General features: G+C 45.6%; 37 protein-coding genes and 4 pseudogenes. 17 read left to right on the forward strand and 24 right to left on the reverse strand.

The annotated features are described in order from the left end of the window. Window positions 1-72 precede the first annotated feature (72 nt). The 4 genes and pseudogenes from QUA80_RS18355 to QUA80_RS18370 form a co-directional block, all read right to left on the reverse strand. Window positions 73-810, reverse strand: a pseudogene (locus QUA80_RS18355) (ABC transporter ATP-binding protein); the annotation flags it as partial. Between the two features lie 222 nt (window positions 811-1032). After that, a pseudogene (locus tag QUA80_RS18360) lies at window positions 1033-2094 on the reverse strand (ABC transporter substrate-binding protein). A gap of 51 nt (window positions 2095-2145) precedes the next feature. Then, entirely contained in the window at window positions 2146-2997 is an 852-nt protein-coding gene (locus QUA80_RS18365; protein WP_333426549.1) for an ABC transporter permease, read from the reverse strand. 110 nt (window positions 2998-3107) lie between these two features. Then, complete coding sequence (locus tag QUA80_RS18370) at window positions 3108-3953, reverse strand: ABC transporter permease (RefSeq protein WP_333426550.1); 846 nt, start codon at window positions 3951-3953, stop codon at window positions 3108-3110. A gap of 101 nt (window positions 3954-4054) precedes the next feature. Here QUA80_RS18370 and QUA80_RS18375 point away from each other — a divergent pair, with 101 nt between their 5' ends. Beyond that, window positions 4055-5566, forward strand: a complete 1512-nt coding sequence (locus QUA80_RS18375) for an FAD-dependent oxidoreductase (RefSeq protein ID WP_333426551.1) — start codon at window positions 4055-4057, stop codon at window positions 5564-5566. A 215-nt stretch (window positions 5567-5781) separates the two neighbouring features. On the opposite strand, the gene QUA80_RS18380 is transcribed toward QUA80_RS18375, so the two are convergent. Continuing rightward, window positions 5782-6195 carry a peptide chain release factor 1 gene (locus QUA80_RS18380; protein ID WP_333426552.1) on the reverse strand — a complete coding sequence of 138 codons (414 nt, stop codon included), beginning with the start codon at window positions 6193-6195 and terminating at the stop codon, window positions 5782-5784. Between the two features lie 165 nt (window positions 6196-6360). Between QUA80_RS18380 and QUA80_RS18385 the strand changes: the two genes are divergently transcribed. Together QUA80_RS18385 and QUA80_RS18390 are read left to right on the forward strand one after the other, a co-directional pair. Next, window positions 6361-6567: a hypothetical protein gene (locus QUA80_RS18385; RefSeq protein ID WP_333426553.1), complete on the forward strand. Its 207-nt coding sequence runs from the start codon at window positions 6361-6363 to the stop codon at window positions 6565-6567. A 254-nt stretch (window positions 6568-6821) separates the two neighbouring features. Continuing rightward, window positions 6822-7244, forward strand: a complete 423-nt coding sequence (locus tag QUA80_RS18390; RefSeq protein ID WP_333426554.1) for a DUF6335 family protein — start codon at window positions 6822-6824, stop codon at window positions 7242-7244. A 92-nt stretch (window positions 7245-7336) separates the two neighbouring features. On the opposite strand, the gene QUA80_RS18395 is transcribed toward QUA80_RS18390, so the two are convergent. The 4 genes from QUA80_RS18395 to QUA80_RS18410 form a co-directional block, all read right to left on the reverse strand. Continuing rightward, a complete protein-coding gene (locus QUA80_RS18395; RefSeq protein ID WP_333426555.1) occupies window positions 7337-8017 on the reverse strand; it encodes a response regulator transcription factor in 681 nt (226 codons plus the stop codon). After that, the gene (locus tag QUA80_RS18400) at window positions 8014-9513 is read right to left on the reverse strand and encodes a HAMP domain-containing sensor histidine kinase (RefSeq protein ID WP_333426556.1); all 1500 of its coding nucleotides are present in this window, start codon (window positions 9511-9513) and stop codon (window positions 8014-8016) included. Before QUA80_RS18400 ends, QUA80_RS18395 begins: the two co-directional genes overlap by 4 nt. 113 nt (window positions 9514-9626) lie before the next feature. Then, window positions 9627-10238, reverse strand: a complete 612-nt coding sequence (locus QUA80_RS18405) for a cupin (RefSeq protein ID WP_333426557.1) — start codon at window positions 10236-10238, stop codon at window positions 9627-9629. A gap of 389 nt (window positions 10239-10627) precedes the next feature. Then, a complete protein-coding gene (locus QUA80_RS18410) occupies window positions 10628-10888 on the reverse strand; it encodes a hypothetical protein (protein WP_333426558.1) in 261 nt (86 codons plus the stop codon). A 37-nt stretch (window positions 10889-10925) separates the two neighbouring features. On the opposite strand from QUA80_RS18410, the gene QUA80_RS18415 reads away from it, so the two are divergent. Then, a complete protein-coding gene (locus QUA80_RS18415; protein ID WP_333426559.1) occupies window positions 10926-11291 on the forward strand; it encodes a YHS domain-containing (seleno)protein in 366 nt (121 codons plus the stop codon). 13 nt (window positions 11292-11304) lie between these two features. On the opposite strand, the gene QUA80_RS18420 is transcribed toward QUA80_RS18415, so the two are convergent. Next, the gene (locus tag QUA80_RS18420) at window positions 11305-11475 is read right to left on the reverse strand and encodes a hypothetical protein (RefSeq protein ID WP_333426560.1); all 171 of its coding nucleotides are present in this window, start codon (window positions 11473-11475) and stop codon (window positions 11305-11307) included. A gap of 21 nt (window positions 11476-11496) precedes the next feature. On the opposite strand from QUA80_RS18420, the gene QUA80_RS18425 reads away from it, so the two are divergent. Continuing rightward, entirely contained in the window at window positions 11497-13770 is a 2274-nt protein-coding gene (locus QUA80_RS18425) for a glycosyltransferase (RefSeq protein ID WP_333426561.1), read from the forward strand. Between the two features lie 32 nt (window positions 13771-13802). Beyond that, window positions 13803-14504 (forward strand): DUF4079 domain-containing protein, encoded by a 702-nt coding sequence (locus tag QUA80_RS18430; RefSeq protein ID WP_333426562.1) that lies wholly within the window; start codon window positions 13803-13805, stop codon window positions 14502-14504. A 158-nt stretch (window positions 14505-14662) separates the two neighbouring features. On the opposite strand, the gene QUA80_RS18435 is transcribed toward QUA80_RS18430, so the two are convergent. The 3 genes from QUA80_RS18435 to QUA80_RS18445 form a co-directional block, all read right to left on the reverse strand. Continuing rightward, entirely contained in the window at window positions 14663-15541 is an 879-nt protein-coding gene (locus tag QUA80_RS18435) for a sugar ABC transporter permease (protein ID WP_333426563.1), read from the reverse strand. Between the two features lie 285 nt (window positions 15542-15826). Then, window positions 15827-17290: a CIA30 family protein gene (locus tag QUA80_RS18440; protein ID WP_333426564.1), complete on the reverse strand. Its 1464-nt coding sequence runs from the start codon at window positions 17288-17290 to the stop codon at window positions 15827-15829. A 123-nt stretch (window positions 17291-17413) separates the two neighbouring features. Beyond that, window positions 17414-19930 (reverse strand): ATP-binding protein, encoded by a 2517-nt coding sequence (locus QUA80_RS18445; RefSeq protein ID WP_333426565.1) that lies wholly within the window; start codon window positions 19928-19930, stop codon window positions 17414-17416. Between the two features lie 462 nt (window positions 19931-20392). Between QUA80_RS18445 and QUA80_RS18450 the strand changes: the two genes are divergently transcribed. Further along, window positions 20393-20767: a hypothetical protein gene (locus QUA80_RS18450; RefSeq protein ID WP_333426566.1), complete on the forward strand. Its 375-nt coding sequence runs from the start codon at window positions 20393-20395 to the stop codon at window positions 20765-20767. 147 nt (window positions 20768-20914) lie between these two features. Here QUA80_RS18450 and QUA80_RS18455 read toward each other — a convergent pair whose 3' ends face one another. Continuing rightward, on the reverse strand, window positions 20915-21775 hold the full coding sequence (locus tag QUA80_RS18455; protein ID WP_333426567.1) for an Hpt domain-containing protein: 861 nt from the start codon (window positions 21773-21775) through the stop codon (window positions 20915-20917). 163 nt (window positions 21776-21938) lie between these two features. Next, a complete protein-coding gene (locus QUA80_RS18460) occupies window positions 21939-22865 on the reverse strand; it encodes a DMT family transporter (RefSeq protein WP_333426568.1) in 927 nt (308 codons plus the stop codon). Window positions 22866-23311: 446 nt separating this feature from the next. Between QUA80_RS18460 and QUA80_RS18465 the strand changes: the two genes are divergently transcribed. Then, window positions 23312-24097 (forward strand): SDR family oxidoreductase, encoded by a 786-nt coding sequence (locus QUA80_RS18465; protein WP_333426569.1) that lies wholly within the window; start codon window positions 23312-23314, stop codon window positions 24095-24097. Between the two features lie 50 nt (window positions 24098-24147). Here the strand turns inward: QUA80_RS18465 and QUA80_RS18470 are convergent, their stop codons facing one another. Further along, entirely contained in the window at window positions 24148-24957 is an 810-nt protein-coding gene (locus QUA80_RS18470; RefSeq protein WP_333426570.1) for a calcium-binding protein, read from the reverse strand. A 206-nt stretch (window positions 24958-25163) separates the two neighbouring features. Between QUA80_RS18470 and QUA80_RS18475 the strand changes: the two genes are divergently transcribed. The 6 genes from QUA80_RS18475 to QUA80_RS18500 all read left to right on the forward strand — a co-directional run bounded on the left by QUA80_RS18475 (window position 25164) and on the right by QUA80_RS18500 (window position 34197). Continuing rightward, a complete protein-coding gene (locus tag QUA80_RS18475; protein WP_333426571.1) occupies window positions 25164-26144 on the forward strand; it encodes an ATP-binding cassette domain-containing protein in 981 nt (326 codons plus the stop codon). A 237-nt stretch (window positions 26145-26381) separates the two neighbouring features. Then, complete coding sequence (locus QUA80_RS18480) at window positions 26382-27170, forward strand: ABC-2 family transporter protein (protein WP_333426572.1); 789 nt, start codon at window positions 26382-26384, stop codon at window positions 27168-27170. A gap of 335 nt (window positions 27171-27505) precedes the next feature. Next, window positions 27506-30070: a nitrite reductase large subunit NirB gene (nirB, locus tag QUA80_RS18485; protein ID WP_333426573.1), complete on the forward strand. Its 2565-nt coding sequence runs from the start codon at window positions 27506-27508 to the stop codon at window positions 30068-30070. A gap of 224 nt (window positions 30071-30294) precedes the next feature. Then, window positions 30295-30654 (forward strand): nitrite reductase small subunit NirD, encoded by a 360-nt coding sequence (gene nirD, locus QUA80_RS18490; protein ID WP_333426574.1) that lies wholly within the window; start codon window positions 30295-30297, stop codon window positions 30652-30654. Between the two features lie 212 nt (window positions 30655-30866). Further along, window positions 30867-32960 carry a HEAT repeat domain-containing protein gene (locus tag QUA80_RS18495; RefSeq protein ID WP_333426575.1) on the forward strand — a complete coding sequence of 698 codons (2094 nt, stop codon included), beginning with the start codon at window positions 30867-30869 and terminating at the stop codon, window positions 32958-32960. A gap of 166 nt (window positions 32961-33126) precedes the next feature. Further along, window positions 33127-34197 carry a patatin-like phospholipase family protein gene (locus QUA80_RS18500; RefSeq protein ID WP_333426576.1) on the forward strand — a complete coding sequence of 357 codons (1071 nt, stop codon included), beginning with the start codon at window positions 33127-33129 and terminating at the stop codon, window positions 34195-34197. A 61-nt stretch (window positions 34198-34258) separates the two neighbouring features. On the opposite strand, the gene QUA80_RS18505 is transcribed toward QUA80_RS18500, so the two are convergent. Both QUA80_RS18505 and QUA80_RS18510 read right to left on the reverse strand, forming a co-directional pair. Next, window positions 34259-34423: a hypothetical protein gene (locus tag QUA80_RS18505; protein ID WP_333426577.1), complete on the reverse strand. Its 165-nt coding sequence runs from the start codon at window positions 34421-34423 to the stop codon at window positions 34259-34261. Window positions 34424-34626: 203 nt separating this feature from the next. Further along, complete coding sequence (locus tag QUA80_RS18510) at window positions 34627-37002, reverse strand: S8 family serine peptidase (protein WP_333426578.1); 2376 nt, start codon at window positions 37000-37002, stop codon at window positions 34627-34629. Between the two features lie 126 nt (window positions 37003-37128). Between QUA80_RS18510 and QUA80_RS18515 the strand changes: the two genes are divergently transcribed. Continuing rightward, window positions 37129-37323, forward strand: coding sequence for a hypothetical protein (locus tag QUA80_RS18515; RefSeq protein ID WP_333426579.1), 195 nt, complete (start codon window positions 37129-37131; stop codon window positions 37321-37323). 114 nt (window positions 37324-37437) lie between these two features. Here QUA80_RS18515 and QUA80_RS18520 read toward each other — a convergent pair whose 3' ends face one another. The 6 genes and pseudogenes from QUA80_RS18520 to QUA80_RS18545 all read right to left on the reverse strand — a co-directional run bounded on the left by QUA80_RS18520 (window position 37438) and on the right by QUA80_RS18545 (window position 44147). Continuing rightward, window positions 37438-37674: a hypothetical protein gene (locus QUA80_RS18520; RefSeq protein ID WP_333426580.1), complete on the reverse strand. Its 237-nt coding sequence runs from the start codon at window positions 37672-37674 to the stop codon at window positions 37438-37440. Between the two features lie 30 nt (window positions 37675-37704). Further along, entirely contained in the window at window positions 37705-39405 is a 1701-nt protein-coding gene (locus QUA80_RS18525) for a pentapeptide repeat-containing protein (protein WP_333426581.1), read from the reverse strand. A gap of 380 nt (window positions 39406-39785) precedes the next feature. After that, window positions 39786-40484, reverse strand: a pseudogene (locus tag QUA80_RS18530) (RNA-guided endonuclease InsQ/TnpB family protein); the annotation flags it as partial. Between the two features lie 95 nt (window positions 40485-40579). Then, window positions 40580-42400: a group II intron reverse transcriptase/maturase gene (ltrA, locus tag QUA80_RS18535; protein ID WP_333426582.1), complete on the reverse strand. Its 1821-nt coding sequence runs from the start codon at window positions 42398-42400 to the stop codon at window positions 40580-40582. Between the two features lie 642 nt (window positions 42401-43042). Then, window positions 43043-43546, reverse strand: a pseudogene (locus QUA80_RS18540) (RNA-guided endonuclease TnpB family protein); the annotation flags it as partial. Between the two features lie 184 nt (window positions 43547-43730). Beyond that, entirely contained in the window at window positions 43731-44147 is a 417-nt protein-coding gene (locus QUA80_RS18545) for a hypothetical protein (RefSeq protein WP_333426596.1), read from the reverse strand. Between the two features lie 255 nt (window positions 44148-44402). On the opposite strand from QUA80_RS18545, the gene QUA80_RS18550 reads away from it, so the two are divergent. Beyond that, window positions 44403-46172 carry a S8 family peptidase gene (locus tag QUA80_RS18550; RefSeq protein WP_333426583.1) on the forward strand — a complete coding sequence of 590 codons (1770 nt, stop codon included), beginning with the start codon at window positions 44403-44405 and terminating at the stop codon, window positions 46170-46172. After that, window positions 46169-46390: a hypothetical protein gene (locus QUA80_RS18555; RefSeq protein WP_172184928.1), complete on the forward strand. Its 222-nt coding sequence runs from the start codon at window positions 46169-46171 to the stop codon at window positions 46388-46390. The genes QUA80_RS18550 and QUA80_RS18555 overlap by 4 nt, the downstream gene beginning before the upstream one ends. Window positions 46391-47357 lie beyond the last annotated feature (967 nt).

Raw genomic sequence — 47357 nt, forward strand, 5'->3', positions numbered from 1 at the left:
AGTAATCATTTGAGGGTTTGATAATTCTGAATCTCTTTGAAATTAAGTTCGATCGAATATCTGCGGAATGTGGGTTAAAAAATTGCTGTCGCCAATAAAATCAGCAACAAACCGCGTTTTAGGATATTCATAAATATCAACAGGTGTCCCGACTTGTTGCAGTTTTCCTCCATCCATCACTGCTATTCTGTCCGACATTGTTAGCGCTTCTTCTTGGTCGTGAGTCACATAAATAAACGTAATTCCCAATTTTCGCTGCATTTTTTTTAATTCTAATTGCATCTCTTTACGCAATTTTAAATCCAGCGCTCCTAAAGGTTCATCCAACAGCAAAACAGACGGCTGTTTGACTAATGCTCTTGCTAATGCTACTCGCTGCTGCTGTCCCCCTGACAGTTGGCGGGGATAGCGTTTTTCTACCTCGGTTAACTGTACTAATGCTAAGGCTTCAGCAACGCGATCGCGAATTGTTTTCTGAGGTAAATTCTCCATTTCCAAGCCAAAAGCGGTATTTTGTGCTACTGTCATGTGCGGAAATAAAGCATAGTTTTGAAATACCGTATTTACTGGGCGGTGAAATGGCGGGCGATTTTGCATCGGTTGGCCGTGAATGTAAATTTCGCCCGCTGTGGGCATTTCAAAACCGGCGATCATTCGCAAAGTTGTAGTTTTGCCGCAGCCAGAAGGGCCGAGTAAAGAAAAGAATTCGCGATCGTAAATTTGCAGGTTGATGTTGTCTACAGCTAAGAAATCTTGACTGCGGGCGCTTTTAAATACTTTGGAAACTTCTAGGACTTCTACGGCGTGCATTGTGTTAGTATGTGTGAGCAATAAAAATCTGAGTTCGAGTCTGGTTAAACTGATATCTTGCACCATTCTCAATTACTTGTTTAGGAACGGGCTCTTCGGCCCGTAAAGCGAGAAAATTAAGTTTTGTGGAACGGGCAGAATAGCCCGTTCTTGACGATGGTGCAACTCCAATGCAAACTAAGAATTTAAGTGAACCAGCCCGGGCAGAAACCTGTTTTATATCTACTTTCCTGCTCCTGCTTTAACTTCCGTCCAAGCTCGATCGTACAATGCGGTTGCTTTCCCGACATCCTCCAATAATTTCATTTTGCCAAACACCTCAGACGGCGGGTAAATTTGAGGATTTTTCAAATCTTTCGGGTCGATTAAACCTCGATCGATTGCTGCTTTGTTGGGCGAGCCATAGTGGATAAAATTGGAAATTTGGGCTCCTACTTCTGGCTGCAAAATAAAGTTAATAAATTTCTCTGCTAACTCTTTTTGGGGCGCACCTTTGGGAATTGCCATGTTGTCAGAAAAGATAATTGTTCCTTCTTTGGGAATAGCGTAGCGGAGATTGGGATTTTCTTTCATTACTTGAAAAACATCGCCGCTCCATTCCACTGTCAGATTTACTTCTCCTTGATCGAGCAGATTTTGACCGGTATCGGGGACAAAAGCGGCAATGATATTTTTACTTTTAATCAGCAAATCGCGGGCTTTGTTAATCTCTTCGGGATTGGTTGTATTTGGATCGAACCCTAAATACATTAAAACTCCTGCAAATGTGTATCTGGCATCGTCTTGCCACGCCACTTTTCCGGTATATTTAGGGTCGAACATCGCCGCCCAACTGTTGATATCGCCGTTGGTGGTTTTCACGTTGTAGCCAATTCCCATCGTTCCCCACTGGTAGGGCAGGGAATATTTATTCCCCGGGTCAAAAGCTTGATTGATAAACTTAGGTTCTAGGTTCTTTTGGTTGGGAATATTGTTTAAGTTCAGCGGCTAAATTATATTTTCTGCGATCATGATTTTCACCATGTAATCGGCGGGAAATATTAAGTCGTAACCGGGGTTGCCCTGTTTTAGTTTGGCATAGAGTGCGTCGCTGTTCTCGAAAGTGTCGTATTGAATTTTAACATTGTTTTCTTTCTCGAATTGGGCGATCGCTTCTGGGGCGATATAACTTGCATAGTTGTAAATACTGAGCACTTGCTGCTGGCTGCCACCTGTGGGGCTACAGCCGAAAGCCACGATTGCACCGATCGCAAACAAAATTAGAAAAGTCAGCAGGCGTTTCATAAGTTGTATTAGTTGCAGACGACAATAATTATGACACAGAAAGCAATTTTTTTAACTTTTCTGAGCTTTTAATGCTGATAAAACCAGCAATAAGGAAGCGAACAACATCAAAGTTGAGATAGCATTAATCGCTGGCGTTACTGCAAATTTTATCATGCCGTAAACAAATAGTGGCAGCGTTACCGAACCGACGCCGGTGGTAAAGAATGTCACGACAAAATCGTCCAGCGACAGAGTAAAAGCCAGCAGTGCCGCGCTGAAAATAGCGGGCCCAATTAGAGGGAGAGTGATGCGCCAAAAAGTCCGCCATTCGTTAGCGCCTAAGTCAAAAGCTGCTTGTTCTAATATCGGATCGAGTTCCGCCAAACGCGCCCTGACAGTAATAGTCACAAAGGAAATATTAAAGACAACGTGACCGATAATTACGGTAGGTAAGCCGAGATTGAGGCGAATTCCCGTGAGATTTTCTACGATCCGAAATACTAGGGTAAAGAAAACTAGCAGCGAAATGCCGATCGTAATTTCGGGCATGATAATCGGCAAAAACAGTAAAGCTTCTACTGCTTTACGTCCTGGGAAATGAAAGCGTTCCAATGCTAGGGCGATCGTTGTACCAAAAATTGTGGCTAACACAGTCGAAATAGCTGCAATTAGCAAGCTGTTATTAAGGGCTGTCACAATTCCGGCGCTGCTACTCGCAGCAATCGTCCCGCCTGCATTGCTAAACAAACTGCGGTACCAATCGAGGGTAAAGCCGCGCCAAACGGCATTGAATCGGGAGGCGTTAAAGGAGTAAATAATTAAGATGAGAATTGGCAAGTAAAGAAAGGCAAATGCTAGTGAAGCTTGTACCCAAAGCCACTTTTTGCCGATCGCCCGCACGAGTAAATCTAGTTCAGTCATTAGTCAAAAATAGGTTCGCCTGTAGGGGCGGGTTTTACAAACAATCTGTGCCTAAGACCAATAATCTCATAAACCCGCCCCCACCCAACTGTAAATCTCAATCTACCTGTTTAAGTTTCGTCAGACACGCGGAAGTAAATTAATACAGGAATCAATATGATTACCGTCAACAGCATAGAAAGTGCCGAGCCAAAAGGCCAATCGCGGGCTTTCATAAACTGATTTTGAATCAAATTTCCCACCATAACTGTTTTAGAACCACCCAATATATCCGGTGTGATGAAAGCGCCGACGGCGGGAACAAAAACTAAAATAGAGCCTGCAACAATACCGCGAGTTGTTAATGGTAAAAATACGCGCCAGAAAGTTCGGATATCATTAGCCCCTAAATCGTGAGCGGCTTCTACCAATGAAAAATTGAAGCGTTCTATGCTAGAATATAAAGGCAGAACCATGAAAGGTAAATAGCCGTAAATAAGACCGATCGCCACAGCGAAAGGCGTAAAAAGCAAGTTTAACGGTTCGCTAATAATTTGCAAGCTTTGCAAGGCTGTGTTAACTACTCCTTCGCTACGCAGGAGTATGATCCAGGCGTAGGTTCTCACTAAAAAATTAGTCCAAAATGGAATAATTACCAGCAAAAGCAAAGCATTTCGCCAGCGGGGAGAACGGGTGGCGATGAAGAATGCTAGGGGATAGCCAACTAACAAGCAAGCGGCAGTTGTCAAAAAAGCCAGCCAGAGCGATCGCCCAATTACTCCTAAGAAAAGTCCGCTGAACAAACGCTGGTAGTTGCTGAGAGTAAATATCCAAGTAATGCCGCCGTATGTACCGCGTTCTAAGAAACTGTACAACAGTACAATTAGCACGGGCAAAATGAAGAAAACGAGCAGCCATGCGGTAGCGGGAAATAAGAGCAGCAACAGGTTAGTTTGCTGGCGGTTTTTGACACTCATTATTCACTCAAGCGAAATTTAGCACATAATTCAACACATTTTATATCAAATCCGCATTTTATGAATTATGTCATCATTAATAAATTATCAAGAGGTACGCAATGTCAGCAGAATCGTCAACCCCAAAAATAGTCGTCGTCGGTGCAGGATGGGCCGGTTTAGGCGCTACCTATCACCTAGCCCAGCAAGGCTATGACGTAACTTTGTTAGAAGCAGGCCCTTATCCGGGAGGCTTAGTTGCAGGGTGGAAAACCGCCGGCGGGCGTTCCGTAGAAGCAGGCATTCATGGCTTCTGGTATCCCTACAAAAATATCTTTTCCTTAGTCAAGGAATTAGGACTCGATCCCTTCACACCTTGGACTCGTTCTTGTCAGTATTCACCGGCGGGATTGGAAGTAGAATCGCCAATTTTTCAGGACGAACCGCGACTTCCCACACCGTTAGGAACTTTTCTTTACACCAGATTTAAAAGGCTGCCATTAGTCGATCGGCTTTCAGCCTTGCCCTTACTCTACGCCGTCCTAGATTTCGACAATTCCGACGAAGCTTGGCGCAGGTACGATCGCGTCACAGCCCGCGAATTGTTCAAACAGTTTGGCGTTTCTGCAAGGCTGTATCGCGATGCTTTTGAACCGATGTTATTAGTAGGTTTATTTGCACCAGGAGAACAATGTTCTGCCGCCGCCGCTTTGGGAATGCTGTATTATTTCATATTAGCACATCAACCGGATTTTGATGTAGTTTGGTGTCGCGGAACAGTCGGAGAAAAAATCTTTCGTCCCTGGGTCGAGCGCCTGGAAAAACTCGGCGCAAAAGTATTGACAAAGCAGCGAGTTACTGATTTAAAAGTTGACAGCAACAACCGAGCAACAGGCGTTATTTGCGGCGACAAAACCTTCGAGGCAGATGCAGTTATTTTTGCAGTTGGCGTCACGGGAATGCAAAAAATTATCAGCAGCAGCCCAGCTTTGCAAAGCCGCCAAGAGTTTCGGGACGCGATGAATTTGGGTGCAGTTGACGTGTTAGCTGTTCGCCTGTGGTTTGACCGAAAAATTGATATTCCCCTGCCTTCTAATGCCTGTTTTGGATTTAGTTCAACTACAGGCTGGACGTTTTTTGATTTGAATGCTTTGCATGACGAATTTCGATCCGAACCGGGAACAGTTGTCGAAGCTGACTTTTATCACGCAAATCAATTAATTCCCCTGAAAGATGAGGAAATTGTTTCCCTAGTTCAGCGGGATTTAGCGACTTGCATTCCGGCTTTTCGGGAGGCAAAAGTAATTGACAGCAGCGCGATTAGGCTGTCGCGGGCGGTGACGCATTTTGCCCCTGGTAGCTATCAGTATTTGTTGCCTGCGGTAACAAGTTATGATAATGTATTCATGAGCGGCGATTGGGTTGTGACCCGTCACGGTTCTTGGTCGCAGGAAAAGGCTTATGTTACTGGTTTGGAGGCGGCAAATTTGGTAATTTCGCGTTTCAGACTTGGGAACAAAGCGGCAATTATTCCCGTGGAAGCTGACGAACCGCACATTCAAATCGGGAGAACAATTAATCAGTTTGCTCGCAGTTTGACTAAAACTTTTATTCCCGATTTTTGGCTGCCATAAGAAGGAAGAAGAAACAAGAAAAAACAGGGAATAAGGAAGAGGGAATTTCTTGTTTTAAGCGGTAAGGTGCGCCTTGCGCACCCTACATATAGACTAATAACCAATGACCGCTGACTAATGATACTATTTTCAAAAAAGAATACAAGCTCGAAACCACGAGCTTCGTCAGTCATAGCCAATCTAAAATCTAAAATCTAAAATCTAAAATGGCATGACTATCGCCAATAAGGCCGGCCCTTCCAAAAAACTCCCACCGTAATTCCTATTAGTGCAGCTTCTGATAAACTTGCTAAAGAAGCAGGTATGGGTAGGAATGATTTTAAAACCAAACCCAAGAACACGCACAAAACTAAAACCCACAAACTAATTCGGTTGAGCAAAAATTGTTGTTGCCAATACTCTAAAAAGTACACTGCTAAAGCTCCCATTCCCACTGCTACTGCTAAAGGTATCAATATCCCGAGGGAGGAGCCGTAGAGAAGCATCAGGATGTTGCGGATTGCCCGCGATTGCGTGAAACCCCAGGCTAAAAATAGCTCTAGTCCAATCACGATTGAGTTGACGAGGGCGGCAATTTGCAGCATTTCTCGCCAAGGTAAAAGTTTTAAGCGCCGCAGAAAATTGTTCACGATCGGCAGATTAGGTAGGTTGCTTTGATTTTATAACAGTTTTGCCCTGGCGATCGACCTTTAATGACAATTTGTGAAGTAAAATAAAGATATAGAGCAGTCTCTTGACAAATTAACCCAAAGTACCTGCCTATTAGTTGTTGGAACCGTGAAAGGAAAAAAGTTATGGTGGAGAACACTGTCGATTGTGCTGTAGCTTGCGTCAATGGCTGCGTTCTGGGCGACAAGTGCCCGAAGCGAGAATACGCAAAAGCAACATCCAATTTTATTGAAAATACTTCTCTGGATAAAATGCTAGAAATAGCAGAGGAAGCCCTGAGAAGGAAACGGATGGAACCCCCCAAATGGGTAATCCCTGATTTTCCCGAATAGAATTAGCCTCTTCATTAAAAAGCGATCGCCCTTTTCAAACGGGCGATCGCTTTTTGTATTCCTAATGAAATAGCCGATCGGAAGCAATATATTTCCTAGGAGAGAAGCTAAAAGCTTAAATAGCAATTATCATACTATTTACATTATAGCCAATGGCAATTAATAAAAACAATTTAGCTAAAGCCAAATTAAGACATTTTAAATTTAATTAAGTTCAAAAACAAAAAGTTCAAAAACAAACAGGAGCAAGTATCGTGGCAAACGAAAAAAAAGGCAACGCAAAAAAAACAGCAGAACGCGATAATTTGGGCGAATTGCCTCAAGAAATTACCGAATCTTACGGTACCGGTGTCATCGATCGACCGGGATTGAGCCAAGACGACATAACAACCCTGCAGGACAGCAGTTCGGAATACTCTGCCACCAGTTCCCAAATCGGCGGTGAGGATGGCGATCCGGCTGCGGAACAAGAAAGTGCCACTGGCGAGCAATCGGTGGGCGGAACCACGCCTACTCCCGACCTGGATATTGTTGACGAACTCGGAGCCGCTGCGGGCATAGAGATGGCCGATGGGGCTATTTTGCACACAACAAATATGCTTGAACGTCGAGATGAAAGTCGGTGGGAATTAGACCCGAGTTCTGCGGAAGATTATCAGGAACGACCGGATTTCTAGGTCTACTCAATCCCAAAAATAGGTAGTAGAATAGGAGCGGATTCACCAGTATCCATACTTCATATCCCAAGTCTTTGTAAATCCGCTCCTCCTCACTTTTGCTCTCGCAAAACGTATCCAACTCCCCGAACAGTATGCAGCAGGCGTTTTGAGTTACTTGCTTCTAACTTAATCCGTAACGCACGAATATACACTTCAATAATGTTTGACTCGCCCATAAAATCGTAACCCCAGACTTTTTCTAAAATTCTGTCGCGGGTAATCACTTGACGGGGATTTCGCAGCATAAATTCTAACAAATCAAACTCTTTGGCAGTGAGTTCAATTAGTTGACTGCCTCGATAAACTTCACGGGTTAAACCGTTCAATATTAGGTCTTCAAATTGTAAATTATCCGGGTCATTTGTTTGAGTTCGGCGCAGACGGGCTTTGACTCTCGCGAGGAGTTCTTCCATACTGAAAGGCTTAGTAACGTAATCATCAGCTCCAGCATTTAATCCAGTCACGCGATCGGGTACTTCATCTTTTGCTGTCAACATAATTATTGGTACTTGAACACCAGTCGATCGCAACCTTAAACAGATGTCTAATCCAGAGATACCGGGAAGCATCCAATCTAAAATTAATAAATCCGGCTGAGCATCACGAGCGATCGTTAATCCATCCAATCCATTGGGGGCGACAGTGACGTGATATCCTTCAAGACTAAGTTCAGATTCGATGAACTTTGCCAGTTTAGAGTCATCTTCAACAAGGAGAATGCGATCGCTCATAGCTGCGGATTCCAGACAGGTAAGGTGATAGTAAAAATACTACCTTCTCCCGGTTTAGATCGGAGCGTAATACGTCCTTCCATGCCTTCGATGAGGCTTTTGGCGATCGCCAATCCCAACCCTGTACCGTCTCTAGAGCGCGTCATTGACTCATCCACCCGGTAAAACCGCTCAAAAATCCGGTTTTGATGGGAGAGAGAAATACCAATTCCGCGATCGCCCACATGAATCATCACCTGCTGTTCCCTCTTTTCTAAGACTAACTCAACTGGTTGTTCGGGAGCAGAATACTTGATTGCATTATCGACTAAGTTAATTAACACTTGTTGTAAACGATCCTGATCCGCACAGGCTACAACATCGTCATCAGTTGACACCAAAATAATTTTCCGATTGCTAACTTTTTGACTCATCTGGGCTACCTCAGCCACCAGAGTATTCAATATCACCGGATTCAAACGAAAGTGCAAGTTGCCACTATCTGCACGTGCCAAATCCAGCAAATCTTCTAACATCCGAATCGTGCGTTCAGTTTCCCCAACGGCTGTTTCCAGTGCTTGTTGCTGATAGTCACTCAAGTTAGTGCTGCGTCGCAGCAAACTTTGTAAATAACCAACTACAACGGTTAGAGGAGTGCGTAATTCGTGGGAAACATTACCGACAAATTGGCGTTGCTGCTCCCAAGAACCAGATAAGCGAAACAACATCTCATTAAAGGTTTGCGCTAGTCCTAAAATCTCATCAGGAGCCTGATGCAGTTGGAGTTTTGCCGCCTGCAAATTATCAGCAGACAAAGTGCTAGCTACCTGACTCATATGTTCCAAAGGATGGAGAGCATGACGAATGCGACTGGCGATCGCCAACATTAACACTAAGATTACCACAATACTGACAACAATTAGACTGCGAATCCCATCATTTAATTGACGTTGCTCATCAGTGATATCTTGAGAGAAATATACCGTACCCAGTAACTCATTTTTAATCCTCAGAGTTCTGCTGCAGATCACCAAGTAGCGATCGCCCACCCGAACAAAAGTCGGCTCAGCAGGTACTTCCGTCAACGATATCATCTTCGTAATCTTAGAAGATTGCAGATCCATATCAGGTGAATTCACCAAAAGCATCCCATCATTTCGCTTCACCCACACCATGATTCCTCCTGTGGAAGCTTTATGCACACTTCGGGTTAAGCCAATTTCTAGTGAGCCCATTTCACTATAAAGTTCAACCTGTTCTGGAAAGCGTATTCCAATGTATTCCAGGGTTTTTTTATGAGCGCCGACTAGATTTTGCGACCTTTGCCAGCCGGCCCAAAATGCCACACTGCTCAGTGCTAAAATCGAGAGTACCAGCAATTCCAGCGTCAGGCGAAACTGAAGCGAAGAGGTGGAAATTCGCTTGCCCGTGATATGGTTGATAGCGGCTCTAACTTGGCGAATTAGCTTCATTATATCGTCAGGTAGTGAGGAGAATTCAGCATTAAAACGAGTCAAATTTTAACTAGATAAAATTAGTATCGCGTCGAACCGAAGAAAATTAGTGCAGCCGCGCTCATCGCCCGCTATATTTGAGATTTGTTGATATTTCCTTTCATCAGGCTGCTATCTTAAAAGTTTTCTGCAGTGCCTTTAATCTGGTTAAACTCAAATCGTCGATCGTAATCTGTTACACCATAAAGATTAAAACTAATGGTTGGTTTATCTCCCAGTGCTTCCACATGATGAATCGCATCTGGCATTAAGCACAAAACGTCACCAGGAGCAAGCAAAATATCTCCCACTGTGGTAATTTTATCGGGAAACTTGCGAGTTGGCGATCGCTGCCAAAAAGTATTTTTCTCCTGTCCGTCAAGTAGCGCCACCAATCCCCAACTGGCATGATTGTGAATGGGAGAAACTGCACCCGGAGCCCAAGCCACCAACTGCACCGTCAGAGGAAAAAATGGTTCATCATACAGTGTTTGTACTGCCCAGCCTGTCTCAGAGTCAGGCTCAAGTAGAGCAATTTGAAACCAGGAGGAACTATCTAACAACCTGCGGACAAGGGGACAAATTGCCTGGAGTCGTAAATAATCATCACTAATTTGCTCTAATACATCTTCCAAGTCAGTTAAAAAGCGGTAAAGTCGGTAGGGATGGGTCAAATCTTCAATTTGACTTGTAGCCTCAAAAATATTGCACTGTCCATCATCAGTCACTAACCAGTCTTTTCCTATCATAATTTCTCAACTCGCGGTTAAATTACTGCACTACTAAAAGATAGTCAGGGTGAATCTCCACTCTATAAGACATTCCTGGCAACTAGATGATGCGTTCCTAATTCCCAGATGAATTTTTGCTGAAGAAAGGGACGTATAAAGTATTCAGAGTTTTATCTCCCATCCATCTTTTCCTCATCTAGCACTCATTTTCTTGAGTGTTAATGTAAACAACCTCAAGTCTTGAGGACAACAAAAAGCCAGAAAAATTGCCAGAGAGCAAGAATTCTCAAGCAAATATCAGGCATGGAACTATTAACAAGTTATCTGGGAATTAGACACATGAAAGTAAAATACATTACCACGATCGCCATTGCCACCATTCTAGGTTTGGTAACAACTAATGTTAGCTACGGCAACTTCAAGTCTTCAACAAACTCAAACTCTACAACCATTTCATCCAGGGTTGCACAATCCAATCCTTGTGCGGGTAAAGCCAATCCTTGTGCGGGTAAAGCCAATCCTTGCGCTGGTAAAGCCAATCCTTGTGCGGGTAAAGCCAATCCTTGTGCTGGTAAAGCCAATCCTTGTGCTGGTAAAGCCAATCCTTGTGCGGGTAAAGCCAATCCTTGCGCTGGTAAAGCCAATCCTTGCGCTGGTAGAAGCAGCACAACAACCCTTCATCCTCAGTTCTACACCGAAAAAGGTATGGCTCTTGATGGTCAGGATGTCGTAGCCTATTTCACCCAAAGCAAATTAGTTATGGGAGTTAGCCAATTTAAACATAATTGGGGTGGAACAACTTGGATGTTTGCTAGTGCAGCCAACCGTGATATGTTTGCTAAAAACCCTGAAAAGTATGCTCCTCAATACGGTGGATATTGCGCCCAGGGTACCAGTGAAGGACATCTTGTTGTGACCCAGCCTGACGCCTGGAAAATCGTTAATGGGAAGCTTTATCTCAACTACGATAAAACAGTACAAGCACAGTGGATGGGGGATATCCCCGGTCACATTGCTTCAGGAAACAAAAATTGGCCCGCTATTCTGAATAACAAAGAACTGTTCCGCTAAGCTCAAATAGAACTTAGGGCGGGCGGGACGCCCAACCCCTACTCCCCACAACCAATTTGATGTCTGGTGGCACAGGCCGGACAGCCTTTGGCTGCTTAGGGCGGGCGGGACGCCCAACCCCTACTCCCCACAACCAATTTGATGTCTGGTGGCACAGGCCGGAAAGCCTGTGGCGCCAATTCATAGAATTTGCTGAAACAAAATTATGACTTCATGGCTTAATTATTTGGGCTTTCATCGTCGAGATAGTATGCCCAGAAACCGGATACCGATCGCCACCACCGTCATGTTAGGTTCGGTTATGTTAGCGGGTGGACTCGTCGCTGCTTGGTTTTCCGGTAACGGCACTCTCGATCGTCTATTTGCCCAACTGCAAGCAATGCAAAATCATCCTCCGATGTGGCTGCAAGTGCCGATGGTAATGGGGGAGTATTTGCTAACACCTACGGTCGCTCTGCTGGCGATTTCTTGGGTGATTATGCGGGTTTCGCCCGTACCCCGAACCTGGTCGCGGGTTGTAGTTGTGGGAATTTTGTTGATGTTGGTGACTCGTTATCTGCTGTGGCGATCGCTCACAACCTTAAATGTATCCGATCCATTAAATGGAGTCTTTAGCATTGGGTTGTTTCTTCTAGAAATTTTCCTCTTGCTTACCAATATCCTTCAGTTATTTTTGATGTTGTGGGTAAAGGATCGCCGTCCAGAAGCGAATCGGTTGGCAATCGATGTGGTTGAGGGTCGATTCACTCCATCGGTTGACATTTTGATTCCCACTTATAATGAGCCTGCTTATATTCTCAAACGCACGGTAATTGGTTGTCAAGCCCTCGAATATGCCAATAAAAAAATATATCTGCTTGATGACACCAGGCGTGAAGAAATCCGGCAACTTGCAGAGGAATTAGGCTGTGAATACATGACTAGACCTAATAATTTTCATGCGAAAGCAGGGAATTTGAATCATGCCTTAGCTTATACTCAAGGAGAATTAATAGTTGTATTTGATGCCGACTTTATCCCTACCAAAAACTTTCTGATTCGCACCGTTGGTTTCTGCCAAGATCCCACAGTGGCCCTGGTTCAAACGCCTCAAAGTTATTACAATGCTGACCCGATCGCCCGTAACTTAGGCTTAGATAACGTTATCACCCCGGAAGAAGAGGTTTTTTATCGCCAAATTGAACCGCTCAAAGATGGTGCCGGCAGTGTAGTTTGCTCTGGAACCTCCTTTGTTGTGAGACGCAGCGCCTTAGAACACGCTGGAGGATTTGTCACCGAATCGCTCAGTGAAGACTATTTCACAGGCATTCAACTCTCTGCTAAAGGCTATCGCTTAGTGTATCTCAACGAAAAACTGAGCGCTGGTTTGGCAGCAGAAAATATTTCTGCTTACGCCACTCAACGCCTGCGCTGGGCCCGGGGAACTTTACAAGCTTTTTTTATTGATTCCAATCCCCTTACTATCCCCGGACTAAACCCCCTTCAGCGACTCGCCCATTTAGAAGGACTCTTGAATTGGTTTAGCAGCATTCCGCGCATAGGCTTTCTATTGATGCCCTTAGCTTATTCCTTCTTGGGCGTGATTCCGATCCGAGCCAGTGTTCCAGAAATGTTGTACTTTTTTATGCCCTATTATTTAGTGCAGTTAGCGGTTTTCTCCTGGTTGAATCACCGATCGCGATCGGCATTACTGTCTGATATTTACTCACTGGTACTAGCGTTCCCGCTGGTTCTGACCGTCGTTCAGGTGATGCTGTCTCCCTTCTCCAAAGGATTTAACGTCACACCCAAAGGCACTGTGAGCGATCGCTTTTCCTTCAACTGGAAGTTAGCGCTACCGTTGGTGCTATTATTTATTCCGAATGCGATCAGTCTGTGGCACGTTTTGGGAACCTGTTTGATTCAAGTTCAGATGGACGCATCAGAGCCTGAAATCATCCAGCATTTCAAAGGGTTGGGCATTGGTTGGATTTGGAGCGCCTACAACCTTTTAATTATGAGCATTACGCTGTTAATATTGTTAGACGCTCCTAAATCCGATCGGTATGAATGGTTTGATTTGCGTCGATTGGTACGGCTGGCAGTTGATGGAAAAGTTATGTGGGGCGTCACTACTTTCATTTCTGAAGTGGGGGTTCATGTAGAGATGACTCAAGCCGGATTCCCTTCACTGATTGCAGGAGAAACGGTTCCAGTCACCCTCAAAATTATGGAAGATAATTTGAGGCTACAAGGACAGATAACTAGGGTTGATTTTAGTAATGAATTTCCCTCAGTACACATCCGTTTTGACAAATTGGCTCTGCCCCAACATCGATGTTTGGTGGAGATGTTGTTTTGTCGTCCGGGTCAATGGAAACGCCATTGCACTCCTGGTGAGTTAAAGTCTCTATTCCTGCTATTTGGGATTTTATTGAAGCCTCGCGTTTTGTTTGACAGAACTCGGGCGATCGATTTCCTGAAGGTCTCGAAAGTTTAGTTTTATCAACTTTAAGAACGAAAAGGTGCTGTATGGAATTTAAAGATTTTATGGGTTTGCTGCATCCTATTTTAGCTGTAGCGATTGTTTTTCCTATGCTTGGTGTTGTTCTCAATATGGCGTGGCAAACTATGCAGCGTCGCAAGCAAATTGCGATCGACACCAAGAGCAAAATTCCACCTGTAGTTGGTCCAGAACACGTCAAAGCAGGTCGGATTCTGTCAGGTTCTGTGGTAGGAGTGACGTTGTTGGGTCTAGCCTACCCGATTTTTGAGCATATTTTGAGCAAGGATGTTTGGAACAAAAACTCGTTTCAGGTCATTTTCATCATTCTGATGTTTGTTGCTACGATCGGCTCTTTGGTCATGCTATATCGAGCGACACCCGCTTTATGGCGGGGGATATTTGCGACCCTAACAGGTACTGGTTTGGTGATTCTTGGCACTCAAGATGGCGTTTATCGGCGAACCAATGAATGGTATTGGTCTCACTACTACATTGGCATCACCGCTGCGTTACTTATGGTTTTTTCCCTTGCCATCATTCAAGACATTTACAAAGACCGCTCAAATCGCTGGCGCACTGTCCATGTGATCTTGAACTCGATCGCTGTGCTGCTCTTTCTGGGACAGGGAATGACCGGAACCAGGGATTTATTAGAAATTCCTCTGAACTGGCAGAAACCCTATATTTATAGCTGTGATTTCGCCAATAAGACCTGCCCCAAACCGTGAGCGATCGCATTACTTCGAGATGCAAGTCTAAAATTAGTAGAAATTAGACCAATAAACCCGGTTTCTGAATGTAACAAAGTCCTGCTAATCACAGGAATGAGAACGAGAAACCGAGTTTATGATGCCCGGAGTGCGTCAGTTGTAATCAGTCATAAATCTCAATCATTGCGAGTCAAGCCCTGAAGGCTAACTTGCAAAATTGACAAACCCAAAATTAGCAAAAACAAAACCAGCCCGATCGTACAAGCGTAGCCAATTTCCAAATCATTAAAAGCCCGTTCGTAAAGATAATAAACAACAGTCTTAGAACTATTGCGAGGCCCGCCCTGAGTCATAATATAAACTTCTTCAAAAACCTTAGTAGCAGAAATCGCCGAAATTACCGCAACTAAAACTAAATAAGGCTTCATCAGCGGCACAGTAATATCCCAGTGCTTTCCCAAACCATCAGAACCATCAATAGCAGCCGCCTCATAAAGTTCTGCCGGAATAGCTTGCAGCCCAGCCAAATAAATCACCATGTAATAACCCAATCCTTTCCAGATAGTAACTGCCATGACGCTAAAGATTGCTAACTTCGGATTAGCCAGCCAAGAAACAGGAGGTAAACCCAACAATTCCCCCAACTGATTCAGCAATCCAGTCTCAGCAAACAGCCACTTCCAAGCAATCCCGGCGACAACCATTGAAATCACCGCCGGCGTGTAGTATGCGGCTCGAAACCAGTTCATCCCCTTAAGTTTTTGGTTGCACAAAATCGCCATTCCCAACGGCACAACAACCAATACAGGCACAACGCAGGTGAGATACAGCACCGTATTCGTCAAAGTTTGCCAAAATGTGCGATCGCCCCACAACCTGTAAAAATTCTTCAACCCCACCCACTGCGGCATTTGAGTTAAATCATATTCGTAGTTGGTAAAACTCAAATAAAAAGCTTGCACCGCAGGCCACAAAACAGTCAAACTCAAAATAAATAAAGCTGGCAGCAAAAACAAATAAGGAGTCAGGTTTCGTCGCAAAAAAGTCACAGACATAAATTAGTTATTAGTTATTGGTTATTGTTTTACTCATCATACCAAATCCAGTTACATCGGAATGATTAAACCGCGAAAACGCGAAGAGTACGAAGGAAGAACTATATCTTTTTCTTCCTGTTCCTTCGCGTCCTTGCGGTTCATTTAATCTTACTCAATATTGATGATCGCATAGCCTTTCTCAAATAAATGAGGTATGCTGACAGGCGAAATCCTTTTTCTCAATTAGCAATTACCAATTACCAATCACCAAGCCTACCTCATTTTACTAAGAAGTGCAATATGTTATTTAACTCCCGAAAACAAAGCCTGCCAGTCTCCGGGAGAACTGCCATTTTCCCCCTCTTTTACCTCAAAAGTAACGTTGCAAGCTTGAGGTTGTTCTAAGGCTTGCACGCACAATTCTGCAATATCTTCCCGACTGACTTTGCCCCTAATATTGTCTCCTTGCTCAAATATTAAAGCTTTGCCTCCCGGTTCTTCTGTCAAAGCGCAAGGTCTGACAATAGTATAAGGTATGCCGCTCGATCGCACGCAATCTTCCCCTTTCAACTTCCAAGTCAAAATCCCCCCCAACATATCATTCATCCTGACAGCAGGCGGTTCTTCTTCCAAGTTAATTCCCGGGCGGCCCGGGCGGGTAACTCCTGCCGAACTCACCATCACAAATCGCGGCAAATTCTTTCCCCCATAAGCTTTAACAGATTCTAACTCCAGTTGAAAAAGACCAGGTGTAAATTTCGGGTTGAGCGCGCCATCATATTCAAACTTGCTCAACATTAACTGAAAAGAAAAAATACTGCTGGCATCAAATTTCGATCCATCTTTAACAGTTTTGGCGCGGAATACTGGAATTAACTCATCAAAAGGAACGGTGACAGTAATCCAAATATTGTAAACAGTATCAAACGAATAGCAATAGCCAATTCCATCCCATTTAGCTTCGCTGCGAACAATCAATTTGTAGCGCTTGCCGTCTCCTTTGACGCGAAGTTGGAGGCCGCTAAATCCTGCGAGATTAAGCGGAGGATCGAAGTTGCGGGTACGCACCGAAGCAAAGCCGCCCGAGTTGGCAGTAGAAACATTCCCTGTGAATATAGCTGTATTGTCTGTCAGCCGGATCGAACTTTCGCTGATGCCGCCCATTACGATATCGTCGAGGGCACCCCAAGTTTCTTTTAAATCTTGGCTGGGTTTTGTGAAGTCAAAAATTGTTTTTTCGCCTGCTTGAATTAGCTGGCGGCGAACAGCTTGCACTAAATTGTTAAGGCCTTTGTATTCGACTATTTCGGGAACATCGACAACTTCCGGCATATAAAATTTGATGCCTTGATAATATTTTTCCCGCGTTGGGGTGTCTCCTTCTATCGGTTGAACTTTAGTGCCCGTACAGCAGATAACTGCTTCTATGCCCTCGGTTACTAGCGGTGTTAGCGTCTCTGGGAGAGCGATATCTCCTTCGACTAACTCGACATTTTTGCCGAGAATTTCTGTTGCTCTTTTAGCATCTCTGACGAGGCAGCGTACTCTATATCCCCGCTGTTGTAGCCGCTTGACAACTCGCTTTCCGACGCCGCCGGTGGCACCGGCTACGAGTATCAGTTTGGGTTGGTCTTTTTTAGTTTTGCTGCTGCTGCCAAAGAGTTGTTGCAGCCAGCTAATGCTGCCAATAAAGGGAATGATGCCGAAATAAGCCAAGGTTTTCAGAAACCGGCCGGCATCCCATTGGGCGGTTTTTTTTTCATTCATACAAGCTTCCTCAGAATTGGCTCAAATCTACTTAGCTGCTTTTGTATTTTAATCGAATTTTCGATTTTTGAATTTGGGCGATTCCCTACCCTTCGGGATAGCAACGTCTGCGCGGACTTTTTTTCACTTGACTACGGGTTTAGGATGAGTTTGGCTTAAGGGAATCTCAATAATCAACTCGGTTCCCTCTCCGGGGGCAGAAATGCAAGTCAATTTGCCGCCGTGTTGTTCTACCACAATTTCGCGGCTAATCGCCAAACCTATCCCCACACCTTTGCCCATCGGTTTTGTGGTAAAAAACGGCTCAAAAATTTTCTGGCGCACTTTTTCTTCCATGCCCCAACCGTTGTCCTCGATCCGAATTGCTACGGCTTTTTTTCCCGGACAAACTTCAGTCACTATCCGAATTTGTCCGCACTTAACTGGCTCTTCTCCGCCGTGCGGCGATAAATTTTTGTTGACAAAAGCCTCTTCTAGAGCATCAATTGCATTTGTCAGTACATTCATAAATACTTGGTTGATCTGAACTGCGTAACACTCAACCAAAGGCAGAGAGCCATATTTTTTGATGAGATGAATTGCTGGGCGATCGGGCTTCGGTTTGAGTCGGTTGCTCAAAATCAACAAAGCGCTGTCCAATCCATCGTGAATGTCAACTGGTTTAATCTCTGATTCGTCAATTCTAGAGAAGTTTCGCAGCGACTGAACTATCTCGCGGATGCGGTTAGCTCCTACTTTCATTGAGCCCAGCAACTTCGGCAAGTCTTCAACTATGAACTCTAATTCTACTGCTTCTATTTGTGCTTGAATTTCTGGCGAAGGCGACGGATAGTTCTGGTCGTAAAGCTGCAATAAATCGATCATTTTTTGACTGTATTCGTTGGCATAGCTAAGATTGCCGTAGATGAAGTTAATCGGGTTAGTGACTTCATAAGCTACCGCCGCCACTAACTGTCCCAAACTCGACATTCTTTCGCTTTGCACCAATTGAGTTTGCGCCCGCTTAAGCTCGGACATCGCTGTTTCTAAATTAGCAGTTTTTTCCCGTTCTCTGGCGACTGATGCTTGCAGTGCTGTATTTAATTTTTTGAGTTTATCGACTTGACACAGCACTATATTAATCATTGCTTTTTTCAGTTCCAATGCAGCGTCTATTTCGCATTGTTTCCAAGGCAAAGATTTGCACCTCACATTTTCTTTCCACAGCTCGAAGGATTTCCGAGGAGACAGTCGCTGGCTGCCATTTTCATCGGTTTCAACTGGTTTATTGGGGTTGCCCGCCCAATTTACGGTCTTAATTACTTCCGGGCGAAACCACAAAACATATATTTTCTGAGTCGGCGATATTTCTATCGCCAAACACCCGCTGGCTGTGTCTTTAAATTCCTCAGCTTCTGGATATAATTTGGTCAGCGAGTCGGTATAAAAAATTTCTTTAGTTAAATGCTTTTTCACCCACTGAGTTAAGTATTTGAGCGATTCTCCCTGAGGTGTTTGTCCTACTTGATAGCATTTTTCTCCAAATACTATTGCTGCTCCCTTGGCGTTGACTGCTTCCAGCAAATTGTGCTGACAGTTAACGAACACTTGGGACAAGTTTTCGGAGGTAGATATATCTTCAAAAATCTTGGTTTGAATAGATTTTAAGTGTAGTTTGTAGTCGTAGTCTTCGCTGCCTTCTTTTGATTGCAGTTCTAAGGACATTACTTGCCCGATAAATTCGCAGGCGGCTCGCACTTCATAGTTGAGGTATTTTGGTGTATAGTTGTGGCAAGCAATCAATCCCCACAGTTTTTTGTCTTTGATTAACGAGATTGACATCGAAGCTGCAACGCCCATATTTTGCAGGTATTCTATGTGAATGGGAGAAACGCTTCTCAACACGCTGAAACTGAGGTCGGTGGGCTGGGTGGTGACAGCATTGTTTCCTGAAACAAGGCGGACTGGTTGATAATTAATATCTGGGATTAACCTCAGCCAATTTAACGAATACAGTTGTCTGGCTTGTTTGGGAATATCTGAGCTGGGGTAGTTTAATCCTAAGAAAGGACTCAGCTTTTCTGCTTTGTCTTCAGCGATCACGGCGCCGTTGCCTTCGCGATCGAATTGATAGACCATAACTCTATCAAACCCCGATATTTGCCTGACTTCTTCTACAGCCAGTTGACATAAATCGTTAAGATTTTTGGCATTTTGAATTTTGCTGACAGTGGCTCTGACTGAATGATAAAAGCTAAAAACAGAAAGATTTTCTTGGCTGGTGGCTAGTTCTAACTCGACAATCAAAACTTCTTCTACTCGGTGAAGGATGCAGTCAAATTCTAAAGATTTACCTGCTGTCTCGAAAAATAGTTTAATTGGATTGACTGTTTTTAATTTTTCATTCCGCAAACAGGCATTGAGTTTTTCTAGCTGAACTGGATCGAATAATAAGCTCAAATCTTGACCGATCGCACTTTCGGCCTCGATTCCTAACAAATCTTGCGTATTTTCGCTGGCTTGCAGTATTTCTAGTTGAGGTTCTCGTACAACAAGTAGCACCCCGTGCGGCTGAATGTGCCCCGATAGATGAATGGGTTCTCTGTCGCAGTTTGTCAAGTCAACTTCTGCGAGGGGCAGGATTGTGCTTTGTCTATCCATTTTGGGTGTTTTCCTTTGTCAAATTTCGAGAGGGTTCTATTGATTTAGATTTGAGATAAAATTAGTTTTTCAATAATCTTAATATTACGCGATCGGACAACTGCTCGCTAGCTTGACTGCTGCTGACAATCAATCATCAGAGTATCAGCAAGCTGTTGTGTTGCTGTTATATCGGCGCTGGTCTTCTAAATATTTTACGGATTTGGCTCTTCTATACGAACGGCGATCGATCCCCGATGTTAATTATCGCAGCAATTGTTACCATTCTTCAAGTAGATTTAATATTTTTTCAAAATTTTAAGAGTTGTGGTAAAATTTTGCCAGCAGGAAAAGGGGAAGATAAATGCGTCTCCAGAGCGGCCTAATGACGAAATTATTAAGTTAAGGTAAGGGTGACAAGATCTGAAAGTCAAGTCACGTTAAGCTCTTTAAGTATATCCAACAGGCCCGAAAATTAGACTGATGATCGACTTCAATACAGTTACTGAGTTTTCTCATACCTACTGCATAGCTATCTGTGCATTCTTAGTTCCGGCAAACTTGCTGACTACTTTGCAGACAGCGATTTTGACGGGACTAAACCGACCTCGAATGCAAGTTTGGGCCTCTGTGGTTGTGGCCAGCCTTTGGGCTACAGCAATGATATTTCACGTTTTTACCTGGTTCGCGATCGGGGTAGTCATGCCTCCGACATACATCTTGCTAGTTATGGCAATCACTTGTCTGGCTATCAATATCTGGGCAGTGGGGCATCCGGCGAGCATGATGCAATTAATTGGAGTTGCGGTATCAGCTTTTAGGGGAGGTTTTACCAAGAAGAAAGATTTAGCGATCTAGGAGTTTAATTATCTAGGAGTTTAGTTATCGAAGATAGCAAAAAGAATTTTGCAGGGGGTAAGGTCAAAGGTTTAAGAGAGAATAGTGGTTTCAGAAGTAAGTTTTTCTGGTGGCAAATCTTGCTTCCGAAGGCTGAGTTTTCAGCAGTTATTCCGGTTCGCGATCGCGACAGTCTTCTTCTTTTTCTGGGCCGCGGGGATGGATCGTGCAGTTGAGCCGATAGCCGCCGTCGCTTCTGCCGTAATAGTAGCGGCATCCGGCGCAAATTGCGGGACGTTCGATCGCACTTTGGTAAACCGGATAATCTCCACTCGCCAGTAGCGAAAAATCGCGGTGCGTCTGAACAGTCCCGATCGCAGCGCCTGAAAGTTCGACAGCTTGGCGGATGTTTTCAATCCTGCTATAAGGCGGCAGGTAAATGTCAATACAAAGGCGTATGCCCTCGCCTTCCTGTTCGTGGCGGGTAATAGTGCCTCCCAGCAAACCGACGCGCGAAGCAATGGCGGAGGAAAATTCCTCCAATGAGGTGCAGTAACCGGAGAAAACGTGAATGTGTTCATCGGTGTTAGCCCTGACACTCAGGCGAGTGGGAATGAGCACTCTCAGGTAAGCGTCGAGTTCGTCAAAAATCGGTTCGGCGAGGGAGATCATTTGGCTTGCGTCTTCGTTGTTGAGCCCAAAACCCTTAGAAACCTTGGACACGAGGGCTGCTAAAATATCAAAAACTTGGGTTAATAGCGATTGCAGCCTGCTATCAATGGCGATCGGGCATTCTCTGAGCAGCTTTAAATAATCCTCCAACCGATGGGCAATTCGCTGAATGCTGCTAAATCCGAGCATAGCTGCTCCCCCTTTAATCGAGTGCGAGGCTCGAATGAGCTGGTGCATCCTGTGGGAAGCCGGCACCGTGTTTTCCAGGCCCTGCAAGCCTTGTTCGATGATTTGGATGTGTTCTGTGGCTTCTTCGAGAAAGTACCCGATGATGCGCTGTAGTTGTTCTGGCAGCATAATTTTATTCTCCGAAAGGCACCCGAGTATAATTAGTCATTAGTCAGACATTTGATAGCTTGGAAGCGATATTGAACTGACGAGTTATTTTTGTTTTTAAGCCCTAATCTGTTTTATTCTGACTCACGGCAACTGTAGTGGCAATGCTGAAAAAAGTTAAATATTAAGTGTTGAGTGTGATTTTTTTGGCTCCTACGGTAGCGGTTGCTACCCCCAACAGCAGCACCGCAGCACCTGCGAGTACCGCCGAGGCCGGCATTTCCCCAAACAGCAAATAACCCAAACAACTCGCCGCCACCGGTTCAAACAAGATGGCAAGAGTTACCAGAGTTGGGGAAATCTGCACTACAGCCCAGTTCAAAATGGTGTGACCGACTAACTGAGGCAAGGCGGCCGTTAGCAAAATATAAAAATATACAATGTGGGGGTAATTGGTATAAGTAGTGCCGAAGGCGAAGGGGAGAGGCAGCAGGACGATCGCAGCAACAGTATAGGCGATCGCGACATAGCCACCAATTCCCAGTCCCCGCCGCTGAGCTTCCCTGCCCAGCAGCAAATACAAGCTGACAGCCCAGGAACCAGCCAGGGCAAGGAAATCCCCCAGCAGTTGGTTGCTGCCGGCATTGGCTGCGCCCGCGCTTCCAAGGGCGATCGCCATTCCCCCAGCAAGGGCTATAGTAATGCCAGCGATCGACATTTTGCTGAGTTTTTCGCCGAACCAGAAGCGCGACAACAGCGCTACCCAGACAGGATTAGTGGTGACGAGGGCAGTTGAGGCGGCGATCGAAGTATAAGAAAGTGAGGTAATCCAAAGGGCAAAGTGCAGGGCGAGACACAAACCCGCAGCAGCAGCATAGCGCCGAGATCCCGGTTGCAAGGTGTTCCACTGAATTTTCCGCCAAGCCGGAAGCAGAATTAAAGCAGATAAAGTCAGGCGAGAAGCGGCGAGTACCAGACTGAAACCGAAGCCACCCGCCCCTGCTGAAAAGTTAGCCAGCCGAATTAAGATTGAGGAAGTTGAGACGGCTAAAACGCCGATAATTAACACTAGGGCGATCGACCAATTAGGTGCTTGTTTCGGAAGATTCATTTTGGGGAGAATTGGTAATTGGTAACTGCCTAAAGTAAGATATAAATAGCAATTTTTGCACAAATCTGAACTCTTTCTCTTCTCTTCTCCTCTCTTCCTTCGTGTTCTTCGCGCCTTCGCGGTTCGTAAAAAAAAAGCCCATTCCCGAAGCACAAATAATTCCTATCCTCAATAATTATTAATCTAGATCGCCCCTAAAATTACCTGACCGAAAGCATCCAGGATACAAGCCCCCTGATTCCGAAAGCAGACTCAGGACTCAGAAATAAAAAACCTGTATCCGATAAAGTATCCCCCGAATTTATCCGTAGGGTCAATGCTTCAATTCTTTAATCTAAAATCTAAAATCTAAAATCGCGCAATCGATTGACCTCTGTTATAGTTTCAAGCTCGCAAAAAACAAATTACCCACTTAAAATTTATAACTATCTACGGCTCCTACAGTTTTGATTACAGGCGCTTCTCAAGGAAGCGGCAAAGCAACAGCAATTTTATTTGCCAGTAAAGGTTACGATGTAATTATGGTAGCTCGCCAGCCAGAGAGATTGGCAGCAGCAGCGGCTCAAGTGCAGCGAGAAGGCACTTCTGCTGTTGCTATTCCGGGGGATGTTGGCGACATTCAACAAGTGCGCGCGATCGTCCAAAAAGCCCTAGATGCCTGCGGCAACATCGATGTTTTAGTTAACAATGCCGGCATTTGTCTCGCGGGGGCGATCGAACACACTACCTCCGAAGACTGGCAGAAATTAATGAATACCAATTTTTGGGGCTGCGTTAACACAATTCAAGAAATTTTGCCACATTTTCTGGAACGAAAAACAGGGACAATAGTCAATGTGGGTTCCATTGGCGGCAAAATGCCTTTGCCTCAAATGACTGCTTATTGCGCCAGCAAATATGCAGTAACGGGTTTAACAGAAACTTTGCGATTGGAATTAGCGCCTCACGGAATTCACGTTTGCGCCGTGCATCCGGGCCTGATTAACAGCGATTTTTTAGAAAGAGCTCAATTTCGCGATCGAGACGAACCCGCAGTCGAATTGCGCCGCCAACAAATGACCAAAATGGTGAAATCTGAGTGGGCAACTAAACCTGAAGATATTGCTCGATCTATCTGGGATGCTGTGAAAAATCAGCATGGAGAAGTTACCGTCGGCCCTGCTTTTTTGGCGTCGGAAGCTTATCGGTTGTTCCCCGGTTTGATGCAGTGGGCAATGGCAAAGGGCAACTGAAGAACAGGCATCTTGCCTGTTCTTGAGAGATAATTAATCAATTAGCTGCTTCAAAGCAAAGAACTAGCAGTAATAAAACGGCCGTTTAAATCGGCTGGGGTCACGTTCAACACAGTACCCAACAAAGCATTAGTAAAACCGAATCTAATATTAGTAGCTTCTACGCGGCCGTTGCCATCGGGATCGAGACTTTGCCGCGAGATCCCCCCCTTGGCTAACAAACTCGTTCCCCCCGCTATAGTTCCAGGATCGATCAGCAGCAGTCTCGGATCGTTCAAGCTATAACTTACCTCTTCCAAGGAGATATTGCTGCTGGTAAATGCCACGCTAATTCCAATCGAATCGCTAGACTTATCAAAATCCACAATTACCGCGTCAGGAACTTCTATTCCAGCTACTCTGCTTCCCGCTTGATCGACTCTCAAAACAAAGACATCGCTCCCCCCATCACCTTTGTAAATATCCACCTCTCTGTCGCCAATTAAAGTATCGTTGCCTTCACCGCCAACTAACAAATCAACACCTTGTCCACCGCGCAGCAAATCATTTCCCGCACCCCCATCAAGGAAATCGCTATTTCTATCTCCTGTCAACAAATCCTCGCCAGTTTCTCCTAACACATCGTCATCATCTTTGCCACCGTAAATAGAATCACTGCCGACACCGCCTAAGAGGCTGTCTTTACCATCGTTGCCGAAAATCCGTTCTGCATCTGACGATCCCCTGACAGTATCATTGCCGCCCAGCATCCAAACTCCCCCAGGAAAACTAGCAAGTTGTCCTGGTGCAAGTGTAATATTTTCAGAAGAATTGTCTCCTACCAAACGAGAGATGTCTGAATTATCTGGGGTGAGTACCATAGTTGTATACTTGTAAAGTTTGTGCAATACGATCGTGGATATTTTGCAATATTCTACAGTTTAGTACGGTGTGCCAGAACACAGTTACTTTATCACTCGCGATCGAGCAATCGCTGGCGCACCCTACTAGACAGCTCTATGGATTCATCTTGGCACAAGCCTGATGGAAATACCCTAGATTACAATAAAAGTTAAAATTTGAGCCGATGCCAATTATCTTAGTTGAAGACTTGAGCAAAGTTTATCCGGTAGCGGTTAAAGAACCGGGACTTAAAGGAACAGTGCGGCACTTTTTTAAGCGCACTTACCGCAATGTCAAAGCAGTTGAGGGCGTTTCTTTCAGTATTGAACCTGGGGAAGTGGTGGGGTTTCTAGGTGCTAACGGTGCGGGCAAAACTACTACGCTGAAAATGCTGACTGGTTTGATTTATCCGTCTGTTGGTACTGTGAGAGTGTGCGATCGTACTCCTTTCCGTCGCCAAGCAGATTTTCTGCAAAGAATCACGTTAGTGATGGGACAGAAACAGCAGTTAATTTGGGATTTACCAGTGCTTGACTCTCTGCGAATCAATGCCGCTGTCTACGGCATTCCCGATACAGATTATCGGCGGCGAGTCGGAGAATTGACAGAGATGCTGTCGCTAGAAGGCAAGTTAAATCAGGCGGTGCGCAAGCTGTCTTTGGGCGAACGCATGAAAGCTGAATTGATGGCCGCACTAATGCACCAGCCGGAGGTATTATTTTTAGATGAACCGACTTTAGGTTTGGATATAAACGCACAGTTTAGCGTCAGGCAATTTCTGCGAGAATATAACGAGCGCTACCAAGCAACGGTGCTGTTGACGAGCCACTACATGGCTGATATTACTGCTTTGTGCAAGCGCGTTTTGTTAATCCATGAAGGTCAATTAGTTTATGATGGGAGTTTGGACGGATTGCTCGACAGGTTTGCACCTTATCGGGAAGTTCAGGTAAAATTAGCTAAGCCGCTGGCAAAAGATAGTGCTTTTGCTTACGGGGAGGTAGAATCTATTGAGGGACAATCAGTGCGTTTTTTAGTGAAAAGGGAAGAGCTGACGGTGAGCGTGGCTAAGATTTTGGCGGAGTTAGAAGTGATAGATTTGACTGTTACCGATCCGCCAATTGAAGAGGTGATCGGTAGAGTTTTTCGCACGGGAAAAGTGTAATGTTTTTTGCTGGGTTCATTCTCCATAACAGGCAAGATACCTGTTCCAATAGAGTTTCAATGTTTTTGTGGAACGGGCTTCTAGCCCGTTGCTAACCCCAAAAAACAGGCATCTTGTCTGTTCCACTAGAGTTATAAAGTAGAACAGACAAGATGCCTGTTACACGAGAGATTCAATGTTTTGTGGAACGGGCTTCTAGCCCGTTGCTAACCCCAAAAAATTAACTCTAAAATTGATATGAACAGAATTGTTAGAATTGCTAAAACTTTGCTAGTTGCCTACTACGCTTATATGCTCGAATACCGGGCGGAATTGTTTTTATGGGCGCTGTCGGGAGCTTTGCCGTTTATCTTGATGGGCGTGTGGATGCAAGCAGCCGAGACTGGTCAATTCGGGCTGAATTCGCTCGACTTTGCCCGTTATTTTTTAGCGGCTTTCATTGTCAGGCAAACAAATGTAGTTTGGGTGATTTGGGAGTTTGAAAAGGAAGTAGTGCAAGGCAGGCTATCTAATAGATTGTTGCAGCCTCTCGATCCAGTATGGCATCACTTTGTATCTCACGTTTCCGAAAGGTTTGCGCGGCTGCCGTTTGTATTCGGATTAGTGCTGCTATTTTTTGCACTTTACCCGCAGTCTTTTTGGCTGCCGAGTTTGGGCAGGTTTTTGTTATTTGTGTTGGTTGTCGTCTTGGCTTTTTGCTTTCGGTTCTTGATACAGTATACTTTTGCACTGTTTGCTTTTTGGCTGGAAAGGGCAAGTGCGATCGAAGAATTCTGGTTTTTAATTTACCTATTTTTATCGGGACTTGTAGCGCCGCTAGAAGTGTTGCCCGCACCCGTGCGCGAAGTAGTTTTGTGGACGCCGTTTCCTTACTTGATTCATTTTCCCGCTTCAATCTTGATCGGATTGCCCGTAGATGTAGGCCGCAGTTTGTTGGTAATGTTGGGTTGGAGTGCGGTGTTTTTTGTGTGGAATCGCTGGCTTTGGCGGCAGGGCTTGAAGCAGTATTCGGGGATGGGAGCTTAAATAATAATTAAAAATTAGAAAACTGTAAGGTGCGTCACAGTAAGATGTTAATCGTTTTATCAAAAAGACTTCGGTGACGCACCTACTTAACATGAGTTAAAAGAAACAATGCAACTTTAGGCAAGCTGCAAACTCTTATGCGATCGGTAATTCCAAATCTAAAATCTAAAATTTAAAATGTTATAACTCGATCGCAGACATCATGCAAAAATGCAATCGAGAGTATTCGACAATTGCATAAACATCCATTTTTTGTATCTATAAGTACAAAATTTTAATATAAAGTCTTATATTAATAAACCCAACGACTGATAAACGGGATAAAAGAGATTCTAATGACAGCCAAAAAAAACCTCATTGTAATCGGCAATGGCATGGTAGGTCACAAGTTCCTAGAGTTAATGGTCAGCTCGGATGCTGCCAAAAACTGGAATTTAATTACTTTTTGTGAAGAACCGCGCGTTGCTTACGATCGCGTAAACCTCAGCGGATTTTTCTCTGGCAAAACAGCGGGAGATTTATCTCTAGTTGCACCGGGATTTTATCAAGAAAACGACATAAAGATTCACATCGGCGACAAAGCAGTAGCCATCAATCGCGAACAAAAAATAGTTTCTTCAGCCAACGGTTTAGAAGTTCCCTACGACAAAATTGTTCTGGCCACTGGTTCCTATCCATTTGTACCGCCAATTAAAGGTAAAAACGCTACAGGAACTTTTGTTTACCGGACAATTGACGACCTGGAGGCGATGTCAGATTACGCTAAAAATTGCCAAACAGGTGTAGTAATTGGCGGCGGTTTGTTAGGTCTAGAATGTGCTAACGCTCTCCAAAATATGGGCTTAAAAACTCACGTTGTTGAGTTTGCATCGCGGCTGATGCCCGTGCAAGTTGACGAGATTGGCGGTGCGATTCTCCGCAGCAAAATAGAAGAGTTGGGGGTTTCGGTTCACACCAGCAAATCTACAATAGAAATTGTTAGCGAAGATGGCAAAGTTACTAAAATGCTGTTTGCTGACGGTTCGGAATTGGCAACAAATATGATTGTCTTTTCTGCTGGCATTCGCCCCCGCGATGAAATTGCGAGAAGTTGCGGTATACAAGTAGGAGAACGCGGCGGCATTGTGATTAATGATAGCTGCCAAACTTCCGATCCTGACATTTATGCGATCGGAGAATGTGCCCTTTATCAAAATCGCATCTACGGCTTAGTTGCACCTGGGTATAAAATGGCAAGCGTAGCGGCAGATATTTTGAGCCGTGCAGCGGATGACGGGCAAGATGCCCGTCCCACAAGCACTTTTACAGGTGCGGATATGTCCACTAAACTCAAATTATTGGGGGTGGATGTCGCTAGTTTTGGAGATGCTTTTGCTAAGTCCGCAGATGCTAAAGAAATTGTTGTTGCTGACACCTTCCAAGGCATTTACAAAAAATTAGTTTTAAATCAAGACGGCAGCCGCATTTTAGGCGGAATTCTCGTAGGAGATGCCTCAGCTTACGGCACTTTGCTGCAATTCATGCAAAATGAAATTGCTCTGCCGCCACATCCTGAAGATTTGTTAATGCCACCGCGATCGGGCGGATCGTCTACTGGCTTGGGTGTGGACAGTTTGCCGGATTCTGCTCAAATTTGTTCTTGCAATAATGTCAGTAAAGGGCAGATTTGTGAAGCGATTCGCGATCGCAATTTAACCGATGTTGCCAGCGTCAAGAAATGCACTCAAGCTGGGACGGGCTGCGGCGGGTGCGTGCCTTTGGTGACTGATATCTTCAAGTCGGAGATGAAAAAAGCTGGGTTCGCCGTCAAAAATCATCTCTGCGAACATTTTGAATATTCCCGTCAAGAATTGTACCATTTACTACGCTCTCAAGAGATTAAAACCTTTGAGGAATTGATTGAAAGACACGGCAAAGGTAAGGGTTGCGAAATTTGCAAGCCTGCTGTTGGTTCGATGCTGGCTTCTACTTGGAATGACCATATTTTAGAGAAGCCTCACGTCAGTTTGCAAGATACGAACGATTACTTTTTGGCAAACATTCAGCGCGACGGTACTTATTCGGTAGTGCCCCGAATACCGGGGGGAGAAATCACGCCGGATAAGTTGATTGTTTTGGGGGAAGTTGCCAAGGATTTTGGACTTTATACTAAGATTACTGGCGGACAACGGATTGATTTGTTTGGGGCTAGGGTGGATCAATTGCCCCATATTTGGCGTCGGTTGATTGATGCGGGATTTGAGTCCGGACACGCTTACGGTAAGGCTCTGCGTACTGTAAAATCTTGTGTTGGTAGCACTTGGTGTCGCTTTGGGGTGCAGGATTCTACGAGTTTGGCGATCGAAGTTGAATTGCGGTATCGCGGTTTGCGATCGCCCCACAAGCTCAAATCTGCTGTCTCTGGTTGCACTCGCGAATGCGCGGAAGCTCAAAGCAAGGATTTTGGGATAATTGCTACTGAGAATGGTTGGAATTTGTACGTGTGCGGCAACGGCGGGATTAAGCCACAGCACGCGGTTTTGCTGGCGACTGATATCGATAAGGAAACGCTGATTAAGTATATCGATCGATTCTTGGTTTTCTACATCCGCACGGCAGACAGATTGGAACGGACTGCTACTTGGTTGAACAAGCTTGAGGGCGGGATTGAATACTTAAAGCAGGTAATTGTTGAAGATTCTCTCGGCATTTGTGCAGAATTAGAAGCGCAGATGGAACATTTGGTAAATACTTATCAATGCGAGTGGAAAACGACGATTGAAGACCCGCAAAAGGTGCAGCGGTTTAAGCATTTTGTGAATTCTGATTTGCCCGATCCGAGTATTGTTCGCGTCGAGGAACGGGGACAAACGCGGCCTCCTTACGAATACGAAAAGGCTCTGGCTGGAGTTTCGGAATAACCCCTCCCCAGCCCTCCCCTTGAATCAGGGGAGGGAGCAAGATAACCCCTCCCCAGCCCTCCCCTTGAATCAGGAGAGGGAGCAAGAATCTCGTTCCCGGGCTCTGCCTGGGAATGAATTCCGGGAGGCTATGCCTCCTTCTGCGAGGCGAGGCATAGCCTCGAAACCTACGTTCCCAGCCGGAGATTGGGAACGAGATTGAAGTAAACTAACAGGAAAAGAAGATGGTTCAATCATTACAACTTTCCGATACAGTAACAACTTGGGTAGATGTGTGTTCTCTCGATGCGATCGCCCCTTATACTGGAGTTTGCGCTTTAGTTAAAGGCGAACAAGTGGCGATTTTCCGAGTGGGAAACGGGGATCGAGTTTATGCGCTTAGCAATTACGACCCGTTTAGCAAAGCTTTTGTTTTGTCGCGGGGAATTGTGGGGGATCGCAACGGCACTCTCAAAGTTGCTTCTCCCATTTACAAGCAAAACTTTAGTCTGACTACCGGGCAATGTCTGGACGATGAAACGGTAAAGATTCCTACTTTTGCGGTTCGGGTTGCAGCCGATCGCGTCCAAGTAGCTGTTAGCTAGATTCAGCAGCTTAATTGTTCGATCGCCATCCGCCACCACCTAACATTTCTATGGGTGGTGGCGGATTTTGCATTGAGACGCGACCCCGTAGTTGTGGTATAAAATGGAGTTAATCGGCGACCTACTCCAGGAAGGCTCAAAAAACTCTAAACTAATACTGGATCGGGTTTCGGATTTTTAATGCAAACAAAATCGAGGGGCAGGATATCGGTATGTTGTTAAAAAAACTTGTTTCCGAAAATAATCCCCAGACTGTAGCAGAGTTAATCGACGCACAACTCAAAATCGGTCAACTGACTTGGGGCGAACTCAGCACACAAGTTTTCGGCCAGCACTGGCGGGACGAATCTTTTCACGAAGTCCTCACAGAAATTGCAGCTAAGCTCGACAAAGAAACAGCGAGCAAAATTATAGAATATCTCACAGCTCAAAACGGTCAACAAGAAAAATTTATTAATTTGTTTTTAGCAGCGCAATGCTTGTTAAAAGTTAAACATGATGTTAATAAAAAAACCGCAAAAAAACTGTTAAACGCTTTAAAAAAGTTATCGCAATACGGCACGGGTTTCCTGATTCTTTATCAAAGCGCTCAAGAATTGCAGGAAACTTATCAAATTCGCAATCGATCGATCGCCGCGATCGCCCAAACTTGGAAAAACGACCCGCAAACCCTGCCCTGGCTGAAAATACTCGCTCACTCCAGTGACTGCGGCGAAGTCCGAGCCACAGCAGTCGGAGCAATCGCCCGCGGTTGGCCAGACCAGCCAGAAATTTACCTGATGCTCAAAAACCTCGCCAAATCCGATGGAAGCTGGGCAGTGCGATCGACCTGCGTGCGAGAAATGGCTTGTGGTTGGTCAGACACGAACGATACCTTGCCGCTGCTGACTGCCTTGGCTCAGTTCGATCAAAGTCCCGCAGTCCGCACCGCAGCACTCGAACAGTTGGCATCTAATTGGCCCGATCGCACAGATACCTTGCTGCTGCTGAGAACCGCCGCCGAATCCGACGAAAATTTGGGAGTGCGAGTCGCAGCCTGGCAAGAAATAGCCAGAGGTTGGCACAGCCTTTTAGGCACGCTTTCCCTGCTCAAAAACCTTGCCCAGACAGGAAGTTCTATCCTGCGAACCGTAGCGGTGCGGGAGTTGGCAGCGGGCTGGCCCGCCGCCGCCGACGTTTGCCTGCTGCTGAAAACCCTAGCCGAATCCGACAGCAGCAAAGAAGTGCGGACAGCAGCCTTAGAAGAATTGGCTTCGCACTGGCCCGGCGAACCAGACATTTACCCGCTGCTGAAAACTAAAGCCGAGTCCGACGCGAGTTCTAGCGTCCGGCGCTCAGCAGTGCAAGCAATTGCCTCTGGCTGGCCCGGGAACCCCGAAACTCTGACTTTTTTGAAAAATATAGCATTGGGCGATCGCGACGCCGACCTGCGAGAAATAGCCCTACAACAGATAGCCGCAGGTTGGCCCGACCACCCAGAAACCCTGCCCCTGCTGCAAAAAATAGCTGATTCCGAGGATTACTGGACTGTGCGGCAAGTAGTAGTGGAAGCCGTCGCCGCAATGCCGTCAGCCAGTCTTGAAGTTTTTGCTTGGTTGCAAAATCTCGCCGAGTCAGACAGACACCTGAACGTCCGAGAAACTGCGGTGGAAGAGATCGCAAAACGCTGGTCTCACCGGGGCGAGACGCTGCCTTTCCTCAAAAGCCTGGTCGAGTCGGAGCAAGATTCTCACCTGCTGAGCGTGCTGGTGCGGGCGATCGTGCGGGGGTGGCCAGACGACCCGGAAACCTTGCCTTGGCTGAAAATTCAGCTCGATTCTAGCGATGCGCTGGTCCGCCCGGCGGCGCTGCTTGAACTCGCTTACAACTGGCCGGACAACCCTGAAACTTGGATGCTGCTGGAGGCTAAAGCAGAGGGTGATGAGAGTCCGGCTGTCAGGCAAATGGCTTTGCAAAAGTTAGCCCGGGCGCGGACAAATCAGTCTCAAACTTTCGAGTGGCTCAAAAGTAGAGCTCAAAAGGATGAAGATTCGCAGGTGCGGGCGATCGCCCTGGTAGAGTTAATGCGGGGATGGAAAGACGAGCCGGGAATGTTTGAGTTTTTGCGCGATCGAGCTTTGAGCGATGTTGACAGTCAAAACGGTTCTTTTCCTTACAATCCCAGATTTACAGCACTCGAAGCGATTATCGAACATTATCCCGAAAATCCGGGAGTTGTGCCCTTGTTGCGATCGCTTGCAGTTTCCGACACCGACGAGCAAGTGCGGGCCTTAGCGGGTCGCCGCCTGCGCAGCCAAGACTGGTAAACAGAAACAATCGCTTTTTTTAATATCTGCTGCAGTTATCCGGACGATCGCCGCTTTTGATAGTAGATGAATTTGCTTTGGTCTAAAAGATACTTTGCACCGGAGCAAGCACTTCTTAGTGTGAGATTTATTGACTATTTAAGCAACGCGTAAAGGAGTACGTGTGATGGGTACTAAATTCAAGAGAAGAATTCTCTCAATTGATGGTGGTGGTATTCGGGGTATCATTCCTGCGATCCTTCTCAACTACATTGAAGAGCGCACAGGAAAACGCATAGCAACAATGTTTGATTTTATTGCAGGCACTTCAACCGGAGGCATTTTAGCACTGGGTTTAACTAAAAAGAACTCTGACTCTAGCATCAATAATGAGCCCGAGTATACCGCTGCCGAACTTGTAAATTTCTATCGCAAATATGGACAAAAGATTTTTAATGAGTATGTTCCAGTAAATTTTGATGATTTGCTACAACCCAAGCACAACCCAAAAGGTAGGGAAGAAGTTTTAAAGGCTCTTCTAGGTGAAGCTAAGGTTGAAGAGGCCTTACGAGAAATTTTCATCCCGAGCTATGATATCGAACTCAGAGCACCGATTTTTTTTACAAGCAACCGGGATGCAGAGGAACCAGAAAGTATTCATAGCCGCAAATTATGTAGCGGATTCAAAATGTGGGAGGCAGGAATGGCAACTTCTGCTGCACCGACATTCTTTCCACCCTACGAACTCGAAACGGCACATACTACCGATGAGGGACATTACGCTTTGATAGACGGTGGAGTTTTTGCAAATAATCCTTCCTCACTTGCAATGATGGAGGCGATGATTTCTTACAAGAGAAAGACTAAGGAAGAACTATACCGTAAGGATATCCTTATTGTTTCTCTGGGTACTGGCTCAGTAACTAGGAGATATAAGTATAGAGACGCCAAAAATTGGGGACAAATCAAATGGGCACTTCCCTTACTTAACGTTGTTTTCGATGGTCAAAGCGAATCCGTTGCGTTTCAGCTAGATCAGCTAATGGTGACTAAAGGAGACCAAGACAATAACCGAAACTACTATCGTTTTCAACTTCAATTGAGTAGGGAGAATGGTCAGGATCAAATGGACAATGCAAGTCCCAGTAATATCGATCACCTTGAGGAGCGAGCTGAAAAACTGATCGAACACAGTAAGACAGATTTGAATGAGTTGTGTAATCTTTTGAAGGAGGAAACTGAACTATATTCTAATTAACCGCACCGTTAAATCGAGCTCCGGTTGGAAGATTTTTAATGGGGTAAGACTTTGTGTGTATTCATTCCCACAACAGGGCATCCCAAACCGCACCGCTTCCCCCATCATCGAACAACGATCGCGATCCGAAGCCGTTTTCTCCCACCTGAGCAAGTGTTCCCGAAAATTCGGGAGTTGTGCCAATGTTGCGATCGCTTGTAGTTTCCGACGCCGACGAGCAAGTCAATGCCTTAGCGGGCTGCAGGCTGCACAGCCAAGATTGGTAAACAAAAACAATACCCCAGTTTCTCCAACAGTCCTCGACGCCAAGCCTCTGCACAAGCCCGTGACATGTAGCGGCAATTCCGCGTGGTTGCCCCGTCTGTGGTGATGTTGCGTCCAGGATTGTCCAAGAAACCGGGGTTCAAGAAATTTCCCAACAGTTCTTAATTATGTCTCGCGAACTTCCGAGGTAATTCCTTCAGGTTGTGCTGTTGCCGTCAGAAATTCCAAAATTTGGTCAGGAGTTAAGTTTGGATTAGCCTGAAGCATTAGAGCAACTACACCTGCAACATAGGGAGCAGCCATAGAAGTTCCGTTCAATATGCCATAACCATCTACGTTTCTCGGCGTAATCGGAACTGTAGATAAGACTTCATAGCCCGGAGCAACCACAAAATTGGTTGTTATCGAACCAGCAGGATTGGAAAAAATTGTTACCTGTTTACCTGGAGTTGTTACTGCTCCGACAGCTACTCCCAAATTGTCGAAAGCATAAAATGCTGGAAAACTTGGTTCGCTTGGGTTGAGTTTATCCCTATCATTTCCCGCTGCCATTACCACAAAAACCCCAGCTCCCTTGGCATCTTCTAGGGCTTTCCGTACTTCGTTATTAAGGAACTCTAGCCCGCCCAAACTCATGTTAATCACATCTGCACCATTGTTTACCGCATAGCGGATGCCGTCAACGAGATTTGAAACAGATACATCTCCAAAATTTCCGACCCTAATCGGCATAATCTGAGCCTCATAAGCCACCCCATTCATTTCCAGCGTATTATTGAGAGGAGTGATGTCAATTCCATTTCTTTGGGCCCCTATGATTCCTGCTACATGAGTTCCGTGAAACCCACGCCGATCATTTAACTCTGGGGAGGGATTTGCATCGCCATCCACAAAATCCCACCCATTTACATCATCGCTAACTCCATTGAGATCGTCATCAATACCATTCCCCGGAATTTCATTAGGATTCCGCCAGATATTGCTCTTTAAATCGGGATGACTCAAGTCAACGCCACTATCGAGTACCGCAACCACAACACCTTTACCCGTGTATCCTGCTTTCCAGGCTGGGGCAACGTTTAGCAGGTTTAAGTCCGCTATATTATTAAACTTAGTTGCAGTGGTGAGCGGGTCAGCAGCATCCAACTGCTGTTTATCAGTGGCAGCCGCAACGGCCGCTGCTGCATCCACCAGCCCGTAGCCGAACAAATTGTTGAAATTATCTGTTGTCGGTGCAGCTAAGATGCTGAGGTTATAGCGCGTGTTGCCTGCAAAAGAATTGACTCCGAGGAAATAACTACCTGCTGGCAAACCTCTAAAGAAAATTTCCTCTGGATTGTTCCCTTGCTGTTGAGGAACGCCAAGAATTTCACCAAAATCAACCTTATTGTTTTTATTAACATCTTGAAACAGCACTAAATCTGCATCTGTACCTGGATATATTCCCCGCAAGTTGACTTGAAGGTTGCTGGGCTGTGGGAGATCAAATTTGTAGAGTTTCGCAGGTTGTTTTTCCTCAACAAAGTCGTCCAACGAACCCTGGATTCTGCTGCTGAATGTGCCAATAGGAATAGCTTGGTTTAGCCCGAACTGAATTGGCTGGACATTGATATCGAGGTTGTAGCCGGTGTTAGCTCCCCGAACAGCTTGTTCAACGAAGATAAAGTATCTGCTGGGTACAAAAAAGCGACTTTCAATGACTTCTGACTGAGTTCCAGAATTGCGGGAGGCAGAGACAGAGACGATTTCGTCTGGACTCAGTTGACCGTCGAGATTAGCATCCCTCACCAAGAATAAATTAGCGTCCCCATTCAAACCGCTGAGTTGTAATTGAATACTGCTCGGTGTGTTAGTAGTAGTAAAAGTGTAAATATCTCGTAAGTCGTCTTCTCCTACGAAGTCCTTGAGCGACTGAATTGGATTTTTCAGGACATCGAGATTTATTGGTCTGTTAAGGTTGTCATCTAAGACAAAATCGGCAGGGGCAAAACGATCCCGGAGTTCTGCGGGCGAAACGTTGGCTACCTGTCCCAATATCCTGTTATTAGCTTTAATCTTAATTAAAGTTCCCCCTGCCCAGGGTTCTAGATTTAGGTCAGCTTCGCTGAGGTTGTCAGTTAATCCAATGCCGTCAAATCTAGGGTCGAAGTCAGCGATCCAATCTACTGCTGCATTTAGTAGATCTGTTCGGAGTACAAACGTATCGTTGCCACCACCACCAACTAGCGTATCTCCATCCAAGTCGCCAGCCAAAATGTCATCGCCCTCATCACCTCTAAGTAGGTCGCTGCCTTGACCTGCACGCAACAAGTCATTTCCTTGACCTCCGATGAGGGCATCGTTACCGACATACCCGAACAGCAAATCCTCACCGCCACCGCCATCGATCGATTCTGGAGAGACCGAACCAATCACAATATCATTACCTTCTAAAGCCCGCAGTCCTCTGGTGAAGGGATTTAAAAGTCCTGGGGTTAGCCTGAAGTAATCAGAATTGGGAGTTAGATCGAAAAAGTTACCGTCATTGCTGGAACTATTCACAACAAGATGCTCCTGGTCAGATTAACAAATATATTTTAAGAATTTAAAAAAAAATAATCATGAAATTTCAACGTTTTTTAACAATACAGGGCTTACGCACCTGGCACACTAAATTTTAATTTTAGGGTGCATCAGATAAAGTACTCGAACGGTTATAGAGGGTTGAGATATCTGAGGCACCTTGCTAATTATGACAATCGCGTCAGTCCTGCAATAGTCAAAGAAGATTATGTTCCTCTTCCTGGCTCGATCGAGCTGGCGATCGCCAGCCTGGTGATTTCGGGACTAGGGAATATGCTGTCAATGCAACAGAACGCATAGGACATAACACAAACGCATTGCTTAATCAAGGTGTGAAAAAAATCAGTGAAAAATCCCGAAGCTTTGTGTGTAATGGTTTACATTAGTTGCATATTTAGCATTTCATACCGTAAATCAGCAACTCCCAGAAACAGTGCGAAAATCCCCCAGTACCGATCGCACATATCGATTTATTCCGATAAAAGGCCGATCGCATACCGCACCGCTTCCCCCATCATCGAACCCCAAATGCGATCGGACGCCGTTTTCTCCCACGCGAGCAACTGTTCCCGAAACAGCGGGTCTTGCTTGGCAGTAATGCACGATGCTTGCCATTTCCGACGCAGAAGAGCAAGTGCGGGTATTAGCCAATCTCCGGCTTCAAGTGTTCACAATTAACTGTTAATAATCGATTAAAAGGGTAATTGCATACCGCACCGCTTCCCCCATCATCGAACAGCGAACGCGATCGGATGCCGTTTTCTCCCACCTGAGCAACTGTTCCCGAAACACCGGGTCTTGCTTGGCCCGCTGCACGATCGCCTGACTGATGACTTTCTTTTGAATCTGCTCTGTCGGGATACCTTGCTGCTTCAAATAATCCAACAGCCGCTGCACGCTTTCGGAGAATTTATCCGGCGTCTGAGACATCAAAATAAACGAAATTTGGCGCACCATTCGCTGGTAGATTTCCTGTCTTCTGAGCAACGCCTCCTTCTGACTCGGCTCCGGGTTGTTACTAGGAATAGCCAAGTCGAGCAAACTCAAAATTTCAGCGCCCTTGGCTAAAACCTTTTCCAGCATATCTGGATAAAGCGCCAATATGCGATCGCCCAAAATCTTGCCATTCACCAAACGGTTCGCGCTCAGCCGCAGTAAATGTTGTTCTCCAGCAGACTCAAAAAATTGAACGTTCAACTTGAGTTCGCGGCTTTCCAACTCTACCCGACGCACCGTAAAAACCAAAGCTTCCCAATTAGGAGGTTCAGCAAAACTCACTTCCACAATCGAACTTTCCTCTTGATGCTGCCGCCCCAATTCCCCAGACTCAAAATCGCGATCGACGGGCAAGCGATTTGCCGCAACTTTCGCAGTATAATCAAACTGAGTAAAAACATAGCGACAGTCAACCTTCGACAGATCGACATCTTGAACTTGCCAATTTTGAATGCAGCAGCCCGTAAGCTGCGCCCCCTCCAAATTCGTCCGAATCAAACGGCACTCAATCAAACAAGCTTCTCTTAAATCCACCTCACCTAACATCGCATCCATCAAATAAGCGCCGCTCAAATCAGCTTTTTGCAAATCAGCATTGCGCAAATTAGCTTCGCTCAAATCCGCCCGCAGCAAATACACTCCTTTCAGGTTAGCTCGCAGCAAAAGCGCCTTCTTAAAACTCGCTTTCAATAAATAAGAACCTGCCAGATTAGCTCGACTCAAATCAGCGTTATCCAGCACCGCCTCAGTCAAATCCGCCCCCGCCAGCACAGCTCGGTGCAAGTCAGCGCCCGTCAGATTTGCCGATCGCATTTGAGCGCCATTCAAGTCAGCTTCAATCAAATTTACACCGATTAAAATTGCCGATCGCAAATTCGCTTCCACCAAATGCGCTTCCCGCAAATTAGCACCAGTTAAATTAGCACCCACAAGACTGGCGCGGTTGAGATTCGCCTCCATCAATTCCGCCGCCATCAACTTCGCGCCGTCGAGTTTAGCGCCGGCCAAATTAATTTGGTCAGATTTAACTCTTTGAAGATTAGCACCGCCCAAATCCGCTTCAGGCAGCGCTGCCCAATTGAGCTCTGCCGCTTCCAAACAAGCAAGGCGCAAATCCGCTTTAGCAAGATTTGCCCCGCTCAAATTTGCCCCGCTCAGATTCGCCCCAGCCAGCCCCACACTGCGGAGATCCGCGCGGCGCAAACAAGCCCCTATCAACTTGGCATTGCTCAAAAAAGACCAGCTCAAATTAGCACCGGTCAAGTTAGCACCAGTGAAGTCTATTTCTCGCAGGTTAACACCGCTCAAACTAGCGCCGCTGAGGTCTATGTGACCAAAGTTGCGCTCTCCCTGTTGATAGCGCTGTAAAAATTCTTGTGTTTGCATTCCGCAGGTTTGGGGGCTGGCAATTTAGCTGTTTTAGGACGCGCTGGTCAATCGATTTTAGATTTTAGATTTGAGATTTTAGATTTGAAGCATTGACCCCAAAGATAAATTCGGGGGTTCCTTTATCGGATACAGGTTTTTTATTTCTGGACGGATGAATCCGGGGGCTTGTATCCTGGATGCTTGATTGTCAATAACTTTAACTCTAAGGTGCGCACGGAACACTACCGGGCTGGGCACGGGGACACTACCTCTACTACTTACTGCCAGAACTCACGTCCTCCGGGCGATCCGTGCGTACTTTACCCCTATAGATAGCAGCTCAAAGGATTTGTTGCTTGACATTCTCACGCCCGCTAAAGCAACGGTGATTCTAAACATCACTGTTTAGGCTTCCTCTTTCGGCGACCCGACTTATTTGAAAGAGTCTCCTCATTCAAACAGAGGTCGATATCTCCAGAGGCGTTTGAGGTTCCCGTATGCCCTACGGTACGCAATCCTAGTTCTAATATGTTGCGAGCGGCATTCCAATCTCGGTCTAAAACAAATCCACAATGCGGACAAATATGTGTTCTTTGACTTAACGATTTCTTCGCGACTTTCCCGCAATTAGAACAATTTTGACTTGTATAGTGTGGTGGCACTGCAACAGTCGCCACCCCAAATACTTTGCCAAAATATTCAACCCAATTCCTAAAAGCTGTCCAGGCTGCATCTGATATAGACTTGGACAGCTTTTTATTTTTAACCATGTTACGCACCGACAAGTCCTCATAGGCTACCAAGTCGTTGGACTGGATTACGCACCTTGCTAATTTCACGGCAAAGTCTTTACGTCGCCTACTTACCTTGAGGTGTTTTCTGCTTAAACGATTCCGAGCCGCTTCTCTATTTTTAGAGCCTTTCTGCGTTCTAGAAAGCCTGCGATTAAGCTTTTTAAGCGACCTCTCAGACTTTCTCAGATGGCGTGGATTCTCTACGGTGTTTCCGTCAGAGTCTGTATAGAAGTGCGTTAACCCTACGTCTAAACCAATGGTTCGTCCCGTAGGTTCCCGCTTTTCATTTCGTTCGACATCAATAATTAAAGTCAGTGACTCTCTCGCGAGAGCCACTCCTCTCCAAAACCGTGCGTAACAGTTTCCCGTTACACGGCTCCTCAGTGATCTGGCGTTTGTCACACGCACCTCATTACCAACATATCCTCTTTCCAATACCAATTTTGGTTGAGGGGTGGTTTAGGCTTGACGCTATTGCAGTCAGATTGTTTGCCGTAACTACCGTCTAAGGCAGTTTTTGTGTCGTGGCAGTGTCGATGAAGAAGTTGCCAATTTTCATATGAATCCTTGCCACCTTTCGATTTGGGGATTTTGTGGTCTAGCTCTATGACATCTTCATCTTTAAAGTACATTCCGCAGTGAGCGCATTTACCATTCTGTTTTTTCAGCAGGGATGCTGTTCGCTTAGGCATCTCTGGATGGTCGCCCATTCTTATGCTCCAATAGACCAGATTTCCGTCGTATGGTGACGCTTCGCCTTTAACTTTTACATGACGTTTTATAGGTGTTGTGTCATGTTTTTGTAACCGTAAAGGATTTTGTCCTTCTAGCTTGGTTGCGAAGACCCAGTTATCGCCGTTTATGGATTGCCAGTATTTTTTTGTTATCCATTTGCCTGTTTTTTGGGGATGGCGGCGTTTTGCCCAATAACGTAGTTTCCAGTACACCAAAAAATCTAAGTGAGAATATGTCTTTTTACTCACTTGTGTTGAGTAGTAATTTGCCCATCCTCTGATTATTGGGTTGAGATTTTTAATTAACCCTGATTGCGGTACCGCTTTGTGGGCATTGATTACTTCTACAAGGTTTTTGTAGTGTTCCTGTACTTTTTCTTTGCTTGGGGTGATGAGTGTTATAAAACCTAGTGGCTCTTTTTTTGTATTCAGGTCTGTTCGGTATTTTCCTACTTTTACCTGCTTAATATTGAACCCCAAAAAGTCAAGCCCTGGGTTTTCCCTTTCAAATTGTTTTAGGGTGTGGGCTATTCTTGTTTTGCTAGGTTTTAATTCCAGACCTATGCCTTTTAACCATTCTGAGATTAACTCTTTGCATTCTTGGACGACGGTTATATTTTCGTGGAGAATCACGAAATCATCGGCGTACCGAATGAGATTAAGACTGGTTCTTTTATCCCTTTTGGGCATTTTCTTGCCATTTGGGTATCTCATTTCTAGGGTTTCGGCGTGGGCTTTAACCCGTTCTTCCATCCCGTGGAGGGCAATGTTTGCTAATAGAGGTGAAATTACTCCCCCTTGTGGTGTACCCTCGAATGTAGGAAACAACTGTTTTCCATCCATAACTCCAGCCCTTAACCACGAGCGAATTTGTCGCCTAGTTCTGGGGCTGGTATTCAATTTTTTTAACAGTGCTTCATGGTTGATGCAGTCGAAACATTTTGCAATATCCGCATCCAGCACGTATTTGGCTTTATACCTAATTGCGTCGTATATAGCTTGAACCGCATCTTGGCATGACCTTCCGGGTCTGAACCCATAACTGTTAGGTTCAAATCGCGCTTCCCATTCAGGCTCTAGAGCCTGTTTGACAAGCGCTTGCAGTGCGCGGTCTTTCATTGTAGGTATTCCTAAAGGTCGTTTCTCTTCCCTACCAGGCTTTGGAATCCATACTCTTCTGGTTGGACATACCTTAGAACCCAATTTAATTTCCCCTATTAGGTTTTGACGTTGCTTTGGGGTTAGTGATTTGACACCATCTACACCAGCCGTCTTTTTTCCTTGGTTATCTTGGGTGACTCTACGAACCGCGATACATTTTGCCGACCAGGAACTCATCAACAACTTTTGGAGCCTGCGAAGTGTCTTGACATCTCCACGTTGAGAGGCTTTGTAAATCCGCTTTTGCAGCTTGAACATTCTCCTCTCTAGCTTTTGCCAAGGGATTTGGTTCCATTCATACATCGGTTGTTCTATCGTGTCCATGACTTATACACTGCTACTTGTAGCTTTACAATCCATGTCACCGTGAGTCTGTTAGCCTATCCTTGCTGTTAGACAAGGCATTTGCTTTTGACTCAATCTTTCCCGTTCGTAGCATACGGTTAGCACCTGCTCAGTTATCGACCTAACTGAGAGCTATCGAGCGGTTTACTTCGTTCCCAATAACCATTGATTGAACCGTTAGAATGATGCTTCTCCTCCGGGTTTTAGGGAAGTGCTTGTCGGTCAATTTCTGGCTTGCCAACTCCCTATCCTTGCCCATTTTGGGTCATCCAGCGTATCAGCCTTATTTCGCTGGTTCGTTCTAACGAAGGCTCACACACATCTTTGCTCTCGCTATTCATAGGTTCTTGCTCAACGGATGCTAGATTAGGCTTCCAGCATTGCCGCCTTTCATCCCCGCTTTACGGATTGATGGCTAGTCGCTACCGTAGGGGAAGTGCTTTCACCACTGCACTTGTGGGGTGGGATTTTAGTTTTCTAGGTTACTTACTATCACCCACATGGTTATTGAGTTGTCATCTAACAGAGGATTAAAGTGCGAACTCTATCCTTATTGGATTACCCTATTAGAGCCTGGAATCCCCCTAATTTAGTTAGGTTTCTCCAGAACGAATCGCACCAGAATTGCACGTAGTATCCATCGGCTCGACGAACTACGCGCACCCGCTTGACTTGACTTAGCTGGTAGAAGTGAAGGTCGCGAGTTCCCCATAATTTAAAACTTCCTGCTTTGAATCCATCACTGAAAGTTATATTTCGCCTGTCGTCAGAAAGCTTCCATCCGCAATTCTTGTATTCAACAGAACCGTGCGTTTCATGCTTTTTGAAACGGGGAAAACCTTTCTTTCCGGGTTTTGCTTTTTTGCAGTTGTAGAAAAACCGTGCAATCGCTGACCAAGCTCTTTCGGCCGAAGCCTGCCTAGCCATTGAGTTAAGCTTGGCAGCGAACGGAAATTCCCTGGCTAAGATTGCACAATAAGCGCTTAACTCATAGCGACCTACACCTTTTGTGTCCATCCAGTACCTGATGCAGCTATTACGAATGAAGCGAGCAGTACGAATGGCTTCGTCTAGCCGTTCGTACTGCTCGCTCTTTCCTTCTAGCTTGGCTTCACATACTAACATTTACGTCGATGGAATCGATATAAAAACTATAGCACAGTTTTGACGGAATTAAAGCCGTCCTGTAACGACGGGGCTTTAAACCCATTTTTTCGGTAAGTTCTATTTTTACTACCAGTTTTACAGACTTTTGTAACTTCAAGTAGCCGAGTTCATATCTGATACGCTGCCCAGCCGGAGAGTGTTTTTACCTAAAGCGCTGCAATTCTTGCTGCAAGTGTTTTCCCCATTTAGTCGCTAGAGAAATTTCTGTAAAAGGAACCTGCACCGCAGCAGCATCTTTCAACAAAAATTCGAGGGCGATCGGACTTCCAGAACTCGGCGGCGACTCTAAATCAACTGCCTGAGAGTTGACTAACAACCGCAGCGACTGCACATCTTTTAAAGAAAAAGTTTGCAAATTCACAGGCCCGCTGCGAGTAGGTTTTCCCCAAGTTAAACTGTCTTCTTGCTGACCGAGTACAGCATAAATATCGTACTTGGCTTTAGCGAATTGTTCGGCCCAGACGCGATACGCTTCCAGCTTTTGATACTCGTTCCATCCAGCCCAAGCTAGAGAAATAAAAATTGCCAGCAGCGGCAGCCACATTAAACCTCTTTCCATGCAATACCCTTGTTCAAAATACTCGCTTGTTCTGTTTCTCATCTTCTCTAATGATACAATTAATTGAACTACTAAAACTTGCTCTGCAATTTAAACTAGAAATTAGAGCAATTTTTGATCGCTCAACAGCCACCGCCGAAAACTACCAACCCCCCGCGTGCGAGATCCCCACAAGTCGCAGCAAGGAAAACTGGCGCTGGCGGTGAAAATTGGGTTATTGTGGGGAACAAGCCTTCCCTAAACGGACGATCGGCCATGAAAAAGTTTTTCCTTCTGTGCTTATTTTTAATCGGGTTCGGCTGGGCGATTTCTAATTTCCCAGGACTTGCTACTCAAGGCACTTACGACTCGATTGTGCTGGATTTCCGCGAAGATTTGGGTGCTGCTGAGATTGCCAAAGAAGTAAATGCGATCGCTCAACAGTACCAAGTCGCACCGCAACTCAACAGCGAATTCTCAGCAGGCGACAATGTATATGTTGTTAAGGGCGATCGCACTTTGCTAAAGGCCCTGAGAAAATCAAATTTGGCTAAAGATACCGAATACATTGAACCGAACTACGTCTACAGCGCTTTAGAGATTCCCAACGACCCCATGTATACAAAGCAGTGGAATCTCCGCAGCATCAATGTAGAATCTGCCTGGAACGAAACCAAAGGCAGCGGCACAACAGTAGCGATAATTGACACGGGTATTACTCCAGTCGCTGACTTAAAAGAAACCAAATTTGTACCGGGCTATGACTTTGTAAACGATCGCGCCGAAGCCTACGATGACAACGGCCACGGTACTCACGTCGCAGGTACAGTCGCCCAATCAACTAACAACAATTATGGCGTCGCAGGGATCGCCTACGAAGCAGCTTTAATGCCACTAAAAGTGTTAAGCGGCAGCGGCGGCGGCACAGTTTCCGACATTGCCGAAGCGATTAAATTTGCTGCTGACAACGGCGCAGATGTCATCAACATGAGTCTCGGCGGCGGTGGCGAAAGTCAGTTAATGGAAGAGGCGATAGACTACGCCCACTCTAAAGGCGTTGTCATCATCGCAGCCGCAGGCAACTCCGGCGAGAGTTCTGCTTCTTATCCCGCCCGCTATCCCCACGTCATCGGCGTTTCCGCCCTCGGCCCGGACGACGAAAAAGCCCCTTACTCCAATTTCGGCGCGGGAGTTGACATTTCAGCCCCCGGCGGTTCTGAAATCGGCAAGATCCTGCAAAGTACGATCGACCCGGAAACCGGCGCGGAAGTCTTTGAAGGCTACCAAGGCACTAGCATGGCTTCTCCCCACGTTGCAGCCGTTGCAGCCCTTGTCAAGGCTTCCGGCATCACAGAACCAGACGCAATTCGCAGCGTACTCTTGCAGTCCTCGCGAAATGTCGCTGAAGATCCGTTAAACCATTTTGGTTCGGGACACCTCGACGCAGCAGCAGCAGTTCAGCTAGCCCAGCGCGGACAAATTAACTTCCGCGATTTCTTCCGCTGGCTGCGCGATAACGGCTATCTCAACCCCCGCTTTTGGATTGACGGCGGTGCAGTCGCACTGTTGCCTAAAATTGCCATGGTGCTCGGTTCTTACCTGCTGGCTTTCTTTTTGCGGAATTATTTTCCGTTCCAGTGGACTTGGGGCTTTGCCGGCGGTCTGATGGCTGGCAGTTCTGGGTTCTTTTTCCTGCGGAACTTGTTTGTATTTGACTTGCCGCAGTGGCCGATGCGGGTAATGGGCAGTTCTATTCCCGAACTCGGCGGCGCAATTAATGGCAGCAGTATGCTGAATCCCTTTTTTGCTAGCGTTTTGATTCCTGGGATTTTGATTGCTTTGCTGTTGGGACATCAACAGTGGAAGTGGATCGCGATCGCAATTTCGATCGGCTTTGCCAGCAGTTTAGCAGTGAATGCTTTTGTGTCTCCCGCCGTCTGGGGATTGGGCACAGGTTTGGTATCACAAACATTCTTGATTGTCAATGCTTTACTGTGTTTTGGACTGGCCCGTTTAGCAATTAAAACAGAGGTGCGATCGGCATGAGTATTACTGTCAAAGGTGTAATTGAACGCAAAGGATTGGGGCCCGGTACTTGGGCTTTGGTTGGCGAAGATGGGGAAACTTACGAACTTAAGGATGCTCCTTCTGAGTTGAAAAAAGCTGGGTTGAAAGTTAGTGTTAAAGGTGAAGTGCGTAAGGATGTGATGACTTTTGCTATGATCGGCCCGGTTCTTGAGGTGCAATCTTTTGAGGCGATTTAGCCTAATTGGTTAATGCAGCTTTTGAGCAAAAAAAAACCTCGGCCAAAATTGGCTGGGGTTTATTAATCAGGGTGCATCTTTATTTACTTTCCAGTTGCTAGCACGCTTTTCGGGACAAATTGATTTTTGACCGCAGATGCACGCAGATTAACGCGGATAATTCTTTACTTATTGAAATTTTGCGGTTTTGGCTGCAATACGAAAAAAAAACCCGGCCAAAATTGGTCGGGAGTTATTTAATCAGGGTGCATCTACTAATTTAATGTCCGGTTCGAGGTGCACCTGTTCCGGACAGTTTGGGAAAATTTGGGAAATTTTGCGGTTTTGGCTGCAATACGAAAAAAAAACCCGGCCAAAATTGGTCGGGAGTTAATTAATCAGGGTGCATCTACTAATTTAGTCTCCGGTTCGAGGTGTACCTGTTCCGGAAAGTTTGGGAAAATTTGGGAAAATTCGTGGTTTGGGGTGCGATCGCCAAAAAAAACCCCAAACCAAAATTGGCGGGGAGTTAATTAATCAGGGTGCATCTACCAATTAAGCTTCCTGAGAATTCCAGCGCCATCCGGACAACCTCAAACTTTATTCAGCATCACCGTCGATACCGCAAAAAAAAACCCCAAACCAAAATTGGTCGGGAGTTATTTAATCAGGGTGCATCTACCAATTAAGCTTCCTGAGAATTCGATCTCCATCCGGACAACCTCAAACTTTATTCAGCATCACCGTCGATACCGCCAAAAAAAACCCGGCCAAAATTGGTCGGGAGTTATTTAATCAGGGTGCATCTACTAATTTAATCTCCCGCCTCAAAACACCTCTTTCAGGACACTTTGACAGAATTTTGGAGAATCTGTGGCGAGGGCGGGCGATCGCCAAAAAAAACCCGACCTAAATTGGTCGGGAGTTATTTAATCAGGGTGCATCTACTAATTTAATCTCCCGCCTCAAAACACCTCTTTCAGGACAC

This window comes from Microcoleus sp. F4-D5, assembly GCF_036704885.1.
Taxonomy (GTDB): domain Bacteria; phylum Cyanobacteriota; class Cyanobacteriia; order Cyanobacteriales; family Microcoleaceae; genus Microcoleus.

What these genes read in the sequence shown, in the direction of transcription:
- QUA80_RS18365 (WP_333426549.1), bottom strand. Translation starts at nt 2,997, where the DNA reads ATGACTGAACTAGATTTACTCGTGCGGGCGATCGGCAAAAAGTGGCTT.
- QUA80_RS18370 (WP_333426550.1), bottom strand. Translation starts at nt 3,953, where the DNA reads ATGAGTGTCAAAAACCGCCAGCAAACTAACCTGTTGCTGCTCTTATTT.
- QUA80_RS18375 (WP_333426551.1), top strand. Translation starts at nt 4,055, where the DNA reads ATGTCAGCAGAATCGTCAACCCCAAAAATAGTCGTCGTCGGTGCAGGA.
- QUA80_RS18385 (WP_333426553.1), top strand. Translation starts at nt 6,361, where the DNA reads ATGGTGGAGAACACTGTCGATTGTGCTGTAGCTTGCGTCAATGGCTGC.
- QUA80_RS18395 (WP_333426555.1), bottom strand. Translation starts at nt 8,017, where the DNA reads ATGAGCGATCGCATTCTCCTTGTTGAAGATGACTCTAAACTGGCAAAG.
- QUA80_RS18405 (WP_333426557.1), bottom strand. Translation starts at nt 10,238, where the DNA reads ATGATAGGAAAAGACTGGTTAGTGACTGATGATGGACAGTGCAATATT.
- QUA80_RS18415 (WP_333426559.1), top strand. Translation starts at nt 10,926, where the DNA reads ATGGCTCTTGATGGTCAGGATGTCGTAGCCTATTTCACCCAAAGCAAA.
- QUA80_RS18420 (WP_333426560.1), bottom strand. Translation starts at nt 11,475, where the DNA reads ATGAATTGGCGCCACAGGCTTTCCGGCCTGTGCCACCAGACATCAAAT.
- QUA80_RS18425 (WP_333426561.1), top strand. Translation starts at nt 11,497, where the DNA reads ATGACTTCATGGCTTAATTATTTGGGCTTTCATCGTCGAGATAGTATG.
- QUA80_RS18430 (WP_333426562.1), top strand. Translation starts at nt 13,803, where the DNA reads ATGGAATTTAAAGATTTTATGGGTTTGCTGCATCCTATTTTAGCTGTA.
- QUA80_RS18435 (WP_333426563.1), bottom strand. Translation starts at nt 15,541, where the DNA reads ATGTCTGTGACTTTTTTGCGACGAAACCTGACTCCTTATTTGTTTTTG.
- QUA80_RS18440 (WP_333426564.1), bottom strand. Translation starts at nt 17,290, where the DNA reads ATGAATGAAAAAAAAACCGCCCAATGGGATGCCGGCCGGTTTCTGAAA.
- QUA80_RS18445 (WP_333426565.1), bottom strand. Translation starts at nt 19,930, where the DNA reads ATGGATAGACAAAGCACAATCCTGCCCCTCGCAGAAGTTGACTTGACA.
- QUA80_RS18450 (WP_333426566.1), top strand. Translation starts at nt 20,393, where the DNA reads ATGATCGACTTCAATACAGTTACTGAGTTTTCTCATACCTACTGCATA.
- QUA80_RS18455 (WP_333426567.1), bottom strand. Translation starts at nt 21,775, where the DNA reads ATGCTGCCAGAACAACTACAGCGCATCATCGGGTACTTTCTCGAAGAA.
- QUA80_RS18460 (WP_333426568.1), bottom strand. Translation starts at nt 22,865, where the DNA reads ATGAATCTTCCGAAACAAGCACCTAATTGGTCGATCGCCCTAGTGTTA.
- QUA80_RS18470 (WP_333426570.1), bottom strand. Translation starts at nt 24,957, where the DNA reads ATGGTACTCACCCCAGATAATTCAGACATCTCTCGTTTGGTAGGAGAC.
- QUA80_RS18475 (WP_333426571.1), top strand. Translation starts at nt 25,164, where the DNA reads ATGCCAATTATCTTAGTTGAAGACTTGAGCAAAGTTTATCCGGTAGCG.
- QUA80_RS18480 (WP_333426572.1), top strand. Translation starts at nt 26,382, where the DNA reads ATGAACAGAATTGTTAGAATTGCTAAAACTTTGCTAGTTGCCTACTAC.
- nirB (WP_333426573.1), top strand. Translation starts at nt 27,506, where the DNA reads ATGACAGCCAAAAAAAACCTCATTGTAATCGGCAATGGCATGGTAGGT.
- nirD (WP_333426574.1), top strand. Translation starts at nt 30,295, where the DNA reads ATGGTTCAATCATTACAACTTTCCGATACAGTAACAACTTGGGTAGAT.
- QUA80_RS18495 (WP_333426575.1), top strand. Translation starts at nt 30,867, where the DNA reads ATGTTGTTAAAAAAACTTGTTTCCGAAAATAATCCCCAGACTGTAGCA.
- QUA80_RS18500 (WP_333426576.1), top strand. Translation starts at nt 33,127, where the DNA reads ATGGGTACTAAATTCAAGAGAAGAATTCTCTCAATTGATGGTGGTGGT.
- QUA80_RS18525 (WP_333426581.1), bottom strand. Translation starts at nt 39,405, where the DNA reads ATGCAAACACAAGAATTTTTACAGCGCTATCAACAGGGAGAGCGCAAC.
- ltrA (WP_333426582.1), bottom strand. Translation starts at nt 42,400, where the DNA reads ATGGACACGATAGAACAACCGATGTATGAATGGAACCAAATCCCTTGG.
- QUA80_RS18545 (WP_333426596.1), bottom strand. Translation starts at nt 44,147, where the DNA reads ATGGAAAGAGGTTTAATGTGGCTGCCGCTGCTGGCAATTTTTATTTCT.
- QUA80_RS18550 (WP_333426583.1), top strand. Translation starts at nt 44,403, where the DNA reads ATGAAAAAGTTTTTCCTTCTGTGCTTATTTTTAATCGGGTTCGGCTGG.
- QUA80_RS18555 (WP_172184928.1), top strand. Translation starts at nt 46,169, where the DNA reads ATGAGTATTACTGTCAAAGGTGTAATTGAACGCAAAGGATTGGGGCCC.